Origin of the sequence: Nonomuraea sp. N2-4H (assembly GCF_045291505.1) — a bacterium.
In the GTDB taxonomy this organism is placed as follows: domain Bacteria; phylum Actinomycetota; class Actinomycetes; order Streptosporangiales; family Streptosporangiaceae; genus Nonomuraea; species Nonomuraea fastidiosa.
Genome location: NZ_CP147987.1, coordinates 1255247 through 1311253, shown reverse-complemented (window position 1 = coordinate 1311253; position 56007 = coordinate 1255247). Strand labels below are relative to the sequence as shown.

The following is a 56007-nucleotide window of genomic DNA, read 5'->3' as shown; positions in this document are numbered from 1 at the left end:
GCGGCACGCCCAGCTCGCCGAGCCAGGCGGAGAGCTGTTCCGAGGACGTGGCGTACACGATGCGGCCGAGCCCGACCCAGGCGTGCGCGGCCGCGCACATCGGGCAGTGCTCCCCTGAGGTGTAGACCGTGGCGGCGGCGCGCTCCTCGGGCGTGAGGTTCTCGGCCGACCAGCGGGCGAGCGCGAACTCGGGATGCCGCGTACGATCGCCCGATGCGACGCGGTTGTGGTCCTCGGCGAGCACCTTGCCGTCGCCGGAGACCAGGACGGAGCCGAACGGCTCGTCGCCCTCCTCCAGCGCCTGGCGGGCCAGCTCGACGCAGCGCCGCAGGTACGGCAGCTCGTTCTGGTCGATCATCGACCCCTCCTTCTCCGACGTTGACCACGGTTAACGGACCGCCGAAAGTGCATGACCTTTCACGTTTTCCCACGTCATGTACAGGAAACCCACCCGAAGGCCACAGAAAATCGGTTGATCCGACGTATTAGATTAGAAGGGATGCCTCCCGACACGCACCAACCTCGCCCTGCCCTGCCGTCCTCCAGATCCTCCCGATCACGCGCCTACTCCCTGTGGCGCATGCGGTCGTATCTACGGCCCTACGTCTTACGTCTGATCACCATCTGGGTGACCGCTCTCGTCGGCATCGCCATGGTGATCATCTTTCCGCTCATCATCGAGAAGGTCATCGACGGGCCCATCGCCCACCGCGACCCCGACGGGCTGCTCCCGCTGGGCCTGCTCGCGGTCGGCGTCGGCGCACTCGAAGCGCTGCTGATCTTCTTCCGGCGCTACATCCAGGTGAAACCGGTGCTCGGCCTGGAGACCGCCATCCGCAACGACCTGTACGCACACCTGCAGCGGCTGCCCATGGCCTTCCACGGCGACTGGCAGTCGGGCCAGCTGTTGTCACGTGCCACAACCGACCTGTCGACCATGCGCCGCTTCCTCGGATTCGGCGCGTTGTTCCTGGTCATGAACGTGCTGCAGGTCGTCACCGTCACGATCCTGCTGCTCAACAAGTACTGGCCGCTCGGCCTGCTGGTGCTGGCCTCGGTCGTGCCGATCGTGTGGACCTCGCAGCGCTTCGAGAAGCGCTACATCAAGATCTCCCGGCAGGTCCAGGACGAACAGGGCGACCTCGCCACGTTCGTCGAGGAGTCGGCGATCGGCATCCGCACGATCAAGGCCTTCAGCCGCCGGCACCACGTCTACGACCGCTACGACGACGCCGCGCTCAAGGTCTACAACTCCTCGATGGACAAGGTGCGCCTGTCGTCGAAGTTCTTCTCCTTCCTGGAGATCGTCCCGAACATCACGCTGGCGCTGGTGCTGCTGCTGGGCGCGCTGGCGGTCGGCTCCGGGGCGCTGACGCTGGGCGCGCTGGTCGCGTTCACGACGCTGATGCTGCAGCTGGTCTGGCCGGTGGCGAGCCTCGGCTACCTCCTGGTCATGGCGCAGGAGGCGATGACCTCCGCCGACCGCGTGATGGAGGTCATGGACACCGTCCCGGCCATCGAGAGCGGCACGAAGAAGCTGGAGAACCCCCGCGGCCACCTGCGCTTCGAGGGCGTGGGCTTCCGTTTCTCCGACTCCGAGCAGCCGGTGCTGCACGACGTCTGGCTGGAGGTGAAGCCCGGTGAGACGGTCGCCATCGTCGGCGCGACGGGCTCGGGCAAGACCACGCTGACCGCGCTGGTCCCCCGCCTGCTCGACCCCACCTCCGGCCGGGTCACGATCGACGGCCAGGACATCCGCGACCTCGACCTGAAGCAGCTCCGCCAGGTGGTGGCCACCGCGTTCGAAGAGCCCACGTTGTTCTCGATGAGCGTGCGCGAGAACCTCATGCTGGGCCGGTCCGACGCCACCGAGGAGGAGCTGGAGCAGGCCATCCGGACCGCGCAGGCGATGTTCGTCTACGACCTGCCGTGGGGCCTCGACACCCGCATCGGCGAGCAGGGCCTGTCGCTGTCCGGCGGTCAGCGACAGCGGCTCGCGCTGGCCAGGGCGGTGCTCAGCAAGCCCCGCATCCTCGTCCTCGACGACACGCTGTCCGCGCTCGACGCCGAGACCGAGGCCCTGGTCGAGGAGGCGCTGCGCCATGTGCTGCGCGACGCCACCGGCATCGTGGTGGCGCACCGCGCCTCGACGGTGCTGCTCGCCGACAAGGTCGCGCTGCTGCGCGACGGCACGATCACCCACGTCGGCCAGCACCGCGAGCTGCTGGCGGAGGTGCCCGAATACCGCGAGCTGCTGGCGCAGGACGCCGACTTCGACGACGCGTCGGAAGGAGCGCTGCGATGACCACGACGGCTCCCGAGAAGAACGCCTCCAGCGCCTCCTGGCGCGGCGTCGCCTCCGAGGACCAGGACGAGCTGCCGGAGAAGGTGTCGGTGCTGCTGCGGGCCCGCTCGCGGCGGCTGCTCGGCGACCTGCTCAGGCCGTACCGCAAGAAGATCGCGCTGCTCGTCCTGATCATCGTGGTCTCGAACGCGGCCGGGCTGTCGATCCCGTTCCTGGTCTCGGTCGGCATCGACCGGGGCATCCCGCCGATCACCGGCGGCGAGGCCCCGACGGTGCTACTGACGGTGGTCGCGGTGATCCTGGCCGCCGCGGTCACCCAGGCGCTGACCCGCCGGGCTTTCCTGCGCCTGATGGGCTCGATCGGCCAGAACATCCTGCTGACGCTGCGCAGGAGGGTGTTCGACCACTTCCAGCGGCTGTCGCTGAGCTTCCACGAGCAGTACACCTCGGGCCGGGTGATCTCCCGGCTGACCTCGGACGTCGAGGCCATCGCCGAGCTGGTGCAGTCGGGCTTCGACGCGCTGGTCAAGGCGGTGCTGACGCTGGTCGGCACGGCGGTGCTGCTGCTGGTGCTGGACGTGCACCTGGGCCTGGTGGCGCTGATCCCGCTGCCGCTGCTGCTGTTGTTCACCAAGTGGTTCCAGCGGCAGTCGGCCGTGGTCTACCGGCGCACCCGCGAGACGGTCGCCCTGGTGATCGTGCACTTCGTGGAGTCGATGATCGGCATCCGCGCGGTGCAGGCGTTCCGCAGGGAGCCGCGTAACCAGGACATCTTCGAGCAGCTCAACGAGGACTACCGCGAGGCGAACGCGCGCAGCATGATCCTCGGCGCGACGTTCATGACCGGCATCAAGCTGATCGGCAACATGACGATCGGCGCGGTGCTGCTCTACGGCGGCTACCTCGCCCTGCACGGCGAGGTGGAGGTCGGCGTGCTCGCCGGTTTCATGCTCTATCTGCGGCAGTTCTACGAGCCGATGCAAGAGATCAGCCAGTTCTACAACACGCTGCAGTCGGCCGGCGCGGCGCTGGAGAAGCTGTCCGGCGTGCTGGAGGAGGAGCCCTCCGTGCCCGAGCCGCGCGAGCCCGTCGCGCTGCCGGGCGGCCGGGCCAAGGGCAACGTCCGCTTCGACGGCGTCGAGTTCGCCTACGTCAAGGAGATGCCGATCCTGCCGCGCCTCGACCTGACCATCCCGGCCGGGCAGAGCGTGGCGCTGGTCGGCGCGACCGGCGCGGGCAAGACCACGCTGGCCAAGCTGATCTCCCGCTTCTACGACCCGACCGAGGGCCGCGTGCTGCTCGACGGCGTGGATCTGCGCTCGCTCGACGAGGCCACGCTGCGCCAGGCCGTGGTCATGGTGACACAGGAGAACTTCCTGTTCGAGGGCACGGTCGCCGACAACATCAGGTTCGGCCGCCCCGACGCCACCGACCACCAGGTACGCGAGGCCGCCAGGGCGATCGGCGCCCACGAGTTCATCTCGGCGCTGCCCGACGGCTACGACACCGAGGTGGGCAAGCGCGGCGGCCGCATGTCGGCGGGACAGCGCCAGCTCGTCGCGTTCGCGCGGGCGTTCCTCGCCGACCCCGCCGTGCTCATCCTCGACGAGGCCACCTCCAGCCTCGACGTGCCGAGCGAGCGGCTGGTGCAGCGGGCGCTGCGGACGATCCTGGCCGAGCGCACCGCGCTGATCATCGCGCACCGGCTGTCCACCGTGGAGATCGCGGACCGGGTGCTGGTGATGGATCACGGCCGCATCGTCGAGGACGGGCCGCCGGACCAGCTCATCGCCGCCTCAGGCCGGTTCGCCGGGCTGCACCAGGCGTGGCTGGAGAGCCTCAGCTAGGGGGTTCAATGGGCCGGTTCCGGCGCCGATCGCGGCACCGGAGCCGGCCTTCCTCTCCGGAACCGGTTCCTCCGGAGCCGGCCTCCCTCCGGAGCCGGTTCCTCCGGGGCGGTCTTCCCTCGGGCCGGTCTTTCCTCCGGGCCGGTCTTTCCTCCGGGCCGGTCTTTCCTCCGGGCCGGTCTTCCTTCGGGACTGGCCGGTGCGGCGCACGCCGTTCCCCGGCGGGAGTCAGTACAGCGGCCGGCGTACCGGGCTGAGCAGCGGCGTCTCGTCGGGGGCTGCGGGCTCCGCCTGTTTGATCAGCTCCGGATGGCGTGTCAGGTAGCCGTCAGGGAACACCTTGGCCTTCTGGCAGCCGCACTTCGGGCAGACGGCGGCCGCCGAGGGCGGCGGTACGGGCAGCCCGTTCCGCAGCCAGATCTCGGCCGCGTTGCCGTGCTGGTCCTCCTGGTGCCTGACGACGTAGTCCTCCTCCCAGACGTGCCAGCAGCGCTGACACTCGAAAGGCACGATCCTCAGTTCTTCTTCCATGAGGTCACCCCCCTTTCGAGTGTCCGCCTCCCTCCTGACCTGCCGCAACCCGGCCTCACCTGACGGTGAACACGAAGATCACGGAGCCCGCGACGACGCTGAGCGTGCCGAGCCAGGCGAAGAGCGCGTCGAGCCCGGAGTCCAGGGGCAGGCCGTGGTGCAGGGCCGCCTGCACGCGCCGGAAGCGCAGCCTGGTCCTGATCAGCAGTACGCCGCCGCAGAGCGCGGCCAGCGCGAACGCGGCGATCGCCGGCACCGGCAGGCCGCTGCGAACGGCGAGGCCGGCCGCGCCCAGCCCGCCGGTGGACAGCGCCACGGCCGTGCGCACCCAGGCCAGCCGGGTGCGCTCGCTCTGCAGGCCCTGGTCCCAGATCTCCTCTTCCGGGGTCATCCCCACGCCGGGCCTCGCCGGTCAGGCCCGCGCCGACAGGATGATCAGGACGAGGGCGACCACGGCCACGGCGGCGACGCCGTAACCGAAGACGGCCGCCAGCGCGGGCGGCGGGAGCGGCGCCTGGTCGCGCAGCGCGCGCTGGATGTTGCGCCAGCGCGGGTAGGCCATGCCGGCCGCCAGTGCGGAGAGGGTGACGAGGACGATGGCCAGCGTCGTACGGATCCACGGCACGAACACGTCGGACGGCACCGCCGCCATGGCCACCCCACCCGCGCTGAGTGCCAGCGCCGTGCTCAGCCAGGTGAGGAATGTGCGTTCATTGGCCAAGGTGAAACGCGGGTCGGGTTCCATGGAAAAAAGGGTATTTCCTCCCCATTTCCCCTAGAGAAGCCGGGATTGTCGGCGTCTCAGCTGCAGGCCTGGGCCACCCGTTTCACGTATTCGGCGCTTTCCGTGGCGACCTTCTGCGCCGCGTCGACCGCGTCGTTGACGTCGTCGATCGTGATGCCGGTCAGCGTCGCGGCGAGGCTGTCGCTCGCCTCCTTGAGCGTCGTGTTGGCCGCGGTGTCGGCCACGTCGCTCAGCTTGGCCGCGGCGTCGTCGATCGCCTTGTCCATGGCCTCGGGGTCATCGGTCAGCTTGGTGAGCTCGGCGGCCAGCTCAGAGACGATCTTCGGCGCCTCGATGCACGCCTGGGCCTTGTCGATGGTCTCGTTGACGTCGCTACAACCGGCCGCGAACACGCACGAGGCGAAAAGGGCCAGGGGCACGTACCGGCTCTTGAGTGGACGCATACCTTGACCCTACCCAAGCGCTCGGCCACGTGACGTGACCGAGCGCACACCTTGTGGAGACCGTGCATGGGGGACCGGCGACGAGCACGACCATCCGGTACACCTCCACCACCCGACCCCTGACCGTCCACCACCCGGCCCCTGACCGTCCACCACCCGACCCCTGACCGTCCACCACCCGGCCCCTGACCGTCCACCACCCGACCCCTGACCGTCCACCACCCGGCCCCCGACTCTCCACCGTCGGACATCTGACCCTCCACCGCCGTACCTCTGACCGTCCACCGTCGGGCCCCGTCCCTCCCACCAGGGCTCTGACCTGCAAGGATATGGAAAGCGATATGAATACTTTCGCGATATCGCTATTAGACATCGTGCTTTCGCGTCTGCTTTGCTCCTGCCCTCTGATCTGATCGAACGACGGCAAGGACATGGCATGCGACAGCTTCGTGCCCGGCGGCTTGCGGCCGCGCTGCAGGCGACTGCTCTGACGATCTCTCTGCTGGCGGGCGGGGCCGCGACCGCGAGCCCGGCCACCGCGGCAGCCGCGGCGGTCACCGCGGAGCCTGCCGGGCAGGCATGGGTCAGCAAGGAGCTGCGGGCGCTGGAGGCGTCCTTCAAGGGGCGCATCGGGGCGTACGCGATCGACACGGCGACGGGGAGGACGGTGGGTTACCGATCGGGTGAGCGGTTCCCGCTGCTGTCGACGTTCAAGGCGTTGGCGTGCGGGGCCACGCTGCACAAGGCGCGCACCTCCGAGCCCGGCCTGATGAACAAGCGGGTGAAGTGGACGGCGGCCGACCTCAAGCCGCACTCGCCGACCACCGAGAAGCATGTCAAGGACGGGCTGACGGTCGCGCAGCTCTGCAAGGCCGCCATCACGCTGAGCGACAACACCGCGGGCAACATGGTGCTCAAGCAGATCGGCGGTCCTGCCGGGCTGACCAAGTACCTGCGTACGCTCAAGGACCCGGTCTCGCGGCTCGACCGCTGGGAGGTCGAGCTGAACGTCTGGACGCCGAAGGAGAAGCGCGACACCACCACCCCCGCGGCCGCCGCCCGCGACCTGCGCAGGCTCGCCGCCGGGAACGCGCTGCACCCGAAGGACCGCGCGCGGCTGAACGGCTGGCTCATCGCGAACGAGACCGGTGACGCGCGCATCCGCGCCGGCCTGCCGAAGAAGTGGACGATCGGCGACAAGACCGGCAGCAATGACGAGATCGGCGCGGGCAACGACATCGCGATCGCCTGGCCGTCCGGCCGGTCCGGCGCGCCGATCATCCTTGCCATCTACACCAACCGCAAGGAGGCCGGGCAGCCGATCGACAACAAGGTGATCGCGCGGACCGCGACGATTCTGGCCCGCGGGCTCGGCAGGCTCTGATGCGCGGACGGGGGACCAAGCTGCTGCGGCTCGCCGCCGCCGCCACGGGGGCGGGCGTGCTGGTGGCCGGGATCGCGATCCCGGCCATCGGGGGCATGGGGGCCGGGTTCGTGGCGGCGGCCGACGAGGTGAACCTCAGGCCGGTCGACCTCGCCGAGCCGCCGCCCGCCGAGGTCACGATCGTGCAGGACGCCAAGGGCAACGAGATCGCCCGCTTCTACGAGGAGTACCGCGAGATCGTCGGCCTCGACGAGATCGCCGAGGTGATGCGGACCGCGATCGTGGCCATCGAGGACTACCGCTTCTACGAGCACGGGGCGATCGACATCGAGGGCACGCTGCGCGCCCTCGCCACCAACCTGCAGACGGGCCGCACCAGCCAGGGCGGGTCGAGCATCACCCAGCAGTACGTCAAGCAGGTGCTGCTCAATTCGGCCGACACCGAGGAGGAGCGGAACGCCGCCGTCGAGGCCAGCTACACGCGCAAGCTCAACGAGCTGCGCTATGCGATGGGGATCGAGCAGAAGTACACCAAGGACCAGATCCTCGAGAAGTATCTGAACATCGCGTACTTCGGCGCGAGCGCGTACGGTGTCGAGGCCGCCGCCAAGCGGTTCTTCGGCGTGCGCGCGGCCGACCTGACGCTGCCGCAGGCCGCCACGCTGGCCGGCGCGGTGCAGGACCCGAACGCCACCGACCCCAACCTCGGCCCGGAGCACCGGAAACGGCTGCTGAACCGCAGGAACGTGGTGCTGAACCGGATGGCGGAGCTGGGGAAGATCACGCCGGAGGAGGCGGCCGAAGCCAAGGCGACCAAGCTCGGGTACAAGGGGACGCGGCTTCCCGGAGGCTGCGAAGGCAGCAAATATCCGTACTTCTGCCTTTATGTACGGCACGAGATTCTCAGCAATCCGGACTTCGGCCGTACCGCGAAGGCCCGGCTGGCCATGCTCAACCGGGGCGGGCTGACCATCAGGACCACGCTCGACCCGAAGATGCAGGCCGCCGCCGAGCGCGCCATCAAGCGCTACGTCCACGCCTCCGACCGGCCCGTCGCCGCCGAGGCCCTGGTCGAGCCGGGCAGCGGTGCGATCAGGGCGATGGCCGCCAGCCGCCGCTACGGCACGGACGCCGCCAAGAACGAGATCTCCTACAACGTGGTCGCCGACGCCGCGCACGGGGGCGGGGTCGGATTCCAGCCCGGCTCGACGATGAAGACGTTCACGCTGATCACCGCCCTGAAGAAGGGCATGAAGCTGGACGACGGGCTCGCCGCGGGCGCCGGTTACCGGGCGCCGGCGTACTCGACGTTCAAGAACTGCGCGGGCCAGAACATCGGCGACCCTTCGCACACCGTCACCAACGACGAAGGCTCGCCCGGCTGGAAGACGCTGCGCACCGGCACCTGGAACTCCGTGAACACCTTCTTCATGGAGCTGGAGCAGCGGGTCGGCCTCTGCGACACCGTCAAGACCGCCAAGTCGCTCGGCATCCGGCGCGCGGACGGCAAGAAGCTGCAGGAGTACGAGACGTTCACGCTCGGCATCAACGAGACCGACCCGGTGACGGTGGCCTCCGCCTACGCGGCGATCGGTGCGCGCGGCACGTACTGCGCGCCGATGGCCATCACCCACATCACCGACAGGGACGGCAAGACCACCCGCTACCGCCCCAAGTGCCGCCAGGCGCTGGAGCCCGCCATCGCCGACGCCACCGCCGAGGTGCTGTCCGGCGTGTTCACCGACGGGACGATGCGGGGCGTCGGCGGCATCGGGCGGCCCGCCGCCGGCAAGACCGGCACCACCGACGGGTACGCCTCGGCCTGGTTCGCCGGCTTCACCCCCGACCTGGCGGGCGCCGTCAGCCTCGGCGACCCGCGCGGCTCGCAGCAGTACAAGCTGACGGGGGTGACGATCGGCGGCCGCTACTACGGGTCGGTGCAGGGGGCCAGCGTCCCCGGGCCGATCTGGCGCGACACCATGCTCCAGGCGTTGCGCAAGGTCCCGCCCACCCCGTTCACCCCGATCATCACCAGCCGCTTCGAGGGCTGCACGACCGGCTGCCGCCCGGAACCGGACCCGAAGGAGAAGAAGGACAAGAAAGGCGAGGGCGAGGAAGGCACCACGCCCGGCCCCTCCCCCACCGCCACCACGTCGGCCGGCCCGGCTCCGAGCTCGGACCCTCAGCGGTGAGCACGCGAATCGCCCGCCGCTGATGCGGGCCCGGCGCAGGCATCCGGCCACAGCCTCGCCGGGCCCCGCGCATGCCCCGCCCTTCGCGTCCGCAGCGCGCGGCCGGGCGATCCCGGCGACGACCGAGGCAGGGGCGGCTCGGTCGGCCTCTCGACGGCGATGTGCCGAGCCATGCCCCCGCCCGGCCACCGCGCACCTGCCTCCAGCGCGCGACCGGGCACCCTGGCAGCCGTCGCAGGGGCGATGTGGTCAGTCTCGGGCCGGCCGGGTGCTGAGCAGGTGCGGGAGGGTGAAGCCGGGGGAGGCGTAGACGCCGCCCTGGAGCGCTCCGCCCGGATAGGAGGCCGCCTCTGCGGGGAGGCGGTCGAGGTACGTCTCCGCGTCGTCAAGCGGCTGATAGCCCAGACGCTCGTCCAGCTCCCAGAAGCGGCGGGTGTTGGCCGACACCGCGTACGCGGCGAGGAACGACACCTCGGGGCAGGTCACGGCGGCCCAGACGAACCCGGCGCAGTCGCGCGGGCTGAGCCAGGTGGCCAGGTGGCGGGGGTCGGTGGGCTCGGGCTCCAGGCTGCCGATGCGCAGGCACACCACTTCCAGCCCGAACTTGTCGGCGTAGAGCCGCCCCAGGGCCTCGACGGCGACCTTGCTGACGCCGTAGAGCCCGTCGGGCCTGGGCGGCATCGCGGGCGAGACGGTCTGCGCGGCCGGGTAGCAGCCCGTGAGGCGGTTGCTGCTCGCCAGCACGACGCGCCGCACGCCGGTGCGCCGGGCCGCCTCCAGCACGTGGTGGGTGCCCAGCACGTTGCCCTCGAGGAGGTCGGGCAGCGGCGCCTCGTCCGGCACGCCCGCGAGGTGCACCACCGCGTCGGCGCCCTCGACCAGCGGCATCACGTCGTCGGCGCCGCCCAGCTCGGCGCGTACGACCTCTTCGTGCGCCGCCAGCGCGGTCAGCGGCACCCGATCGACCGAGACCAACCGGCGCACCCGGCGCAGCAAGGGCTCGCGCAGCACCGACCCGACCCGCCCGGCAGCGCCGGTGAGCATGACTTTCCCCAGGATCATGCCCGGCATCCTGCCACCGCCCACCGACATTCTCGATCCGCCGGGAACGGCCGAGGAAAGGTCAGAACTCGTCGTGCCCCGTCACCTGGGTGACGGTGAAGATGTGGCGGGTGGCGGCGCAGATCGTCTCCAGGGCGTGGATCGGGACGTCCTCGGTCGAGTAGCTCGTCCGCAGCACCTGGACGACCCACTCCCCCGCCGCCAGCTCCAGCGTCTCCCGCTCGAAGTCCGTCGGCGGCCGGGCGATCAGCGTCTCCTCGGCGTGCCCGAACGCGTGGCCCAGCGACTCCAGCGCCGACTGCAGCGACGGCCGCACGAAACCGGGCTCGGCGATGCGCGTGCCGGCGAAGAGGTCGGCGCGGAAGTAGCTGGTGGCGATGCGTACGGGGACGTCGGAGGCGGTCAGCAGCTTGCGCCGCGCGATGACGCCGGTGCCCGCCGCCACGCGCAGGCCTTCGGCGATGTGCTCGGGGGCGGGCTCCTGGCCCACGTACAGCATGCAGCGGCCGGCCTTGAGCCCCTGCCGCTCGGCCTCGGCCAGGAACAGGGACTTCGACGCGCGTACGGCGGGCTCGGTCGGCAGCGCCCGGCGCACCACGACCGGCGGGATCCCGGTCATCGTCCCCTCTGTGACTCCCATGTCAGCCTCCTCGACGTGCGCAGGCATCCTACGCGTCCCCATGCCCCTGCCCCGCCCCATGGGTGATCGTTTCGCCGGGCATAGGATTTCCCCATGGCGACGTGCGAGCATCTGGCACAGGCGGGCGACCCGCCCGCGAAGACGCCGGACGGGTGCGAGGAGTGCCTGTCCCTCGGCTGGCCGTGGGTGCATCTGCGGCGCTGCCTGGAGTGCGGCCACATCGGCTGCTGCGACTCCTCCCCCGGCAAGCACGCCACCGCGCACTTCCACGAGACCGAACATCCGGTCATCCAGTCGTTCCAGCCGGGTGAGACCTGGCGCTGGTGCTTCGTGGACAACGAGCTGGGCTGACCCCACCGGGGCTCCCGCTCGCGGCTTCCCGAAGCATCCGGGGCGTCAGCGGTCGAGCATGGCCTCTTCGAAGTCGAGCTGGGTCATCACCTGGCGCAGCACCTCGTCGTCCAGGCGCCGCTCGTCGCGCAGGCGGACGAAGACCTTGCGCTCGGCCTTCAGCATCTCGCGCCGCATCCGGCGATAGAGCGTGCTCGGCGTCTCGGCGCCGTCTGGCCCGGTGCCGCCGCCGAGGCGTTCCCAGGCGGCCAGCGACCGCCACCAGGCGTTCTCCCTGAGCTGGTCGATGACCTGTTTCTGGATTTTGTCGGGCTCGTGGCCCAGCTCGGCGACGAGCCGGTCGAGCTCCGCCTGCCCCGCCTCCAGCGCCGCCTGCTGGGCGGCCGCCTCGGCGAGCAGGTCCTCATAGCGCTCCTTCCTGGTCGACACGTGCAGCTTCCTGATCAGCGTGGGGAACGTGGTGCCCTGGATGAGCAGCGTGCCGATCACGGTGGTGAACGTCAGGAACAGCAGCAGCGCCCGGTCGCGCGCGGGCACGCTCTCGGGGATGGCGAACGCGGCCGCCAGCGAGACCACGCCGCGCATGCCCGCCCAGCTGAGCACCACGGCCTGCCGGACATCGGTCCTGGGTGCCGCCCTGATGAGCGGCGCCAGCGCGAACACCCAGGCGAACCTGGCGGCGATCACCGCGGCCAGCACCACCGCCGCGTAGAGCGCCACCTCCCAGGGCCGGTAGCCCGTGATGCCGCGCACGACGGGCACGAGCTGCAGCCCGATCAGCGCGAACACGATCGCTTCGAGGAAGAAGGCGACGACCTTCCAGACGGCGCCGGCCACCAGCCGGGTGCTGAAGCCGCGCAGGTGCATGCGGTGGCCGAGGTAGAGTCCGACGACCACGACGGCGATCACGCCGGAGGCGTGCAGCGACTCGCCGGCGAGGTACGCGCCGAACGGGATGAGCAGCATCACCGTGGTCTCGACCATCGAGTCGCTGAGGCGTTCGAGCACCCAGGCGCACGCCAGCGCCAGCGCCAGGCCGATGGCCACCCCGCCGAGCGCGGCCAGCAGGAACTCGCCGAGGCCCGCCCAGAGGCTGATCGCGCCGCCGGTGGCCGCCCCGATGGCGACCCTGTAGAGGGTGAGCGCGGTGGCGTCGTTGAACAGGCTCTCGCCGACGAGGATGGTCAGCGTCCTGCGCGGCAGCCCGAGCCTGCGGCCGACCGCGACGGCGGCCACCGCGTCGGGCGGCGCGATGATCGCGCCGAGCGCGAACGCCAGCGTGAGCGGCAGGCTCGGCAGCAGCAGGTGGACGAGCAGCCCGGCCACGACCGCGGTGAACAGCACCAGCCCCACCGACAGCAGCGCGACGGGACGCCTGACGTCGCGCAGCCGCTGATAGGAGCTGTTGAGCGCGGCGGAGTAGAGCAGCGGCGGCAGGAAGACGTAGAGCACCAGCTCGGGGTCGAGCGGCACCTCGGGCAGCAGCGGCGAGACCACCAGCCCGGCCGCCACCAGCAGCAGCGGAGCCGGCCAGTTGTGCCGCCGTGCGAGCGCCGCGACCGCGACCGCGCCGCCGGCCAGCAACAGCAGTTGCAGGCCACCGCTCGAACCCACGAGTGCCCCCCGCGTCTGGATGTGATCGCCTCAGCAGGTCGTTCCGCGCTGAAGCGTACCTGGCGGTGGGAGGCCGGGTTTCACCACTCCCTGCGGTCGCTTCTCTCGTGGTAGTCCGGCTGCTGCTCGGGGCGCAGGCGCTCGCCCGTGGAGAACATGGGGTCCACGTACGGGCGGGTCATCTCGGCCTCGGACTGCGGGTACTGCTGCTCCTGCCGGCCGAGCGACAGCAGCGGGTCGACCGGGTTGGCCGCCGGGTTCTGGTAGGAGCCGTAGTCGTCGGCGGCGGGCTGAGGCGCCGGGCGGCGGCGGCCCGCGCCGGGGATGCCGTGCATGGGCGTGCCGAGGCCCGCCACGGTCGGCTGCGGCTGGGCCTGCTGCTGGGGCTGGGCGTAGCCGTCGGAACGCCGGCCACCGTACGGGTCGGACGGGTACGGGTCAGAAGGGTAGGGGTCGGCGGAGTACTGGTCGCGGCGCGGCTGCGACTGCTGGTACGGGTCGGCGGCCTGCGAGGGGAAGCCGAGCGGGTCGGTGTTCACCGGCGACGGTCGGCGCTGCTCGGCGGGCATCTGGTAGCCGCGGTCCTGATCCACGTACTGCGGGCCGGTGAACGGCTCGGCCTGGCGGCCCTGCGGCTGGGCGTAGCGGGGATCGCTGAGCGGGTCGCCGGTGTACTGCGGGCCGCTGAAGGGGTCGCCGGTGTACTTCGGCTGCGGGGCGGTCGAGTCGACGTACTGCGGGCCCGTGAAGGGGGCGCGCTGGTCTTTGAAGGACTCGCGGGGCGCGGTGGTTTCGCCGTAGGCGTCGCGCGCGCCCGAGTCGCCGTACGAGGCGACGAGCTTGTCCTGCGGCGGGTTGCCCCTGGCCACCAGCACGTCGTTCGGCGAGAGCGCCGCCGTCGGGCGGTCGTCGAGCGGCGAGGCCTGCGCGTGCTGCGGCTGCTGCCGCTCCTGCTGTCCGCGTTGCTGGGCGGGCTGCTGCGCGTGCTGCCGGTCCTGCTGGGCCTGCTGGGGCGGGGCCTGCCCGGGCTGGGGCGGCCGGTGGTACTGGCCGGTGCCGGGGATGACCTCGGTGCCCGGGTCGTGCGCGGGCACGGCGGCCTGCTCGCCGGTCGCCTCGGCGTACCCCTCGTCGAGGGTGTCGAGCAGCCGGCCGACATCCTCCATCGGCATGCGGAAGCTCGCAGTGCACATCTCCCCGCGCCACAGGCTGAGGACGAGGGTGCCCTCATGCCACGTGACACGCAGACACCGCTCCTGACCTCGCGCATCGAAGAAGACTTCGCCGAACGACGGCAACGGGACAACTTCCGACATGGCAGACATACTGCTTTAACCAGCCTTTATTCGTCCACTCAACCCCGGAAAACCCTACTTAACCGGCCTTCCCATATACTCCCAGAACCCCCCTGGTCACGTCCGGTGAAATCCCCCACCTACCAGTTGGCGTTCCGATCGCCCAGTGTGCCACGCAACCCGCCGGGAGTTTTCCGGAACGCCGGGATGCGTCTGGCCGATCACACCGCGTTCGGCGCGGCGGCCCCGGAATGCGGGTAGCGTTTACTGCCGTGCCCGATTCCCATCTCCCGCCAGTGGAAGAACTGCTCAGCATCGCGGTCAGCGCTCTTGGAGGAAGCGAACGCGAAGGCCAGATCACCATGGTGCGGGCCGTGCAACGCGCCATCGACGCCAAGGAGCATCTGGCCGTCCAGGCGGGCACGGGCACGGGAAAGTCGCTGGCCTATCTGGTGCCGTCCATCCGCCACGCGATGGACAGCGACAAACCCGTCGTGGTCTCCACCGCCACCATCGCGCTGCAGCGCCAGCTCGTCGATCGCGACCTGCCCCGCCTGGCTGAGGCGCTCGGCAAGGAGCTGCCGCACGAGCCGACGTACGCGATACTCAAGGGCCGCCGTAACTACCTGTGCCGCTACAAGGCGTCCGCCGGCTGGCCCGAGGAGGACGAGCAGGACCAGCTCTTCGACCCGCGCGAGGTGAGCGCCACCGGGCGCATGGTGCAGCGCATCCAGCAGTGGGCCGAGGAGACCGAGACCGGCGACCGCGACGAGCTGGTGCCGGGCGTGAGCGACCAGGCGTGGCGGCAGTTCTCGGTGAGCGCGCAGGAGTGCCTGGGCGCGAGCCGCTGCCCGAGCGGCGCGGAGTGCTTCGCCGAGCTGGCCAGGGCGCGCGCGGGCGAGGCCGACGTCGTCGTGACCAACCACGCGCTGCTCGCCATCGACGCCATGGGCGAGCTGCCGGTGCTGCCCGAGCACGAGGTCGTGGTGGTCGACGAGGCGCACGAGCTGGTCGACAGGGTGACGTCCGTGGTGACGTCGGAGCTGTCGGAGGCGTCGGTCATGCTCGCCGTACGCCGCGTGGGCCGCCTCATCGACCAGCCCATCGCCGACCAGCTCATGGAGGCGGGCGAAGACCTCAAGGCGCTGCTGGCCGCCGCGCCGCCCGGCCGCATCGACGAGCTGCCGCAGGTGCTGGGGCTGACCCTGCAGGCCATCCGCGACACCGCCTGGCGCTGCATCACCGCCCTGGGGCCGCGCAACGCCGACAAAGACGACCCCGACAAGGCGGGCCAGCGCAAGGCCGCGTTCACCGCGCTCGACGAGGTGCACGACACCGCCGTGCGCATGCTCGACGCCTACGGCCACGCCACCGAGGCCGACCGCGCCGAGGTCGTCTGGCTCGACCCGGGCAGCGACCGCCGCCCGCCCGTGCTGCGGGTGGCGCCGCTCAGCGTCAGCGGCATGCTGCGCGACAAGCTGTTCGGCGAGCGCACGGTCGTGCTCACCTCGGCCACGCTGGCGCTCGGCGGCACGTTCGACGCGCTGGCCGCCCAGTGGGGGCTCGGCGAGGCCGGTAAGGACTGGCAGGGCATCGACGTCGGCTCGCCCTTCGACCATCCGCGCTCGGGCATCCTGTACGTCGCCAAACACCTCCCCCAGCCGGGCCGCGACGGGCTGCCGCAGGCGTACCTCGACGAGATCGCCGAGCTGATCGAGGCGGCCGGCGGGCGCACGCTGGGGCTGTTCTCCTCGATGCGCGCCGCCAAGGCGGCGACCGAGGCGCTGCGCGACCGGCTCGACGTGCCGCTGCTGTGCCAGGGCGACGACTCGACGATGCTGCTGGTCAAGCAGTTCGCGGAGGACGAGCCGACCTGCTTGTTCGGGACGCTGTCGCTGTGGCAGGGCGTCGACGTCCCCGGGCCCTCGCTGCGGCTGGTCATCATCGACCGGGTGCCGTTCCCCCGTCCCGACGACCCGCTGACCTCCGCCAGGCAGCGCCACGTGGCCGCCAAGGGCGGCAACGGGTTTATGGCCGTGGCGGCCAACCACGCCGCGCTGCTGCTGGCGCAGGGCGTCGGGCGGCTGCTGCGGTCGCAGGACGACAAGGGGGTCATCGCGGTGCTCGATCCGCGGCTGGTGACGGCCCGCTACAGCGGGTTCCTGCTGGGCTCGCTGCCGCCGTTCTGGCGCACCACCGACCCGGCCGTTCCGCGCGCCGCGCTCAAGCGCCTCGCCGCCGCCTCCTCCTGACGTCCCCGCCGGCGACGGCGGGGGCGGGCTCCGTCGGTGATGGCATCCACCCCGGCGAACCGCTCAGGGAACCATGGCGGCTGGGACTGCGGGACGGGCGGCTGATCGTCCTGGACGACAGGCCCGAGACCGTCGGGGCCTGGCTGTCCTGGAGGCTGTCCTACAGCGCGCCGCCCGGCCGAGCGATCAGGCCCAGGGGGCGAGCTCGGGGCGCTTCGGCGAGAGGCCGTCGCCGGAGGAGACGCCGCGGATCCGGCGCGACACCCACGGCACCAGGTGCTCCTTGATCCATTGGGCGTCCTCGCGCCGCCGGGTGCGGGGATCGACGGTGCGCGGCGGCCACTCCTTGCGCCAGTCCTCCTCGAACGGCACGCCCAGCACGTCGAGCACGCGGGCGGCCACCAGCCGGTGACCGTCCTCGTTCATGTGCAGCCGGTCGGCGCTCCAGGCCCGCCAGTCGCGTAGCCCCTGCATGGACCACTGGTCGACGAGCTTGCAGCCGTACAGGTCGGCGATGGAGCGCAGGTGCAGGTAGTAGATGGCGAACTTGCCGCGCAGGCGGCGCATGATGGGCGTGTCACGCGGGTCCACCCCGGTGAACAGCAGCACGTCGGCCCCGCCGGAGCGCAGGTCGCGCACGGCCCGCGCGAGCGTCTTGGCCATCACGTCGGGGTCGCTGCCCGGCCTGAGCAGGTCGTTGCCTCCGGCGCAGAAGCTGACCAGGTCGGGCGCCATGTCGACGGCCGGCGGCACCTGCTCGGCCACGACCTGGTCGAGGAGCTTGCCGCGGACGGCGAGGTTGGCGTAGCGGAAGGAGGGGTCATCGGCGGCGAGCCGCTCGGCCACCCGGTCGGCCCAGCCACGGTAGTGCCCGTCCGGACCGGGATCGTTCAGTCCTTCTGTGAAGCTGTCGCCGAGCGCGACGAAGGACTTGTAGTGCCTCATGAGGTGGTGATCATCTCCGCGATAGCGTGCAGCGCAAGGACGTATGACTGTAGTCCGAAGCCGGCGATCGTGCCCGTCGCCACCCCGGCCACGACGGAGGTATGGCGAAACTCTTCCCTCGCCGCGGGGTTGGAGATGTGAACCTCGATGAGCGGGGCGGTGCGCTGGGCGATGGCGTCCTTGAGCGCGTAGGAGTAGTGGGTGAACGCGGCGGGGTTGAGCACCACCGGGATGCGGCCGTCGCACGCCTCGTGGATCCAGCCGATCATCTCGGCCTCGTCGTCCGTCTGGCGCACCTCGACGTGGTGGCCGAGCTTGCGGCCGGTGTCGCGGCAGAGGGCGGCGAGGTCCTCCAGAGTCTCGGAGCCGTAGACGTCGGGCTCGCGGACGCCGAGCCGGCCCAGGTTGGGGCCGTTGAGGACGAGGATCATGCGGAGATCTCCTTGTAGGCGGCTTCGAGCAGCTCTTCCGCGGGGTCTTCGAGGCGGCCGGGCCTGGCCAGGTCGTCGAGCACGACGAACCGCTGCTTGGCGCCGCGGTTCTTCTTGTCGAGCCGCATGTGGTCGCGCAGCCGCGGCCAGGCGTCGGCGCGGTGGCTGATCGGCAGGCCCACGGAGGTGAGGATGGAGCGGGTGCGGTCGACGACGTCGGCGCGGCCGGACAGCCTGGACAGCTCGGCGGCGTAGACCATGCCGATGGCGACGGCCTCGCCGTGGCGGATCGTGTAGTGCTCGTCGCGCTCGATGGCGTGGGCGAGCGTGTGGCCGTAGTTGAGGATCTCACGCAACCCGGCCTCGCGCAGGTCGGCGCCCACGACGTCGGCCTTGACCCGGATCTTGCGCTCGATCAGCTCGCGGGTGTGCGGGCCGTCGGGGCGGGTGGCGGCCTCGGGGTCGGACTCGACGAGCCGCAGGATCTCGGGGTCGGCGATGAAGCCGCCCTTGATGATCTCGGCGAGGCCCGCGACGTAGTCGGCCTTGGGCAGCCCGGCCAGCGTGGACAGCTCGCACAGCACGCCGGCGGGCGGCAGGAAGGTGCCGACGAGGTTCTTACCCTCGGCGGTGTCGATGCCGTTCTTGCCGCCGACGGCGGCGTCGACCATGGCGAGCAGCGTGGTGGGCACGAGCACCACCTGGACGCCGCGCAGCCACGTGGCGGCCACGAACCCGGCGAGGTCGGTGGTCGCGCCCCCGCCGACGCCCACCACGGCGTCGGAGCGGGTCACGCCGTGGCGGCCCAGCTCGGACCAGAGCCGCGCGGCCACCTCGACGGTCTTGCACTGCTCGCCGTCGGGCACGGTCAGCTCGGCCACCTCGTAGCCGGCGCCTTCGAGCGCCTCGCGGACCGGCCTGGTGATCTCGGGCAGCGTCTCGGGCGCGATGACGGCGACGGTGCGCACGCCGGGCTTGAGCAGCGTGGTCAGCTCGGCGAGCACGCCGGTGCCGACGACGACGTCGTACGGGCTGTCGCCCCGCACGTGGATCCTGGTGGCGCTCACCCGGGCAGCCCCTTCATGATCTCGTCGGCCAGCTCTTCGGGCTCCCGCTTGTCGGTCACCACGGTCATCTTGGCCAGCCGCTCGTAGATGGGCAGGCGCTCCTCCATCAGCGCCTTGAGCCTGCTGCGCGGGTTGAGCACCAGCAGCGGGCGGGCGCTGGCCAGGCCGACCCGCTGGACCGCGTCGGCCAGCCCGACCTGGAGGTAGACGACGTGGTGTCCCTCAAGCAGGGCCTGCGTCTCCTCGTGCAGCACGGCGCCGCCGCCGAGCGACAGGACGCCGTCGTGCTCGGCCAGCGCGCGGCGCACGGCCTCGTGTTCGAGCTCGCGGAAGCGCTCCTCGCCGTCCTCGACGAAGATGTCGGAGACGGGCTTGCCCGCCACCGCCTCGACGTCGGCGTCGGTGTCGCGGAACCCGACGCCGAGCCGCTCGGCGAGCAGCCGCCCGAGCGTGGTCTTGCCGGATCCCGGAGGCCCGATGAGCACGGCCTTGGCTGTCATTTGATCACCATAGAAGAGAGGTAGCCGGACAGGTTGCGGGCGACTTCCTCGACGGAGTCGCCGCCGAACTTCTCGAGCGCCGCGTCGGCCAGCACCAGCGCGACCATCGCCTCGGCCACGACGCCGGCCGCGGGCACGGCGCACACGTCGGAGCGCTCGTGGTGGGCCTTGGCCGCCTCGCCGGTCTTGACGTCGATCGTGGCCAGCGCCCTCGGCACCGTGGAGATGGGCTTCATGGCGGCGCTGACCCGCAGGATCTCGCCGTTGGTCATGCCGCCTTCGACGCCGCCCGCGCGGTTGGTGATGCGGCGCACGCCGTCTTCGGTGCTGTATTCGATCTCGTCGTGGGCGCGGGAGCCGGGCCTGCGCGCGGTCTCGAAGCCGTCGCCGACCGCGACGCCCTTGATCGCCTGGATGCCCATGAGCGCGCCGGCCAGCCGGGAGTCGAGCCTGCGGTCCCAGTGGGTGTAGCTGCCGAGGCCGGGCGGCAGGCCGTAGGCGAGGACCTCGACGACGCCGCCGAGCGTGTCGCCGTCTTTGTGCGCCTTATCGATGACGGCGACCATGGCGGCGCTGCCCTCGGGGTCGGCGCACCTGACCGGGTCGGCGTCGATCCTGGCGAGGTCGCCGGGGCCGGGCAGCGTCTCGGCCGGGGTGCGGGCGCCGCCGATCTCGGTGACGTGGCTGACGATGTCGACGCCGAGCGCCTGCTTGAGGAAGCGCCGCGCAACCTCGCCGAGCGCGACGCGGGCGGCGGTCTCACGGGCGCTCGCCCGGTCGAGGACGTTGCGGGCGTCGTCGAAGCCGTACTTCTGCATGCCGGCCAGGTCGGCGTGGCCGGGGCGCGGGCGGGACCTGGGGGCGTTGCGCGCCAGGCCCTCGATCTCGGCGGGGTCGACGGGGTCGGCCGCCATGACCTTCTCCCACTTGGGCCACTCGGTGTTGCCGACGCGGATGGCGACGGGGCTGCCCATGGTGCGGCCGTGGCGTACGCCTCCGACGATCGTCACCTTGTCCTGCTCGAACTTCATCCGCGCGCCGCGGCCATAGCCGAGCCTGCGGCGGCGCAGGGCCTCGTCGATGTCGGCCGTGGTCACCTCGACCCCGGCCGGCAGGCCCTCGAGGATCGCGACGAGTTCGGGCCCGTGGGACTCTCCGGCGGTCAACCAGCGCAACATGCGTACAAGTCTTCCACGTGCCACCGAGTGGGATGTCCCTCCGCTCACCCAGCGAGACAGAGTGTCGTGAACGCGCCGAGCAGCATGAAGGGGCCGAAGGGGAACTGGGTGTCCCGGGTGCCGCGCCGGGACAGCAGGAGGAACAGGGCGTACAGGGCGCCGAACACCTGCCCGGCGAGTGCCGCCGCGGCGACCGCGGGCCAGCCCAGCGGGCCGCACGCCATGCCGATGAGCCCGGCGAGCTTGACGTCGCCGAACCCCATCGCCTCCGGCCTGACCAGCCACAGCACGCCGTAGACCGCGATGAGCGCGGCACCGCCGGCCAGCGCGGCCGGCAGCTCTCCCGCCGGAAGGAGCGCGAGCGCCATGATCGGGTACGCCGGCAGCGTGATCGCGTCGGGCAGCGTGTACGTGCGCCAGTCGATGACGGCCAGGGCGGTGCCGATGACGGCGAAGCACGCGTACGCGGGACCGGCCCGCCACGCGATCACGGTCACCAGGGCCGCGGCGGCCAGCTCGATCACCAGGGGGCCCGGTGCCGGCGCGTGGCCGTCGTCGTAGGTGCCGGCCAGCGCCCTGATCCGGGCGCCGCAGATCAGGCCGATCGCCGCCATGAGTGCGAGCACGCCGCAGAACCTAGCCCGCTCCCCGCCCTCCCGCGGCCGATGCGCGCAACGGGTATGGCGCGGCGAGCGGCCCGCCCGCCCGGATCGCATCCCGCGCGGTCAGCGGCCCGCCCGCCCGGATCACATCCCGCGCGGTCGGCGGCCCGCCCGGCTGCTTCGCGCGGATCACGCCCCAGGGCCGCGGGTCAGCGGCTCTTTCTGGAGAACCACCGCCGCTTGGGCTTGGCCGGTGCCGGGCCGGGGGCGACCCTGGCCACGGTGACCCCGCTCAGCTCGCTCACCGTGCCGGACTCGACGGCGGCCAGCGCGGCGAGCACGTCGCCCTCGATCACGAACTGCACGGGACCCGCGACGTCCACCACGACCGCCGCCGCCTGCTCCTGCACGGCGGCCTTGCAGACCTGCAGCGTGGTGGCCTGGATGGGGCGGGCGTCGGGCCGCCAGCGGGTCAGCGACTCCGTGCCGGTGAACGCGAGCACCGCCTGCCTGCCGTCCTTGCCGACGAGCTTGGGCAGCGCCATCTCGCTCTCCTTCTCCTGCCGCAGCCCGTGGGCGCCGACCTCGGTCTCGGTCAGCAGCGCGACCACGGGGACCAGCAGGCGGGCCGTGCTGAGCGCGTTGAGCACCTCAGCGGGGCCGCCGGTGCCCGCGTCGTAGGCGGCCAGTGCGGCGGTCACGGCGGGGGCGGCGGAGCCGTCGTCGTGCGGGTCGAGTGGTTGCGGGATGTTCGGCACAACGTACGAGCCTATCCGGCGCCCGCCCCGCTCCCGCCGGAAGACCGGCCGGGTGCTAGCCCAGGTCGGCGATGGCCGCGACCGGGCCGCCGCCCGACGGCCCCTGGTGCACGGCCGCCACCGACACGAACACCGCGGGATCCCCGGTCACCGAGGCCGCGACACCGCCGACGGCGGCCTTGATCTGCCGATGCCAGTGCACGTCGGAGTCGTCCAGCATGATGTTGCGCCGCCCGCGCACCCGCCCCGACGGGTCGGCCTCGCACTTCATGAAGACGTTCACCAGCCGGCCCTTCAGATCGGACGGGTGGGGGCGTTCGGGCAGCGGGATGCCGGAGTCCCTGATGGCCTCCCAGATGCCGTCGGCGTCGAGCGCGTCCTTCATGACGCTGTGGCCGATGCGGTAGCGCCCGCCGATCCCGCGTACGTTGCCGACCAGCACGATCTGCGCCCGGTCGAGCTCGACGCCGGACGAGCAGGAGGCAACCGAGGAGTACAGCGACAGGTCCGTGTGGATCTGGTCCTCGCGGGGCATCTCGATCTCGCCGAGCGCGACCGCGATGCCGAGCGCGGCGGTGGAGTTGGACAGGTCCATCGAGGGGCCGGTCTCCTCGATGGCGGTGGTCTGCCCGCGGCTCTTGGCGTCGCTGATCGTCGCGAGCGTGAGCAGCGGCGTCTTGGTCTGTACGTAGTGCACGTCGCGCGGGTCGTCGATGCCGGCGATCTTCATGGCCTCGCGTACGCCCGCCGCGACCTTCTCCACCATGGCCGGGCGGCCGATGTCCTCGGGCAGGATGACCTCGCTCATGGCCACGCCGACCGACAGCCGCGGCTCGTCCGTCGCGGGGGCGTCCGCCGTGGTGGCGAAGATGGTCGCGTGCGGGCTGAGCACGCCGTCGGTGCCGCCCGACCACACCAGCGGCACGCTCTCCGGCGCCGGATGCCCGTTTTCGGCCAGCACCTCGCGGAAGGCGCGGTCGGCCAGGATGCGCGTGTAGTCGTTGACGCCGCCGTTGCCCTCGGTCTTGCCGATGACGGCGAGCACGCGTGCGGCCTCGATCACGCCGTCGTCGATGAGGCGTGACAGGCCGGAGGCGTCGGTGACGCTCTCGATCGGCACCTTGCGCACTTCGATCGGTTCCGGCATGCGTTGCCCTCCTCCTGCCCGGTTTCCGCTGACGCTACCGAGCCGGCCAGCGGGGTTCATGGTCAATGTGTGCCCACGTAGACCGGCGGTGATGTCAACCTGCGCTCATCGCGGCCGTCGCCACGTCATCGTCCCCGATCTGCGCGGGCACGGCGGGAGCGACCATCCGATCACCGGACGGCCGCCCATCGAGGAGGACGGTCCCGCGCCGTTCGACTGGCGGATGATGCACGAGACCGAACGCCGGCTCATCGATCCCGACCCCGCCTGGGTGGCCGGGCTGGGCACGATCAAGGCGCCCACGCTGGTGCTGTCCGGCGGCGCGGCGAGCCCGCTCGACGCGGCGGACATCGCCGGGCGCATCCCGGGAGCACGGTTGGTCACGATCGAGGCGGGGCATCTGATCCACGTGGGAGCGCGCGAGGAGTTCCTGCGGGCGGTCGACGCGTTCCTCGACGAGTCCACCATGTGACCCCATCCACAATAAAAGGGGTTATATGGTGCAAACTTGACCTTGATGTCACAAAGATCCGCCATTGTAGATGGGGTGCGTACCAGGCTCAGCGACCTCGTCAAGGAACGGCTGGGCACGTTCGCCCTGACGGCGCCCTCCATCGCGCAATGCGCGGTCGGCTCGGGCATCGCCTGGCTCATCGCCATCGAGCTGCTCGGCCACCCCCGGCCCTTCTTCGCCCCGATCTCCGTGCTGATCTGCATCGGCGTCGGGCTCGGGCAGCGGCTGCGGCGGCTGGTGGAGCTGGTCGTCGGGGTGAGCCTCGGCGTCGGCGTGGGCGACCTGCTGGTGTCCTGGATCGGCTCGGGCGCCTGGCAGCTCGCGCTGGTCGTGGCGCTGGCGATGACGGTGGCGGTGCTGCTCAACAGCGGGGCGCTGTTCGTCGCGCAGGCGGGCTCGTCTGCGGTGCTGGTCGCCACGCTGCTGCCGGGCGAGAACGTGGGCGGGCTCGACCGGATGCTCGACGCCCTCACCGGCGGCATCGTCGGCATCGCGGCGGTGGCGCTGATGCCCGCGAGCCCGTTCTCGATCGCGGCCAAACACCTGTCGGGGGTGCTCGACGCGCTGTCCACCGTGATGGAGCGCGCCGCCGAGGCGATCGAGAAGCGCGACGTGGAGCTGGCGGCCGAGGCGCTGGAGGAGGCCCGTACGACGCAGGCCGCCGTCGCCGAGTTCGAGGCCGCGCTGGAGACCAGCAAGGAGATCGCCATGATCTCCCCGCTGCACTGGCACCGGCGCGCCCGGCTGGCGCGGTACGAGACCGCCGCCATGCCGGTCGACCTGGCGCTGCGCAACACCCGGGTGCTGGTCAGGCGGACGCTGGCGTCGCTCGGCGAGGCGAGCCCGCCCCCGGCGGCGCTGGCCGAGGCGATGCGCGAGGTGTCGGAGGCGGCGCTGCTGCTGCAGCTCGAGCTGGGCGCGGGACGTGAGCCCTCGCTGGCCCGCCACGCGCTGCTCGCGGTGGCCGCCAGGGAACGCCCGAAGGGCCTGGGCTTCTCCGCGCACGTCATCATCGCCCAGCTGCGCTCGGTCGTGGTGGACCTGCTGCAGGCGACCGGCATGGAGCACGAGGAGGCCACGGCGGCGCTGACCCCGCTGGACGAGGCGAGCAAGGGCGAGCGCCGCTAGACGCGCGCGGCCGGACCGCGACGCCCGCTCAGGCCGACAGGCGCTTCAGGCGGGAGACCGCCTCGTCGATGACCTCCTCCTTCTTGCAGAAGGCGAAACGGACGAAGTGGCGGCCGCGCTCGGGGCGGTCGTAGAAGACCTGCGTGGGGATCGCGACCACGCCGGCCAGCTCGGGCAGGCGGCGGGTCAGCTCAAGGCCGTCCTCGAAGCCCAGCGGCCGGATGTCGGTCTGGACGAAGTACGTGCCGGCGGGCCGCAGCACCGAGAACCCGGCCGCCGCCAGCCCCTCCATGAGGCGGTCGCGCTTGTCCTGGAGCCCGGAGGCGAGCGCCTTCACCCACTCCATCTCGTGGCGCAGCCCGTACGCGACCGCGAGCTGCCACGGCGCGCTCGCGGTGAAGGTGAGGAACTGCTTGACCGTCGAGACCGCCGTGACCAGGGCGGGCGGCGCGCAGACCCAGCCGGTCTTCCAGCCGGTGACCGAGAACGTCTTGCCCGCCGAGGAGATCATCACCGTGCGCTCGCGCATGCCGGGCAGCGTCGCGATCGGGATGTGCTCGACGCCGTCGAACGTGAGGTGCTCGTACACCTCGTCGGTGATGGCGATCAGGTCGCGCTCGCGGCACAGCTCGGCGATGACGGTCAGCTCGTCGCGGGTGAAGACGGTGCCGGTGGGATTGTGCGGGGAGTTGACCAGGATCGCGCGGGTGCGCGGCGTGACGGCGGCGCGCAGCTCGCCGGGGTCGAAGGTGAAGCGGCCCTCGACCGGGCGCATGGTGACGGGGACCAGCCTGGCCTGCGCCAGCGCGATGGATGCGGCGTAGGAGTCGTAGTAGGGCTCGAAGACGACCACCTCGTCGCCGGGCTCGCAGAGCGCGAGCACGCTCGCCGCCACCGCCTCCGTGGCGCCCACCGTGACGAGGACCTCGCTCACCGGGTCGTAGGTGAGCCCGTAGTGCGCCGAACGGTGCTCGCTGACCGCCTGCCGCAGCTCCAGCACGCCGGGCCCCGGCGGGTACTGGTTGGCGCCCGCCCCGATCGCCTGCACCGCGCGGTCGAGCATCGCCGCCGGGCCGTCGGTGTCGGGGAAGCCCTGCCCGAGGTTGATCGATCCGGTCTGTACGGCGAGCGCGCTCATCTCAGCGAAAATCGTCGTGCCGAAGGCGCGCATCCTGGCAACAAGTGGTTCGGTCACGGCTCCACACTATTAGTCTCGTGCCGTGTTCATTCGGGTCGTGCTCGCCCTCGCCCTGTCCGCGCCTCCCTCGGCGACACCGGCCCAGGCCGATCCGAGTCCCTGCCCGGTCCCCGTGCCCGCCCGCACGGTCTGCGGCTTCCTCGAGGTGCCCGAGCGCAGGGAGGCCCCCGGGCGCACGATCAAGGTGGCGTACGCGGTGCGCCATTCGCTCGCCCGCGACCGCAGGCCCGACCCGGTGGTGTTCATGGGCGGCGGGCCGGGCGCGCCGTCGATGCGGCACCTGGAGCGGCTGACCCGCGTGTTCCCCGACCGTGACGTGGTGACGGTCGAGCAGCGCGGCGGCGCGTGGTCGCGGCCCGCGCTGGCCTGTCCCGAGACGGCGCAGGCGCTGCTCGGGCGGTTGCGCGAGCCGCCGTCCGACGTGGGCGCCGCCGCCGCGCGCTGCCGCGACCGGCTCGCCGGGCAGGGCGTCGATCTGCGCGGCTACCGTACGGGCGAGATCGTGGCCGACGTGGTCGCGCTGCGCTCCAAGCTCGGCTACGAGACCTGGAACCTGCTCGGCACCGGCTACTCCGCCCGCGTCATGGCGGCCGTGGCCGCCGCCGATCCGGCGGGGACGCGGTCGGTGGTGCTCGGCTCGTACCCGCCGCCTGGCGACGGTGCGGACGACCCGGCCGCCGTCATGGCCGGGCTGGGGGCGCGCGACGCCTTCGAGCGGGCGGTCGCCCGGCTGAACGCCCGCCCGGCGCGGGTGAGCGCGGTGGACCCGCTGCTCGGCAGGGAGTTCACGGCCCGGGTGCGCGGCGACGACCTGGCCGCGCTGCTCGGCGTGGCGCTGCGCGACGCGGGGACGGCCGCGGTGGCGCCCGCGCTGGTGAGCGCCCTGGCCGAGGGCGACGACGCGCTGCTGCGCCCGCTCGTGGAGCGGCTCGGCGACGAGCTCGCGGCGCGCGAGGCCGGACTGTATCACGCCGTACGCTGCCAGGACGGCCGCCCGCCCGCCGCGTCCCGCCTCTTCACCGTCGCCGCCGACAAGGCGGTGTGCGACGCCTGGAACCTCTCCGAAGCCCCCGAGCCCGCCGCGCTGTCCACGGCCACGCTCAAAGCGCCCGTCTACGTCCTGGCCGGCCGCCGCGACCCGGCCGCTTCCCCGGTCACCCTGCTCGGCGCCCGAGTCGACAGGTCTCACTCCGTCCTCGCCGCCGACGACTGCGCCCGGCGCAAGGTAGCCGCGTTCGTGGCCGACCCGGCGGCGCCGCCGTCCGGCCCCTGCCCCGAGGCGCGGCCGGTGGAGCTGCGCGTGACGGCAGCCCCGTACGAGATCGCGAAGACGCCGTGGCTGGCCGTGCCGTTCGCGCTGTTCGCCGCGGCCTGCCTGATCCAGCTCGTCACGGCCGCGCTGAAGGGCCTCGCGCTGCCCGCGTTCGGCGGGCTGTCGGGGCTGGCGTTCGCGGGGCTGACCGGCCAGGCCGTGTGGGAACTGGCCGCAAGCAACGCCAGCGCCCTGACCGTCGGCGTGCCGGCGATCATCGAGTGGTACGCCTGGCTCGCGGTCGTCTCCGTGGTGCTCACTCTGGCGGCGCTTTTGCACAACCGGAGGTGGCCACAGATCACCGCGGCCGCCATCGGCGCGGGATTCCTCGTATGGTGGTTCACCTGGGTCCTGTGACGCGCATCCGTGAGCTCGACGCCCTACGCGGCTTCGCGGTGGGCGGCATCATGCTGGTCAACACCTGGCAGCACACCCACAAGGAGCCGCGCGTCCCGCTCGACTGGACGATCGAGACCCTGTTCCAGAGCCGCTTCTACCCCATCTTCTCGATGCTGTTCGGCATCAGCTTCCTGCTGTTCCTGCGCGGCAACAGCAGGTGGGCGCTGCTGAGCCGGCTGTTCTGGCTGTTGTGCATCGGCAAGGTGCAGCACGCCTTCTACGAGGGCGAGGTGCTGACCGACTACGCCTTCTACGGCGCGCTGGTGCTGCTGCCCGCCTCGTTCCTGCCGGGCGGGCTGCCGGTGCTGCTGCTCGGCGTCATCGTCACCATCTGGGGGCTGATGGTGGGCGGCGGCGTGCTGCTGATCCCCGGGCTGTTCCTGCTCGGCATGGCGCTGTGGCGGCTGCGGCCGCCGCGCGAGCTGCTGCTGCCGGGGTTCGCGGTCACGGCGCTCGCGACCGCGCTGCTGACGGCCGCCGGGCGGGCCACCGGCGACGGCGCCGTCTACAACGTGGCCGCGATCACGGGCGCGGCGGCGTACTCGCTGGGCCTGCTGCTCGTGCTGCGCCCCCGCCTGTCGGCGGTGCTGGAGCCGCTCGGCAAGATGGCGCTGACCAACTACGTCACCGGCACCGCCGTGATCGTGCTCGCCGTGCCGCTGCTCAACGCCGACCCGACCCGCTGGTCCGTGCCCGCCCTTGCGGCGGTGACGCTGGTCGTCCAGGCGCTGTTCAGCCGGTGGTGGCTCGGGCGGTTCCGGTACGGGCCCCTGGAGTGGATCTGGCGCTGCCTCACCTACTTCCGTCCCGTGCCGAACCGGCTAGAGTCAAGCCGTGACGACCATCGCCCTCTGCCAGATCCAGGTGTCCCCTGACCCGTCTGCCAATCTCAAGAGGGCCAGGGAGGCGATCGCCGCCGCCGAAGGCGCCGACCTTGCGATCTTCCCCGAGGCCACGCTCACCCGCTACGGGCGGCGCATCACGAGCCTCGCCGAGCCGCTCGACGGCCCCTTCGTGTCCGGGCTCGCCGAGTCGGCCCGCGCCCACGGCATCGCGGTGATCGCCGGCACGTTCGAGACCGGCGAAGACCGCGTGCGCAACACCGCCGTGGCCATCGACGCCCAGGGCGCGATCGCGGCGGCGTACCGGAAGATCCACCTGTTCGACTCGTTCGGCGCGAAGGAGTCCGATCTGGTCGAGCCGGGCACCGAGCCCGTCGTCGCCGAGCTCGCCGGGCTCAAGGTGGGCCTGATCACCTGCTACGACGTGCGCTTCCCCGAGCTGGCCAGGGCGCTGGTCGACAAGGGCGCCGAGCTGTTCGCGGTGATCGCCGCCTGGGGCTCGGGGCCGCTCAAGGAGGACCACTGGATCACCCTGGTCAGGGCTCGGGCGCTGGAGAACACCATGTGGACCGCCGCCGTCGGCCAGGCGCCCAACCCCGCCGAGTCGTCCGACGGCTACGGCGTGGGCCGCAGCATGCTGGTCGATCCGCTCGGCGTGGTCCGCGCCGACATGGGCACCGGGCCCGGCGTACGCCTCGTCGAGATCGACCACGAGTTCACGACGACCGCCCGCGCCACCCTGCCGTGTCTCGAACATCGCGTTCTGTAGCGGGGAGTGGCCCATCCGGGGGTCAAGCGATCGTAAAGTAGACCCGTGAGTGGAACGCAGATGCAGAAGGTCGTCCCGCCGCGTCTGCTCGTGCCCTACCTGTCGGGCAAGCGCACGGTCATCTCGGGCTACGTCTATCGCGTCCAGGACTGCGTCAGGCTGACCACCCCCGAGGCGCTGTTCTACGGGCTCGATCTGTCCTTCGACGGCTCCGAGCTGTTCGCCGAGGTGCCCGAGCTCTACGTCATGCGCTGGTACGCCCGCGACGTCGACAACTACCAGGTGCCCTACGGGCCCCACATGGGCGGCGACTGGAGCGACGCGCCACCGTTCGCGGGCAACGGGTTCACCACCTCGTCCGAGCACGTCGTGCCGCAGTTCCACACCATCCCCATGCCGATACCGGCAGGGGCGCAGATCGTCCACGTCACCGCCGAGGGCGAGCGGCCCTTCGCCGAGTACGACGGGCTGACCTGGCGGCCCGCCGCATGAGCGTCGAGACCACGCCGATCGCCTCGGGCTTCGTCGCCCGCTTCGGCGAGCACACGCTGCCCGCGGCGCTCGGCCCCGACAGCGACCAGGTGGTGCTGTTCAGCGAGACCGAGCTGGAGGGCTTCGAGCCCGCCTCCGGCTACTGGCGGCGGACGGTGCCGCGCTCCCAGGTGGAGTCGCTGGTGCTCATCCGCACCGTCGGCGCGTTCGGCGGCGAGCCGTGCATCGTGCTCGACGAGGACGACGACGGCCTGCACATCGCCTACACCGGCCACAGCGGGATGAAGGCCGAGGCGCTGGGCTACTGGATGGTCGATCACGGGGCGTACGAGGTCGTCGTGCCCCGCGAAGAGGTCACCTCCATCCGCATCGAACGCATCCCGGTGCCCTAGCGGGCTGCGGCGGGCCGGAGTCGCGGTGCCCTCCGCGCACACCGGCACGCCGGAGGCGCGATGACCGGCGCGGGCCTGCGCGCCGGTCGGAGGCCGGCCGGGCCGGGTGGCGGGTCAGCGGAGGTGGCGGTAGCGGGCGTGGCGGGCGGCCAGCCGCTCCTCCTTGCCCTGCCGCAGCAGGTGCGCGATCTCGTACTCCAGCGCCCGCCCCACCCGCTCGCAGAACTGGCGCGGCTCGTACGCGGCGTCGGGCAGCTCGGGCACGACCCGGTCCACGATGCCGTCGCTGCGCAGGTCGGTGGCGCGGATGCGCTGCGCCTGGGCGATCTCGGGGGCGAAGTCGACCGAGCGGTAGAGGATGGCGGATGCGCCCTCGGGCGGCAGCGGCGACAGCCAGGCGTGCTGGGCGCAGAGCACCCGGTCGGCGGGCAGCAGCGCCAGCGCGGCCCCGCCCGCGCCCTCGCCGAGCAGCAGGCAGACCGTGGGCGCCTCGAGCGTCACCATGTCGGCCAGGCAGCGCGCGATCTCGGCGGCCAGCCCGCCCTCCTCGGCCGCCTTCGACAGGTCGGCCCCCGCGGTGTCGATCACGGTGACGAGCGGCAGGCCCAGCTCGGCCGCGAGGCGCATGCCGCGCCTGGCCACCCGCAGCCCGGCCGGGCCGAGCGGCGCGTTGGTGCGCTGGAAGCGCCGGTCCTGGCCGAGCACCACGGCCGGCGCGGTGCCGAACCTGGCCAGCGCGAGCAGCAGCCCCGGCTCGTTCTCGCCCTCGCCGGTGCCGCTGAGCGGGGTGACGTCGGTGGCGGCGAGCTTGAGCAGCGCGCGTACGCCGGGACGGTCGTCGCGCCGGGACCGGGTGATGGCCTCCCACGCCTCGACCGGCCGCAGGTCCTCCTCGGGCGGCTCGCCCGCGACCACGCCGGAGCCGTCGTCGGCCAGCACGGACAGCGCCCTGATCGCCACCTCCCTGGCCTCCTCCGCCGACACGACGGCGTCCAGCAGGCCCTTGCGGTGGAGGTTCTCGGCGACCTGCACGCCCTCGGGAAAGGGGTAGCCGTGCAGCGACTCGAACACCCGCGGCCCCAGGAACCCGATCAGTGCCCCAGGCTCGGCGGCCGTGACGTGCCCGAGCGACCCCGACGACGCGAACACGCCGCCGGTCGTCGGATGCCGCAGATACACCACGTACGGCAGACCGGCGGAGCGGTGCGCCTGAATCGCCGCGGTGATCTTCACCATCTGGACGAACGCGAGCGCGCCCTCCTGCATGCGCGTGCCGCCGGAGGCGGGCGCGGCGAGCAGCGGCAGCCGCTCGCGGGTGGCGCGCTCGACGGCGGTGACGAACCGCTCGGCCGCGGCCACCCCGATCGAGCCCGCCATGAACGAGAACTCGCACGCGACGACGGCCACCCTGCGGCCGCCGAGCAGCCCTTCGCCGGTGATCACGGCCTCGTCGTAGCCGGACTTGATGCGGGCCGCGGCCAGCTCGTCGGCGTAGGAGGAGCCTGGCTCGGCCGGATCGGCGGGCGGCACATCCCATGATTTCCACGACCCCCGGTCAAGGACCGTGTCAATCAGCGTGCGCGCGTCCGGTCGGCTCACTATCGCTCCCTAGATGTCTGCCAACGATGCAATGTTGACGCACGAGCGCCCCCGCCGGTGCCACCGATCGTCGCTCATCGTTCGCGCTCCTCGAGCCAGGCGAGCACGGAGGGGCCGTCCTGGCCGAGTGCGGGCGGGGCGGTGTGCGTCATCGGAGGCAGGCCGTCGAAGCGCAGCGGCGGTCCCGGCAGCTCGATGGGGCCGAGCACCGGGTGATCGACCTGGATGACCAGGCCCTGCGAACGTGTCTGCTCCCAGCCGTAGACCTCGTCGAGCGTCCTGATCGCGCCCGCGGGCACGCCGGCCGCGCTCAGCTCGGCCAGCCAGTGGTCGCGGTCGTGGGCGGCCAGCGCCTTCTCCATGTCGGCGATCAGCTCGTCGCGGTGCAGGAACCGGTCGCGGTTGGTGGCGTAGCGCGGCTGCTCGGGGTCGATGCCGAGGAGCGCGGCGACCTTGCGCCACTGGCTGTCGTTGCCCGCGGCGATCTGCAGCATGCCGTCGGCGCAGCGGAACGCGCCGTACGGGGTGATGGAGGCGTGATGGTTGCCGCTCGCCCTGGGCACCTGGCCGCCGACCGTCCACGCGGTGCCGTGGTAGGAGTGAACGCCGGTGACGGCGGCGAGCAGGGACGTGCGCACCACCCGGCCCTTGCCGGTGCGCTCGCGCTCAAAGAGCGCGGAGGCCACGCCGTACGCGCCGTGGATGCCGGCCAGCAGATCGGCGATGGACGCGCCGACGCGGTAGGGCTCATCGGGCGAAGGGCCGGTCAGCGACATCAGGCCGGCCTCGCCCTGGGCGATCTGGTCGTAGCCCGGGCGGCCGGCCTCGGGGCCGTCGTGGCCGAAGCCGGTGATCGACAGGATGACGAGGCGGGGGTTGAGCTCGTGCAGCCGCTCGACGGGGAAGCCGAGGCGGTCGAGCACTCCCGTACGGAAGTTCTCGATCAGGACGTCGCTCTGGCGGACGAGCCGCTTGATGAGCCGCTTGCCCTCATCGGACTTCAGATCGACGGCGATGGACTGCTTGTTGCGGTTGGCTGCCAGGAAGTAGGTGGAGATGTCGTGATCCGGCCCGACGAAGGGCGGCCCCCAGCCGCGTGACTCGTCGCCTCCGTCCGGATGCTCGACCTTGATCACCCGTGCTCCCAGGTCGCCGAGGAGCTGTGCGGCGTGCGGCCCGGCCAGGGCCCTGGACAGATCGAGCACGACGATGCCGCTGAGGGGTCCGAGCACGATCCCAACCTCCCACGCGCGTTATGGGGTGAATGAACATTCTCGCAGGCGTCCGCCCCTCTTCCTCTACCCTGATGGCGATGATCGATCTGGCTTCGCGCATCACCGGTCTGGCTCCGTCCTGCGGTCCCGTACGCCTGGTGGCGGTGGACGGGCCCGCGGGATCGGGCAAGACGACGTTCGCGGGACGGCTCGGGGCCGAGCTCGGCTGCCAGGTGATCCACAGCGACGACTTCCCCGTGCCGTGGGAGGAGGGGCCAGGCGGCTGGTTCCACCTGCTGGAGTCGCAGGTCCTGCGCCCGCTCCAGCACGGCCGGCCGGGCGGTTTCCGCAGGTACGACTGGGTGCGCGGGGCGTACGCCGAACAGGTGGCGGTGCCGCCGGCCCGGCGCTGGTGATCGAAGGGGTCGGCACGGCGCGGGCCTCGGTGGCCGATCTGCTCGCCTACACCGTGTGGGTGGAGGCCGACGACGCCGAGCGGATGCGGCGGGTGCTGGAGCGCGACGGGCCCGAGCTGGAGCCGCGCTGGCGGGAGTGGTTCGCGGCCGAGCGCGAGTGGTTCGCCGCCGACCGTACGAAGGAGCGCGCCGATCTCGTCATCAGAACGTGATCACGACGCGAGGTGGGTGACGTCGTTGAAGCGGACCAGCTCGCCCGCCCGCCACACCGACACCGACCCGTTCAGCACCGGCGCGAACGCCAGCACCTCCGCGAGCTCCGTGTCGGGCCGCCCGCCGAGCACGTGGCGCAGCCCCAGCACCACGGAGTCGTGCGCGACCATCAGCAGCCGCCGCCCGTCGGCCCGCCCGCCCAGGTCGTCGGCGAGGAAGTCGCGGAGCCTGACCGTGACGTCGGCCAGCGACTCACCGCCCGGCGGGCGGTAGGCGTAGGGGCCTTCGGCCTCGCGCCGCGCCAGTTCGCCGGGGAAGCGCTCGCGCAGCGCGGCCAGGTTGAGCCCGGCGAACTCGCCCGGCTCCTGATCGCGCAGCCGGTCGTCCACGATGACGGGCGGGCGCGCGCCCCACTCCCGCCCGGCGATCTCCCAGGTGTCCAGCGCCCGCCGGTACGGCGAGCAGCACACCAGCTCGGGGGCTTCGTCCTCGGGCAGCGCGGCGAGCATCCCGCCGAGCGCCGCCGCCTGCGTACGGCCCAGCTCGGTCAGCGTCACCTCGTCGTCGCCGCGCTCGTAGACCAGCGGCCGGTCACCCGCGAGCCGGTAGGCGAGGTTGGCCTCGCTCTCGCCGTGACGCACGGCCATGATGCCGGACGGTCGCATGCCGCCATCTTCACACACGCCCCCCGGCCAAGTGAGTGATCATTTAATAGTCGTAGGATCACCATATGACTTCTGTTGCAGTTCTCGGAACGGGCATCATGGGGCTCCCCATGGCCCGCAATCTCGCCAAGGCCGGTCTGAAGGTCACGGTGTGGAACCGCACGCTCGACAAGGCCAGGCCCCTGGAGGCCGACGGCGCCACCGTGGCGGACTCGCCCGCGCGGGCGGTCGAAGGCGCCGATGTGATCGTCACTATGCTGAGCGACGGCGACGCGGTGCACGAGGCGATCACCGCCGCCGCGCCGGGGCTGCGGTCCGGCCAGGTGTGGGCGCAGATGAGCACGGTCGGCGTGGCGGGCGTCGAGCGGCTGGCGGCGCTGGCCGCGCAGCACGGGCTGACGTTCGTCGACGCGCCGGTGCAGGGCACCAAGCAGCCCGCCGAGCAGGGCGCGCTGATCATTCTCGCGGCCGGCCCGAGCCCGCGAGGAAGACGCTGGAGCCGGTGTTCGGCGCGGTCGGCAAGCGTACGTTCTGGCTCGACGAGGACGGCGCGAGCGGCGCGGGCACCCGGCTCAAGCTGGCCACGGTCAGCGTCGCCGTCTCCACGACCGCCGTGGTGGCCGAGGCGCTCGCCCTGGCCAAGGGGCTCGGGATCGACCCCGAGCTGGTCCTCGACGTGATCGGCGGCGGGCCGCTGGACAGCCTGTACTTCCAGGCCAAGTCCAAGGCCATCCTGGCGGGCGACTTCGCGCCGGCGTTCTCGGTGCGCAACGCCGAGAAGGACACCCGGCTGATCACCGAGGCGGGCGAGGCCGCCGGGGTGCGGCTCGACGTGGTGGCCGCCGCCGGTGAGCGGTTCCGCCGCGCCGAGGCGCAGGGCCACGGCGACGAGGACATGGCGGCCACCTACTTCGCCAGCTTCTGAGCCGTCGCTGGAACGGCGGCCGCCCCCGTGGCGGGCGTCAGAGCTCGTCGACCTCGGCGTGGGTGCGGCCGCCTGCGAGCTTGGCGTAGCCGGGTCCCCGGTCGAAGAAGCGGTCGGCCGGGGGCCGCAGGCGGGCGCGCAGCTCGGCCGTCGCCTGCTCGTCGATGCGGTCGCCGTCGAGCACCACGCCGTAGTCGCCGAGTGCGCCCGCGATCGACACCTTGCCGTCGCGCACGTCCGCCGCCACCGCGCGCGGGTCGCGATCGTACGGCGAGCCCCAGCCGCCGCCTCCGGTGGTACGGATCCTGATCACCTCGCCGGCCTGTACGGGGTAGTCGTCGACGAGCCCCTCCATCTCCTTGCCGTTGATCTCGACGCGGAACGGCCGCCCGGCGAGCCCGCCGTTGACGCCCCAGCAGGACAGGATCGACCGGTCCGCGATCGACATGTACGAGGCGTTGCGCAGCATCCTGATGTGCTTGTCGTAGCCGAGCCCGCCCCTGAACATGCCGGGACCGCCGGAGTCGCAGGCGAGGCCGAGCCGTTCGACCCGCAGCGGCCAGCGGGCCTCGGCGAACTCGACGGGGATGTTGCGCGAGTCGGGCACGATGTGAATGGTGTCCTCGCCGTCGGCGTACCAGCGTCCGCCGGAGCCGCCGCCGAGCACCTCGCGCATCAGGTACGGCAGGCCCTCGTCGTCCACCCCGTACACGCCGGTGTAGCGGATGGTCTCCTGGTCGGCCGGCATGCGCCCGCCGGTGGCCTTGGCCAGCACGCCGGCGAGCACGCCGAGCAGGCGCAGGATGACGAAGGTGCGGGCGTTGGTGGGGGCGGGGAAGATCGGCGTGAGCAGGGTGCCCTTCTCGGGGAAGACCATCTTGATCAGCGGCACGACGCCCTCGTTGACGTCAAGCTCGGCCATGCGCTCCGGCGTGTCGGCGAGGTTGCGCAGCACGGGGGCGAGCCACTTCTTCAAAAAGACGCCGTCGGCGTAGTCGCCGGCGTGGTTGATGGGGCCCTTGGCCTGGGGCGAGGTGCCGGTGAAGTCGATGGTGAGCGGCGCCTGCGCGGAGTGGTCGACGGTGAGCGTGATGCGCTGGGCGTGCAGGCGCGGCTCGTCCACGCCGTCGTGCTCGGCGTAGTCCTCCCACACGTACGTGCCCTCGGGGATCTTCGACAGCAGTTCCCTGCGGAACGTCTCGGTGGTCTTGTCGATGATCGCGTCGAAGCACTCCTCGACGGCCTGCCTGCCGTAGCGTTCGAACAGCTCGGCGAGCCGCCGCGCGCCCATCAGGCAGGCCGAGCACTCGGCGTCGAGGTCGCCGGCCAGCGAGTCGGGCATGCGGGAGTTGCGGGTCATGATGCGCAGCGCGGCCTCGTTGGGCACGCCCTGGTCGCGCAGCTTGATCGGCGGCACCATCAGGCCCTCCTCGTAGACCGAGCGGGCGTGGGAGGGCATGGAGCCGGGCACCGAGCCGCCGATGTCGTCGTGGTGGCCGAACGCCTGCACGAACGCGACCACCTCGCCCTCGTGGAAGACGGGGACGGTGACGCACAGGTCGGGCAGGTGGCCGATGCCGCCTTCTGACAGGTAGACGTCGTTGTGGAAGTAGACGTCGCCGGGCTTCATCGTCTCGATGGGGAAGTCGCGGACGATGGGCTGGACGAGGGCGCTGTAGGAGCGTCCGGTGAGCTTGCGCAGCCGGACGTCGTGGATGCCGGCGCGGAAGTCGTGGGCGTCGCGGATCATCGGCGAGCGGGCCGTGCGCGCGATGGCGGTCTCGACCTCCTTCTCGACGGAGGCGAGCGTGCCCTCGACGATCTCCACCAGGATCGGATCAGTCACGACTTATCTCCACATTTCCGTATTCGTCGACCTTGGCGGTGAAGCCCGGGTGGATGGGGATCGTGGAGCCGTACTCCTCGATCACCGCCGGTCCGGTGACGGTCGCCCCGGGACCGAGCGCGGCGCGCTGGTGGATCGGGGTGTCGCGGGTCTCGTCGAAGTGCACGGGACGCACCGACGTGGCGCCCTGTCCCGGCCGCTCCAGGCGCGGGATGACCGGGCGGTCGATGGGGCCGGTGCCGGAGACGCGCAGGTTGACCCATTCGACGCCGTGGCGCGGGTCGTCGCGATAGGCGTAGCCGTACAGCTTCTCGTGGGCGTCGTGGAAGCGGGCGACGACCTCGGCGTGCCAGGACTCGTCGATCTCGCCCGCGGGGGCGGGCACCCGCACCTCGTACGCCTGGCCGTAGTAGCGCAGGTCGGCGCTGCGCTGGAAGATCGGCTCGGTGAAGCCCTCGCGGTCGAGCGCCTCGGCGGCCTGCAGCTCCAGGTCGTGGAAGATCTCGACGGCCTTGCCGAGCGAGAGGTCGCGGGTGACGTACGTGCGGACGTAGTCGTTCTTGACGTCCACGGACAGCAGCCCGAACGCCGAGACGTTGCCCGGGTCGCGGGGCACCAGGACCGACGGCAGGCCGAGGATGTCGATCAGCCGGCAGGCCAGCAGCGGCCCCGAGCCGCCGAAGGTCACCAGCGGGAAGTCCCGCACGTCGAGCCCCCGCTTGACGGTGAGCTGGCGGATGGCGTTGCTCTGGTTGAACGCGCTGATCTCCAGGATGCCGGTCGCGGTGCGCTCCGGTGTGAGCCCCAGCTTGGCGGCCAGCGACTCGATGCCGTGCCGTGCGGCGTCGACGTCGAGCGGGATCTCCCCGCCCAGCAGGTGCGGCGGGATGCGGCCGAGGAAGACGTGCGCGTCGGTGACCGTCACCTCGGTGCCGCCCCTGCCGTAGCAGATGGGGCCGGGGTCGGCGCCGGCCGAGCGGGGGCCGACCTTGAGCGTGCCCTCGGGCGAGATCCAGGCGATCGAGCCGCCGCCCGCCCCGACGGTGACGATGTCGATCATCGGGATCTTGCAGGGGTAGCGGCCGATCGTGCCCTCGGTGGTGATGGAGGGCTCGCCGTCGATCACCACGGCCACGTCGGTCGAGGTGCCACCGCCGTCGAGGGTGATCACTGAGTCGTGGCCGGCCGTGCGGGCGAGCAGCGCCGCGCCGAGCGCACCGGCCGCCGGGCCCGACAGGACGGTGGTGATGGGCTGGTTGACGACCTCGCGGGCCGACAGGATGCCGCCGTTGGACTTCATGACGGAGAACGACCTGCCGAGCCTGCTCGACAGGTTGGCCAGGTAGCTGCGCATGGCCGGCTTGACCGCGGCGTCGACGAGCGTGGTCACCGAGCGCTCGTACTCGCGGTATTCGCGCAGCACGTCGCTGGAGAGCGAGACCACCGCGCCGAGGTGCTCGCGGGCCAGCACGTCGCGCATACGCCGCTCGTGCTCGGGGTTGGCGTAGGAGTGCAGGAAGCAGACGCCGATCGCGTTGATCCCCTTGGCCCGGAACCAGCGGGCCACCTCGACGGCCTGCTCCTCGGAGAACGGCCGCACCTCCTCGCCCCGGTGGTCGAGCCGCCCGCCGACGGTCTTGACCAGGTGGACGGGGACGATCCTGGGCGGCTTGACCCAGAAGTAGGAGTTGCCGTAGCCGTCGGGCACGCTCTGCCTGGCGATCTCCAGGATGAACTCGAAGCCCTCCGTCGTGATGAACCCGAGGTTCTCGATGCGGTCTTCGAGGAGCCTGTTGGTGGCCACCGTGGTGCCGTGGACGATCGAGGAGACCTCCAGCGGACCCAGCTTGCCGACGCCGGCGAGGAATCCGTCGGCCGGGTTCGCGGGGGTCGAGGGGGTCTTGGTGGTGAGGATCTCACCGGTCCGCTCGTCCACCGCCACGACGTCGGTGAACGTGCCTCCGGTGTCCACTCCGATACGGACGCTACGCATGGGCTCCTCAGCTCCGGCGCCGGCCGAGCACTTCGTCTATGACTCGGGGCGCGTTCTCCGTGCCGACGTACGCGGCCAGGCGTACGACCATCTCCTGGGTTCTGGCCAGTTCGGCCTCCACCCTGGCCTTACCCGACTGACCTGCCTGAACGCCGAAATAAGCGCCGATGATGGTTCCGATCACCCCCGCCACGCCCGCGAACAGGGGAGCGAACTCGGCGCTGGCGAACACGGCCGCGCCGAAGGCCGCGAGGACCGCGACGATGCCCGCCACGACGACGAGGAAACCATAACGCCAGCGCTTGGCGTCGGCCTGGGCCGGGGTGAGATCGTCCTGCGTCATCATGGCGTCGAGCGAGGCTGGTTTGTCGGTGACCACTGATGTCCTCCTGTAACTCCAGGGGAGAAATGTCCCACGAGGTCATGGAACAAGCCAAGCCACTAAGCTGGCGGCCCGTGACTGATCTGTCTGCCTTGTCCCCCGCACCTGCGGGCGCCAGAGATGCCGTGCTCAAGTTCTACTTCGGGCCGATGGACTGCGGGAAGTCCACGCTGGCGCTGCAGATGAACTACAACCACGCACGGCAGGGCAGGCGGGGTCTGGTGCTGACCAAGCACGACCGCTCGGGCGGGCCCCGGGTGACCAGCAGGATCGGACTCGGCCGGGACGCGATCGAGGTGGAGGACGATCTCGACCTGGTGGCGCTCGTCACCTCGCACGACGAGCGCATCGACTATCTGATCTGCGACGAGGCCTGCTTCTACACCGTCGCGCAGATCGAGCAGCTCGCCGACCTGGTGGACGAGCACGGCGTGGACGTCTACGCGTTCGGGCTGGCCTCGGACTTCCGCTCGGTGATGTTCCCCGCGGCGCAGCGGCTGTTCGAGCTGGCCGACGAGGTGTGCCGGCTGCAGGTCGAGGTGCTGTGCTGGTGCGGGCGTCCTGGGCTGCTCAACGCCCGCGTCGTGGGCGGGGAGATGGTGCGCACGGGCGAGCAGGTCGTGATCGGCGACACCGCCGACGCGCCGGTGCGCTATCAGGTGCTCTGCCGCCGCCACCACCGTGCCGGCCAGCTCGGTGAGGGGTCTGGCTCGGAGTCGGGCTCCGCCGCCTGACGGCGGCTCTCGTACGAGCGGGACGGCACGGGGATCTGGCGGCTTGCCACCGGGCGGTCAGATGGCGCAGGCGCCGTCGGCGCACCCGTCGGCCGGGGCGGCGAGCTGGGTGATCGGGGTCTCCCCCACGCGCTCGGCCACCTCGTCGATGGCGGCGGCGAAGGCGTCTTCGGGCTGCGCGCCCGAGACCGCGTACTTGCCCTCGAAGAGGAAGAGCGGCACTCCGCTGATGCCCAGCGCGTGCGCCCTGGCGAGCTGCTCGCGCACCTCGTCGGCCCCTTCGCCGGTGTCGGTGACGCCGACCTCGGCCGCCAGCTCGGCCAGCACGGCGGGGTCGGCGACGTTGCGGCCCTCGGTGAAGTAGGCGCGGAACAGCCGATCGGCCATCTCCTCGCCGCGGCCCTGCTTGGTGGCGACGTTGATGAGCCGGTGCGCCTCAAACGTGCTGACGCTGATGGCGTCCTCGAAGCGCAGATCCAGGCCCTCTTCCGCGCCCACGCCCTTGACGCGTTCGACCATCTGCTTCGCCTGGGGACCGAACTTGCGCTCCATCATCGGGATCAGCGGCTGGCCCTCGGCCGTCGCGTTCGGGTCGAGCTGGAACGGGCGCATCGTCACCTCGATGGTGCCGCCCTTGGCACGGAACCGCTCGGCGGCCTTGTCGAACCGTGTGTGCCCGATGTAGCACCAGGGGCACGCGACATCTGAAAAGATCTCAACCTTCATGCCGGTGCAAACCGCGCGCGGGCCGCCAAGATTCCTCGCCTATCCGGCGGCCAGTTCCTCCAGCCGGTACGGCAGGTACGCCGAGTCGTCGACCAGCGCCGACGCCCCGCGCCACCAGCCGAACCACTCGCCGCTGCGCCACATCCAGTCGACCCGCTCGATGGCGGCCACCACGTCGCCGACCGTCTCCCACCGGTCGCCGAGCTGCTCGCGGGTGGCGCCGTGGCGGACCGCCCAGGCCCGCAGGACGGCGGCGGCGGACTCGGGAACCCCGCGGGCGTACGGGTCGGGGCTCTCGCCCGGCAGGCGGTGCGGCCCGAGCCCGGCCGCGACGCCCCAGCTCCACTGGGCCTCGGCGGGCCGGGAGTAGCGCAGCGAGTGGAAGTCGAGGTTGGAGCCGAGCTCGTCGTCTGCGCGCCGGATGACGACCGCGTCGAGCCGGCCGCCCGCGTCGAAGTGGACGACGAGCCGCTGACCCGGCTTGACGCCGGGCGGCAGCGCGAAGCGGTCCTCGGCCTGCCAGGAGTTGAGATCGACCTGCGCGACCGGCGCGCCCCACAGCTCGTCTGCGGCGTCGTCGGCGATCCAGGCGGCGAGCATCTCCAGCGTGGTGAGATCGGTCCACGGCTCGATGGCCACGGCGGTGCGCACGACCTCGTCGGGCGGCGGCAGCTTCCCGCCGCGCGGCTTCTCCCACCAGGCCACGCCCAGCTCGCGGGTGCCGACGAGCAGCGCCGCGAGCGCGGCGAGCTCGGCGGAGCGCCGGGTGAGCGCGGCGCCGCGGGCGAGCTCGAGCGCGCGCTCGGTGCGCTCGTCGCCGAGCACGGGACGCACGTCGCCGATCAGCCGCTCGGCCGTCGGGTGCTCCTCGCCGAGCAGGCTGCGGACGATCCTCCTGGCCTCCGTACGTGCGTCTTCAGCGCGTGCCTGCCGCATACCAGCCACGCTACGCCGGGAGATCCTTTTCCGCGATAGTCGCGGAGGTCAGCACTGTCAGGCGCGGCGGCGGGTGCCCCGTCCCAGGAGCCAGCCCAGCGTCACCCCGGCCAGCGCCACGCCGGCCCGGCGCCGAACGCGGCCAGCATCACCCACGGGCGGGTCTGGGTGCGCGGCTCGGCGGGCCGCTCGTAGACGGCGCCGGCGAGCGGCGCGCCGGAGGTGAGCGCACCCGTCCCTTGGGCGCCCGCGCCCGCGAGCGGCGCACCAGCCGCTACCGCTCCGGCCTCCGTGGCTCCGGCTTCCGCAGCAGGGACGGCGGCCGGGACCGGGGCGCGGAGGAGGTCTTCGACGGCGGTGAAGAACTCCTGCGCGGTGCGCTTGGCCACCGAGCCGAGCATGCGCTGACCGACGCCGCCGATCATGCCGCCGATGACCGCTTCGGCGTCGTAGTCCACCCTGGTGCCGCCGTCGGCCTCGCTGAGCCTGACCTGCACGGTGGCGTCCACGGTGCCGGGCGCGCCCTGCCCGCGCGCCTTGAGCGTGAAGCGCTCCGGCGGGACGGGGTCGGACAGCGCCACCTCGCCCTGGTAGACGCCCTTGACGGAGGCGACGCCCGCGTTGACCGTCATCCGGTACGTGTCAGGACCGCACTCCTCAAGCCGCTCGCACCCCGGGATGGTCTGCACCAGCACGGCGGGGTCGCGGAACGCCGCCCACAGCCGGTCCCTGGCCACCCCGATCACGACACTGCCCGCCACGTTCATGTCGCCACTCTAAGCAGCCGGGGCGCCGCGGCTTAACGGCAACACCTGCCAGATGCGGACGGGCCGGTCGATCATGACTGGCAAGATAGGGGCCGATGGTGAAGATGTGGCGGGCGTACAGGAAAGCGGGCGCAATGGGCGCCGTGTGCGTGCTCGCCCTGTCCGCCTGCGGTTCCGGCGGCTCCGGCGGCACGGCCGCGCCTGCCGATCCCGCCGCACCGGAGCGGACGCCGCGGGCGACGGCCTCACCCCGCGCCACCGTTCCGCAGGGGCCTCCGGGCGTCAGGCCGCGCAAGGGCGAGGTACGCCCGATCGCCCGCACCGGCGACCTGCCACCGGTGATCAGCTCCATCCCCACCACGCGCAAGGTGGTCTTCCTGACCATCGACGACGGCTGGGAGCAGGACCCGGGGTTCGTCCGGCAGGTGCGCGACGAGCGCATCCCGATCACGGTCTTCGCCATGCGGGACGCGGTGGAGGCCAAGGGCACGCCCGACCAGGCGGGCGGCACGGCCCGCTACGTCGGCGCCGGCAAGTGGGGATATTTCCGGCAGCTCCGCGACGCGGGCGCGGCCATCGAGAACCACACGCTCACCCACCCCAACCTCCGCCTGCTCGGCCGCGCGGCGCAGCGCCGCGAGATCTGCGGCTCGGCCCAGCTGATCAAAAAGGAGATCGGGACGCGGCCGGCGCTGTTCCGCCCGCCGTTCGGCAACTACAACACCGACACGCTGCGGGCCGCCAAGAGCTGCGGCGTGCGGGCCGTGCTGCTGTGGACGGCGACCGTGCAGCCGGGCGGCAAGATCGCCTACCAGGTGCCCGACAAGCGGCTGCGCCCAGGCGACATCCTGCTGCTGCACTTCCGCCCCAACCTGGCCAGGGACTTCCGCATCCTGGTGAAGAAGATCAAGCGCCGCGGGTACGCGCTGGGCAACCTCCAGGCGTACCTGGACGCCGCCGACCCGCGCTGAGCTCCGCCCTCTGACGTACCGGACGATCCGTCCGGCGGACGACGCGGCACCCCGCCCCAGCCGGGCATTCTCGAAGCACGAATCCAGTAGGCGCGGGGATGTGACGAACCTCGCACCCCAATGCTCTACGAGCTGTAGTACTACTGGCAGTAGATGTACTACAGCTTGTAGAGCAACGACTCTTTCGGCGGGGATGATGGACGCACTTGACCTGGCTCGGTGGCAGTTCGGGGTGACCACCGTGTACCACTTCCTGTTCGTGCCCCTGACCATCGGTCTCGGGATCTTCGTGGCCGGCCTGCAGACGGCCTGGCACCGCACGGGCAAGGAGCACTACCTCAAGCTGACCAAGTTCTTCGGCAAGCTGTTCCTGATCAACTTCGCCATGGGCGTGGTCACCGGCATCGTGCAGGAGTTCCAGTTCGGGATGAACTGGAGTGAGTACTCCACCTTCGTCGGCGACGTCTTCGGCGCGCCGCTGGCGATGGAGGCGCTGCTGGCCTTCTTCATGGAGTCGACGTTCCTCGGACTGTGGATCTTCGGCTGGGACCGGCTGCCGAAGAAGGCGCACCTGGCCACCATCTGGGCGGCCGCCATCGGCTCCAACCTGTCGGCCTACTTCATCCTCGCGGCCAACGCCTGGATGAAGCACCCGGTCGGCTACGAGGTCGTGGACGGCAAGGCCAGGATGACGGACCTGTGGGCGGTGCTCACCAACGACACCGCGCTGGCCCAGGTGCCGCACGTGATCGGCGGTGCGTTCGTGGTGGCGGGCGGCTTCGTGCTCGCGGTCTGCGGCTACTGGCTGCTGCGCACGCGCGGCACGCAGGCCGCCGCCATGTGGCGCGGCGCCGCCCGCGCGGCACTGGTGATGACCGCGCTGGCCGGAGCGGTCGTCGCGGGCACCGGCGACATGTCGGCCAGGCTCATGTACGAGCAGCAGCCGATGAAGCTGGCCGCCGCCGAGGGCCTTGAGCACGACACGGCGGGCGCGCCGTTCAGCATCGCCCCCGGCATCGAGATCCCCAAGGTGCTGAGCTTCCTGTCCGCCCACGACCCCGACGCGGTCGTCGCGGGCACCGAGGACCTGCAGCGCCGGTTCGAGGAGCGGTTCGGCCCCGGCGACTACCGCCCGAACCAGCCCGTCGTGTTCTGGTCGTTCCGCGTGATGATCGGCTTCGGGCTGGCCACCGTGGGCCTGTCGGTGCTCGGGCTGTGGCTGACCAGGCGCAAGCGGGACTTCCCCGCGTGGCTGTCGAAGGCGCTGCTGCTCGCGCTGCCGCTGCCGCTGATCGCGGTGATCGCGGGCTGGCTGCTCAGCGAGATCGGCCGCCAGCCGTGGACGGTGGCCGGTGAGCTGCTGACGGCCGCGAGCGTCTCCCCCGGCGTGACGGTGACCGAGGTGGCCGTCTCGCTGGCCGTCTTCACGCTCGTGTACGGCGTCTTCACCGTGGCCGAGGCCGTGCTGCTGGCCCGGCACGTACGTAAGGGCATCGAGGAGCCGGCCCCGAGCCCGCGCGCGAGCGGCTCGAACCGTCGCTCATGTACTGAGAGCCGAGGAGCTAGTCATGATCGAATTGTGGTTCGCCATCATCGCCTTCCTGTGGACCGGCTACTTCGTCCTCGAAGGCTTCGACTTCGGCGTGGGCATGCTGGCCCCGGCCGTCGGCAGAAACGCCGGCGAGCGGCGGGCCGGCCTGCAGACCATCGGCCCGGTGTGGGACGGCAACGAGGTGTGGCTGATCACCGCGGTCGGCGCCATGTTCGCCGCCTTCCCCGCCTGGTACTCCGGCGTGTTCAGCACGTTCTACCTGCCGGTGACGCTGATCCTGGTCGGGCTGATCCTGCGCGGCATCGGCCTGGAGTGGCGCGGCAAGGTCGCGAACCCGGCCTGGTGCGACGCCGCGGTGGCGGCGGGCAGCGTGCTGCCCGCCTTCCTGTGGGGCGCGGTCTTCGGCCACCTGCTGTTCGGCAGCGTGCTCGCGGCCGTGGCCGGCGGTCTGTTCACGCTGGCCGTGTGCGTCATGCACGGCGGGGTCTTCCTGGCGCTGAAGACCACCGGCCGGCTGCGCCGCCGCGCCAGGGCCGCCGCGCTGGCCGCCGCCGGTGCGACGCTGCCGGTCGCGGTGGTCGCGCTGTCGAGCCTCGGCACCGTCCCCGCGCTGGGCGCCATGGCGGCGCTGGCCGCGGCCACGGCGCTGATCTGGCGGCGCAGGGAGGGCTGGGCGTTCGGCGCGACGGCCGGCGCGATCGTGCTGACCACGCTGGCGGCCTTCATGGAGCTGCGGGTGCGGCCGCTGCCGGGGCTGACGCTGGCCGAGGCCGCGTCGGGGCCGTACACGCTGACCATGCTGAGCTGGATCGGGCTGATCGCCCTGCCGTTCGTGCTGGTCTACCAGGGTTGGACGTACTGGGTGTTCAGGAAGCGGGTCCTGGTGGCGGCGGGCTGAGCCGCCCTCAGGGTCCTGGTGGCGGCGGGCTGAGCCGTCAGCCGACGACCCGCATCTCCTTGGTCGCCGCGTCCTTGACGTGCAGGTCGCCGCCGAGCCGCTCCTCGAGCAGGTCGAGCACCTGCCGGCCGGCCAGCACCGCCCACAGGTCGCCGACCAGGTGCGGGTCGTCCTCGGGAGCGGCGGCCATCCAGGCCTCCTTGCCGCTCTGGCCGGCGAAGGTCGTGACGAAGAACTCGCCGTCGGGGGTCTTGCAGTAGCCGGTACGGATCTCCGGCGCGTCCACCTGCATCCGCGGCTCGCACCCGACCTTGGCGGCCAGTTGCTCGACGGTGAGGGGGGCGGCGCCGGGCCGCGCGCCCGCCGCGACATAGCCGCCGGCGCTCCCCGATGAGCAGCCGGCGACCAGTCCGGCCAGCAGCGCGACGGCGGCCAGGCGGGGAAATGTCGTCATGTGCGGAGGTACGGATCCGCGGCGAGCCGGGTTCAGCGTCACTTGGGGGCCGGCGTCTGGGAGACCCGGTGGTCGGTCAGGTGCAGGTCGCCGTTGAGCGGGCCCTTGAGCACCTCCAGCACCTTCAGCGGCCCGAGCACCGTCCACTTGGGGCCGACCAGGTGCGGGTTGTACTCGGGCGCCTGGTCCATCCACTGGTCCTTGAGCTTCTCGGTCTTGAAGGTGTTGACGAAGAACTCGCCGTCCTTCGTCTTGCAGAACGCGGTGCGCATGTCCTCGGCTTCCACCTGCATCTTGGGCTTGCAGCCGACCTTGGCCGAGATCTGCTCGACGGTCATCGGCTGCGGGCTGGGCGGCGCGGCATCGCCTGCTGCGACGTAGTCGTTCCAGCCGCCTCCCGATGAGCAGCCGGCGACCAGTCCGGCCAGCAGCGCGAAAGCGGCCAGACGTGGAAATGTCGTCATGTGCGAGGGTACGCACCCTCATGGCCTCCGGTTCACCCGCAGCGCGTACAGGTCGGACGGTGAGATCGGCATGCGGTCGATCGGGATGCCCTCGGCGTCCTCGACGGCCGAGGCGATGACCGCCGACACCGGGATCACCCCCGCCTCCCCCGCGCCCTTGACGCCGAGCGGGTTGAGCGGCGACGGCGTCTCCAGGTGGCCGGTCTCGATGCGCGGGATCTCGGTCGCGTACGGCATGAGGAAGTCCATGAACGAGGCGTTGACGAGCTGGCCGTGCTGGTCGTAGATCATCCGCTCGTAGAGGGCGCCGCCGATGCCCTGGGCGACGCCGCCGTGGATCTGCCCCTCGACGATCATCGGGTTGATGAGCCGGCCGCAGTCGTGCACCACCGCGTACTTGACGACCTTGATCTCGGCGGTGTCGGGGTCGGTCTCCACGATGGCGGCGTGCATGCCGGCCGCGAACGTGGAGCGGATCGGCGAGTAGTAGTCGCGCCCCTCCAGTCCCGGCTCGTCGCCCTCGGCGACCGGCGGCTTCTCGGGGTCCGCGGCGCCGCTGAACTGGGTGGCCCTGGCCGCCTCCTCGTCGAAGGCGTACCTGAGCGGGTTGGCGAGCACGGCCACCGTGGACAGCGGAATGGACGCCGACGGCGTGCCGGCGACGTGCACGACCCCGTCGGTGACGGTCAGGTCGGCCGGGTCGGCCTCCAGGGCGTCGGCGGCGATGCGCAGCGCCTTCTCGCGGACCTTCCTGCAGGCCAGCGCGATGGCGTTGCCGCTGACGACGGCGGCCCTCGATGCGAAGGTGCCGACCGCGTACCCGAAGCGGCGCGTGTCGCCGGTGACCACGCTGACCCGCTCGATGGGGACGCCCAGCTCGGCGGCGGCGATCTGGGCGAAGGCCGTCTCGTGGCCCTGTCCCTGCGAGGTGAGCCCGGTCGAGACGTGCACCCGGCCGTCGGAGGTGACCTGCACGTGCCCGCCCTCGTACGGCCCCACGCCGGTGCCCTCGACGTAGCAGCCGATGCCGATGCCGCGCCCCGGACGCCGCTCGAAGGAGTCCCAGCCGATCAGCTCCTTGATCATGCGGAGCATCTCGGGGTAGTCGCCGCTGTCGTAGATGAGCGGCCGCCCGTCCTGGAAGGTCATCCCCTGGTCGTACGGGAACTCGTCGGGCCGGATGAAGTTGACCGCCCGCACCTCCGTGCGGTCCTTGCCCAGATAGCGCGCGATCTTGTCGAGCGTGCGCTCCATGCAGAACACGCCCTGCGGCCGCCCGGCACCGCGATACGGGGTGACCTGCACGGTGTTGGTGTAGACGGCGGTGAACTCGACCCGGTAGGCGCCCGGCTTGTACGGCCCGAGCAACTGCGTCGAGGTGACGATCGGGACGATGATCCCGTAAGGGGTGTAGGCCCCGTGGTCGTGCAGAATCGTCACATCCAGGCCGAGCAGGCGGCCGTCGTCGTCGAAGCCGACCCGTACGTACTGCACCTGGGCCCGCTCGTGCGCCGACGACACGAAGTGCTCGCGGCGGTCCTCGGTCCACTTGATCTCGCGGTTCAGCGTCATCGCCGCCCACGGCACCAGGATCTCCTCCGGCCACGGGTGCACGATCTTGACGCCGAAGCCGCCGCCCACGTCGGGCGCGATCACCTCGACCTGCGGCAGCGGCAGGCCGAGCGCGGCGGCCACGGCCATCCTGACGCTGGTGGAGGTCTGGGTGCTGGAGTAGACGCGCAGGTCGCGGCCGTCCCAGCGGGCGTACACGCCGCGGCCTTCCAGCGGCATGCTGGCGCTGCGCTCGATGTCGAGACGGAACGCGAGGGTGTGCGGGGCGCTCTCGATGGCCTCCCTGGCGGCGCGCCCGTCGGCGGACTGCACCTCCTGGACGAGGTGCGCGCCGACGTTGCCCGGCACGTCCTCGTGCACGAGCTGCGCCCCCTGCACGGCCTCCTCCAGGCCGACGACGGGTTTCAGCGGCTCGTAGTCGACCCGGATGAGCGCGCAGGCGTCCTCGGCGGCGTACCTGTCGGTCGCCACCACCATGACGACGGGCTCGCCGACGTGCCTGACGACGTCCCTGGCCAGCGGGTACGCGGTGCGGCCGTGGGTGAGCGCCGGGTGCGGGATCAGCAGCGGCAGCGGCCGGCCGACGCGTTCGGGCAGGTCCTCCCAGGTGTAGACGGCGATGAGGCCGTCCACGTCGAGCGCTCCCGAGACGTCGATGTCGCGGATGCGGGCGTGCGCGTGCGGTGAGCGGACGAACGCCGCCGCGAGCGCGTCGCGTCCGAGGTCGTCGAGGTAGCGCCCCTGGCCGGTGAGCAGCCTGGGGTCCTCCCTGCGCGCCACCGGCTCGCCGAGCCACCGTGTGCTCATGTCTCCTCCGCCAGCAGCTCGGCGGCCCGGCGCACGGCCTTGACGATGTTCTGGTAGCCGGTGCAGCGGCACAGGTTGCCCGAGATGCCCTCGACGACCTCCTCGTCGGCCGGTGCCGGGTTGTCGCGCAGCAGCGCGGTCACCGTGCACAGGAAGCCGGGCGTGCAGAAGCCGCATTGCAGGCCGTGGCACTCGGCGAAAGCCCGCTGCACCGGCGACAGCCGCCCGCCCGGACCGGCCAGCCCCTCCACGGTGGTCAGCTCGGCGCCGTCCACAGTGACCGCGAACGTCAGGCACGAGCGCACCGGGCGGCCGTCGAGCAGCACCGTGCAGCAGCCGCAGACGCCGTGCTCGCAGCCGACGTGCGTGCCGGTCAGCCCGAGGTCGTGCCGCAGGCAGTCGGACAGCAGGCGGCGCGCGGGTACGCGGGCACGGCGGGCCGTGCCGTTCACGACCAGCGTGATCTCGTGCAGGGTGTCGTTCTGCTGAACGGTCTCATGCGTCACCGGCCCGCGCCCCCTCCCGCGCCGCCTCGCGCAGCGCCCGTTCGGCCAGCACGCCCACCAGGTGCCGCCGGTAGGCGGCGGTGGCGTGCAGGTCGTCGTCAGGATCGGTCGCGGCGCGTACGGCGGCCGCCGCCCCCGCGAGGTCGTGCGCGTCGTCCAGGTCCACCACCACCGGCACCGGCCCCACCCCGATGCAGGCCAGCCGCGCCCGCCCGTCCGGCGTGACCAGCGCGCACACCCCGGCCAGCGCGTAGTCGCCGTGCCTGCGCGCCACCTCGTGGAAGGCCGCCCCCGCGCCCTCCTCAAGGGCGGGGAAGAACGCCGAGACGGCCAGCTCGCCCGGCCGTACCGCCGACTCCATGGGACCGGTGAAGAACTCGGCGGCCGGCACGTCGCGTACCGACTCGGCGCCGTCGCTCCACCGGGCCAGCCGCACGTGACCGCCCAGCACCGCCAGCACCGCGGGCAGCTCGGCGGCCGGGTCGGCGTGCACGAGGCTGCCCACCACCGTGCCCCGGTTCCTGATCACGGGGTGGGCGACCAGCCTGAGCGCCTTGGTCAGCAGCGGGTGCGCGCCCGCTCGCTCGGCGTCGGAGTGCCGGACCAGCGCGCCGACGCGTACGCCCTCCGCCGTCACCTCCAGGCCGTCGAGCCCGGCCACCCGGTTGATGTCCACCAGGTGCGGGGGCGCGGCCAGCCGCATGTTGAGCATGGGGATCAGGCTCTGCCCGCCGGCCAGCACCTTCCCGCCGGCCGCCGCCACCTCCGCGAGCGTCCGCAGCGCCGCGCCGACGTCGCGCGGAGCGTGGTAGGTGAACGGCGGCGGTTTCACGCCTCGCTCCGTACGGCATCCGGGCTGCGCCCGGCGATGGCGCGCAGCAGGTGGTAGCCGCCCAGCACCACGATCGTGCCGAGCGCGATGCCCTCCAGGATGAAGTCGCCTCCGATGGCGTGCTGTACCGGTCCGATGGCCAGGATGATGCCCGCCCCGATCGGAACCATGTTCACAGGATCGGCGAAGTTCACCCGGTTCTCGATCCAGATCTTCGCGCCGAGCAGGCCGATCATGCCGTACAGGATGACCGTGACACCGCCGAGCACACCGCCCGGCGTGGCCGCGACCAGCGCGCCGAACTTCGGGCAGAGCCCGAACAGGATCGCGATCAGCGCCGCGATGTAGTACGCCGCCGTCGAGTAGACCTTCGTGGCCGCCATCACGCCGATGTTCTCCGCGTACGTCGTGGTCGGCGAGCCGCCCACCGCGCTGGTGACCACGGTGGCGACGCCGTCGGCCGTCACGGCGCGGCCCACGTACGAGTCCACGTCGGTGCCCGTCATCTCCCCCACGGCTTTGACGTGCCCCACATTCTCCGCGATCAACGCGATCACGGCGGGGAGCACGAGCAGCACCGCAGAGGTCTTGAAGTCGGGGGCATGGAAGTCCGGCAGCCCGAACCAGTCGGCCTGCGCCACCGCGTCGAAGCTCACCCGGTCGTGCGGGAACGCCGTGGCCACGCAGTACGTGCCCTCGGCCTGGCAGGGCGCGCCCGACGCGTCGCGCAGGTTCGCGCCCGGCAGCACCGACGTGATCGGCCCCGCCGTCACGTCGAGCACCCACGACAGCACGAACCCCGCCACCAGCCCGATCAGCACGCCGATCCGCCCGATGAAGCCCTTGAACAGCACGATCACCAGGAACGTGATGATCATCGTGACCAGCGCCACCCAGTGGTCCTGCGGCCAGTAGGTGTCCGCGACCACGAACGCCAGGCCGAACCCGATGAGCATCACCACCGCGCCGGTCACCACCGGCGGGAAGATCCGGTGGATGATGCCCACCCCGAGGAAGTGGATGGCGAGCCCGGCCAGCGCCAGCACGAACCCGGCCACCAGGATCGCGCCCGTCACGATCGCGTCCGCGCCGGCCGTGTCGCCGCCGGCCGCCGCCCTGATGGCGAACACGCCACCGACGAACGACGCGCTGGTGCCCAGGTAGCTAGGCACCTTCCCCTTGACGATCAGCAGGAACAGGATCGTCGCGACGCCGGACATCATCACCGCGACGTTCGGGTCCAGCCCCATCACCAGGGGGAAGACGAACGTCGCACCGAACATCGCGATGACGTGCTGCGCGCCGAACCCCACCATCCTGGGCCAGCTCAGCCGCTCGTCCGGCCTGACCACCTCGCCGGGGGCCAGATGCCTGCCGTCACCGTGTTTGGTCCATCCCACAACCATGGCAAGCCCCTCTTGTGCTGGGCGCTGGGCAGGCGACCCGTACCGTTGCGGGCACATTAGGCCGGACGGCACGTACCCACACGGGCATGATCTGCCAAATCTGCCCCGCCGACCAGAGCCAACATCGCGCACATGCGCCGGCCCGCCCTGTGAGGGGTGTCATGAGAGGGATGTCAGGGGTCGTCTACGAGGAGACGGGCTCCCTGCGCACGGCGCGCAGCAGGTGGTAGCCGACCAGCAGCACGATCGTGCCGAGCGCGATGCCGCTCAGCGCGAACGTGTCCGTGATCGGGAACGCCACCGGGCCGACCGCGCAGATGATGCCCGCGCCCGTGGGCACCAGGTTGCCCGGGTCCGACAAATTCACCCGGTTCTCGATCCAGATCTTCGCGCCCAGCAGGCCGATCATGCCGTACAGGATGGTCGTCACCCCGCCCAGCACGCCGCCCGGCGTGGCCGCGATGAGCGCGCCGAACTTCGGGCAGAGCCCGAACAGGATCGCGATGACCGCCGCGATGTAGTACGCCGCCGTCGAGTAGACCTTGGTGGCCGCCATCACGCCGATGTTCTCCGCGTACGTGGTCGTCGCCGAGCCGCCGACCGAGGTCGCCACCACCGTGCCCACGCCGTCGGCCATCACCGCCCGGCCCATGTAGGCGTCCACGTCCGCGCCGGTCATCTCGCCCACGGCCTTGACGTGCCCGACGTTCTCCGCGATGAGCGCGATCACCACCGGCAGCACCAGCACGATCGCCGACGCCTCGAACACCGGCCCGTGGAACGACGGCAGCCCCACCCAGTCGGCCTGCGCCACCGCGTCGAGATTCACCCGGAAGTGCTCGGTGACCTGGCCGCTGTCGTCCGGCGCGGTGATCTTCCCGCCGACGACGTCCCACACATACGACAGCACGAACCCGAAGATCAGGCCGAGCAGCACCCCGATCCGGCCGAGGAAGCCGCGGAACACCCCGATGAACACGAACGTCGCCGCCATCGTCAGCAGCGCCACCCACGGGTCCTTCGGCCAGTAGACGTCGGCCGCCACGTACGCCATGCCGAACCCGATCAGCATGACCACCCCGCCGGTGACGATGGGCGGGAACACCCGGTGCAGGATGCCGACGCCGAGCTTGTGAATCGCGTACCCGCAGGCCGCGAGCACCACCCCGACCGCGAGCAGCGCCCCGGTGACGGTCGCGTCGTCGCCGCCCGCCGCCCTGATCGCGGCCACCGCGCCCACGAACGACGCGCTCGACCCCACGTAGCTCGGGATCTTGCCCTTGACGATCAGCAGGAACAGGATCGTCGCGACGCCCGACATCATCACGGCCAGGTTCGCATCCAGCCCCATGACCAGCGGGAACACGAACGTCGCACCGAACATCGCGATGACGTGCTGCGCACCGATGCCCACCATCCTGGGCCAGCTCAGCCGCTCGTCCGGCCTGACCACCTCACCCGGCGTCAGGCGCTTGCCATCGCCGTGCACCTTCCACCCCAACGCCACGCCCGCACCTCAATCTCCGCCTGACCAGCGGGTACTCCACGTAGATATGTCGCAGAGCACAATAGAGGGTGCGCCTTAATTCCAGTACGCCGGGCGCCGATATTCCGCCCCATCCGGCCCGCGCAGCACGTCGGGAAGCTGCCAGCGGCGGATGAGCGCCTGTCCGAGCGGCAACCAGGCGTCGCTGCACCTGCGCAGCCCGTCGGCGCCTTTGCCCGGCGGGAACACGCTGACGATCCTGGTCTTGCTCCCCCTCAGGTCGTCGATCGCCCGGATCTTCTCGATCGGGGCGCAGAGGTCGGTGTCGGCGGAGATGAGCAGCACCACGTCGACCAGGTCGAGCGCCGCGTCCGCCACCATGAAGCTGGCGATGGCGGCGTCGGTCTTCTTCTCCTCATACGAGCGCCATATCCAGCCGCACTCGCGGCACTGGATGGGTCGTTCCTGAAAGCGCCCCAGCACCACCTCGACGCCCCGGCTCCGCACGGCGGCCAGGTAGACGCGCTGGCGCGCCGCCGCCTGCCGGTCGTTGCGCACGATGGCGGTGAAGTAGCAGATGCGCTGCAGCGACTGTCCGTCGCGCAGCAGGTCGCCGGCGAGCCCGGCGAGGTCGAGCCAGAGATCGCGACGGCGGCTCAGTCGCTTGAGCCCGTAGTACAGGTTGAATCCGTCGATGTAGACGCCCACACGCCCGCCGGTGCCATTCGGCTTGTCACGCACAGCCACTATCTCCTAGCATGGAGTCAAGAACGCCCGGCACTCACGTCCCGGGCTTTACGGCCCCCTTCAGGGGGCCGTTTCTTTTGCGGCACCGATGCTAGTAAACGGCGAGTAATGACGTGATGACTTTTCGTGAACGCCTGAGCCGTTACGCCACGCGGATCGAGAACCCGTCGCCGCTGACCACCTGACCGGAGCGGATCTTGGCGCGTTTGCGCAGCTCGACCTCGCCGTCCACCTTCACCAGGCCCTCGGCGATGAGTTGTTTGGCCATGCCGCCCGTCTCGGTGATCCCGCAGTATTTCAGCAGGTCGCACAGCGGGATGTAGTCGTCGCGCAGTTCGAAGTCCACGACCGACCAGCCTAGACGGCGTCAGATGCCGCGCATGCGCAGCACGTGCAGGGCCAGGGTGAGGTTGAGCCGCAGGTGGGGGTCGTCGGTGAAGGTGCCGAGCAGGCGTTCGAGCTTGCCGATGCGGTAGCGCAAGGTGTTGTAGTGGAAGTGCAGCCGGCGGGCGGTCTCGGCGACGTTGAGGTTGGTCTCCAGCAGGACCTGGAGGGTGCGGCGCAGATCGGCGTTCTCGGCGTCGTCGTCGGATGCGAGAGGACCGAGCGTCTCGCGGACGAACGCGTGCAGCTCGTCGGTGTCGTTGACGAGCGACAGCAGCCGGTAGACGCCGAGCTGGTCGAAGTGGGCGACCGCTCCCGGGCCGTGGAGCTGGCGGCCGACGCGGGCCGCCTTGAGCGCCTGCGCGTACGCCTCGGGCAGCGTCTCCGCCCCCGGGCTGGGCCGCGACGTGCCGGTGGAGAAGGTGGCGGGCGGCACGTCGGCGAAGGCGGAGGCGGCGTCCTTGGCGATCCTGACGGCGTCCAGCGAGGCGTCCACGACGGCCACGACCTCGTGGGAGAACCCGGCGACCGCGCCTTCTGGATCGTGCCGCCTGATGGCGGCGGTCCAGCAGGCGACGAGCCGGTCCTGGGCGCTGCGCTCGTCGCCGTCGGGGTCGAGCTCGGCCACGAGGACGGTGACGGGGCGGGCGAGGTTCCAGCCGAACGCGCGCGCCCGTGAGGTGACCCGCTCGGCGGTGCCGGCCCGCCCGGTGAGCACGTCGCGCAGGAAGTCGGCGCGGTATTTGCTCTCGACGGCGTTGACCGCCTCCTGCCGGGTGACGACGAGCGCGGCGACGGTGGCGGCGCGTTCGAGTATGCCGATGTCGCCGTCCCTGATCGCCCCGGACGGGCTGTAGGCGACGATCCTGCCGTGGTGGTGGCCGCCGGCCAGCACCGGTGCGGCCGCGAACGAGCGCGTCCGTCCTGGCTGCGACGAGGCGGGCGGGCCCTCGTGGGTGATCGACTCGCGCAGCACCGTCACGTGCTCGGGCGGCCCGGCGGTGGCCAGCACGCGGCCGGTGCCGTCGACGGCCGCCACCGCCGCGTCGAGGAGCTGGGCCACCTCGGCGGTGACCTCGTTGAGCCCGCCCCCGGCCAGGACCACCTGCACGAGCGCCCGGTGCGCCTCCTCGGCGCGGGCGAGCACGGCGGCCTGCCGGTTGAGTATGTCGGTCAG

56 protein-coding genes and 2 pseudogenes (2 of these 58 only partly in view) are annotated in these 56007 nt (G+C 71.7%); 21 read left to right on the top strand and 37 right to left on the bottom strand.

The window, feature by feature from the left end:
• Positions 1-358, bottom strand: partial view of a nucleoside deaminase gene (locus tag WBK31_RS06040; RefSeq protein WP_364067544.1) — the 5' portion only. 134 nt of this gene lie to the left of the window's left edge; 358 of the gene's 492 nt are visible here — the first part of the coding sequence; its start codon is at positions 356-358; the stop codon falls past the left edge of the window.
• A 270-nt stretch (positions 359-628) separates the two neighbouring features.
• On the opposite strand from WBK31_RS06040, the gene WBK31_RS06035 reads away from it, so the two are divergent.
• Together WBK31_RS06035 and WBK31_RS06030 are read left to right on the top strand one after the other, a co-directional pair.
• Positions 629-2305, top strand: a complete 1677-nt coding sequence (locus tag WBK31_RS06035; RefSeq protein ID WP_406674442.1) for an ABC transporter ATP-binding protein — start codon at positions 629-631, stop codon at positions 2303-2305.
• A complete protein-coding gene (locus WBK31_RS06030) occupies positions 2302-4152 on the top strand; it encodes an ABC transporter ATP-binding protein (RefSeq protein WP_364067541.1) in 1851 nt (616 codons plus the stop codon). Before WBK31_RS06035 ends, WBK31_RS06030 begins: the two co-directional genes overlap by 4 nt.
• A gap of 228 nt (positions 4153-4380) precedes the next feature.
• Here WBK31_RS06030 and WBK31_RS06025 read toward each other — a convergent pair whose 3' ends face one another.
• Genes WBK31_RS06025 through WBK31_RS06010 form a run of 4 tightly spaced genes read right to left on the bottom strand, consistent with a single transcriptional unit; the run spans position 4381 to position 5871 of the window.
• Positions 4381-4683 (bottom strand): hypothetical protein, encoded by a 303-nt coding sequence (locus tag WBK31_RS06025; protein ID WP_378784375.1) that lies wholly within the window; start codon positions 4681-4683, stop codon positions 4381-4383.
• Between the two features lie 55 nt (positions 4684-4738).
• Entirely contained in the window at positions 4739-5074 is a 336-nt protein-coding gene (locus WBK31_RS06020) for a DUF202 domain-containing protein (RefSeq protein ID WP_406675453.1), read from the bottom strand.
• A 21-nt stretch (positions 5075-5095) separates the two neighbouring features.
• Positions 5096-5428: a DUF202 domain-containing protein gene (locus WBK31_RS06015; RefSeq protein ID WP_364067537.1), complete on the bottom strand. Its 333-nt coding sequence runs from the start codon at positions 5426-5428 to the stop codon at positions 5096-5098.
• A 56-nt stretch (positions 5429-5484) separates the two neighbouring features.
• A complete protein-coding gene (locus WBK31_RS06010) occupies positions 5485-5871 on the bottom strand; it encodes a hypothetical protein (RefSeq protein WP_364067536.1) in 387 nt (128 codons plus the stop codon).
• A gap of 436 nt (positions 5872-6307) precedes the next feature.
• Between WBK31_RS06010 and bla the strand changes: the two genes are divergently transcribed.
• On the top strand, positions 6308-7255 hold the full coding sequence (bla, locus tag WBK31_RS06005; RefSeq protein ID WP_364067534.1) for a class A beta-lactamase: 948 nt from the start codon (positions 6308-6310) through the stop codon (positions 7253-7255).
• Complete coding sequence (locus WBK31_RS06000) at positions 7255-9447, top strand: transglycosylase domain-containing protein (protein WP_406674441.1); 2193 nt, start codon at positions 7255-7257, stop codon at positions 9445-9447. Before bla ends, WBK31_RS06000 begins: the two co-directional genes overlap by 1 nt.
• A gap of 249 nt (positions 9448-9696) precedes the next feature.
• On the opposite strand, the gene WBK31_RS05995 is transcribed toward WBK31_RS06000, so the two are convergent.
• The gene (locus WBK31_RS05995; RefSeq protein ID WP_364067530.1) at positions 9697-10509 is read right to left on the bottom strand and encodes an NAD(P)-dependent oxidoreductase; all 813 of its coding nucleotides are present in this window, start codon (positions 10507-10509) and stop codon (positions 9697-9699) included.
• A 61-nt stretch (positions 10510-10570) separates the two neighbouring features.
• Entirely contained in the window at positions 10571-11149 is a 579-nt protein-coding gene (locus WBK31_RS05990; protein WP_406674440.1) for a GntR family transcriptional regulator, read from the bottom strand.
• 93 nt (positions 11150-11242) lie between these two features.
• On the opposite strand from WBK31_RS05990, the gene WBK31_RS05985 reads away from it, so the two are divergent.
• A complete protein-coding gene (locus tag WBK31_RS05985; RefSeq protein ID WP_364067526.1) occupies positions 11243-11500 on the top strand; it encodes a UBP-type zinc finger domain-containing protein in 258 nt (85 codons plus the stop codon).
• 45 nt (positions 11501-11545) lie between these two features.
• On the opposite strand, the gene WBK31_RS05980 is transcribed toward WBK31_RS05985, so the two are convergent.
• Both WBK31_RS05980 and WBK31_RS05975 read right to left on the bottom strand, forming a co-directional pair.
• Complete coding sequence (locus WBK31_RS05980) at positions 11546-13114, bottom strand: Na+/H+ antiporter (RefSeq protein ID WP_406674439.1); 1569 nt, start codon at positions 13112-13114, stop codon at positions 11546-11548.
• 80 nt (positions 13115-13194) lie between these two features.
• The gene (locus tag WBK31_RS05975) at positions 13195-14286 is read right to left on the bottom strand and encodes a hypothetical protein (RefSeq protein ID WP_378784382.1); all 1092 of its coding nucleotides are present in this window, start codon (positions 14284-14286) and stop codon (positions 13195-13197) included.
• A gap of 374 nt (positions 14287-14660) precedes the next feature.
• On the opposite strand from WBK31_RS05975, the gene WBK31_RS05970 reads away from it, so the two are divergent.
• Positions 14661-16661, top strand: coding sequence for an ATP-dependent DNA helicase (locus WBK31_RS05970; protein WP_364067520.1), 2001 nt, complete (start codon positions 14661-14663; stop codon positions 16659-16661).
• Between the two features lie 186 nt (positions 16662-16847).
• On the opposite strand, the gene WBK31_RS05965 is transcribed toward WBK31_RS05970, so the two are convergent.
• The 8 genes from WBK31_RS05965 to WBK31_RS05930 all read right to left on the bottom strand — a co-directional run bounded on the left by WBK31_RS05965 (position 16848) and on the right by WBK31_RS05930 (position 23289).
• Positions 16848-17606 carry an SGNH/GDSL hydrolase family protein gene (locus WBK31_RS05965; protein ID WP_364067518.1) on the bottom strand — a complete coding sequence of 253 codons (759 nt, stop codon included), beginning with the start codon at positions 17604-17606 and terminating at the stop codon, positions 16848-16850.
• On the bottom strand, positions 17603-18037 hold the full coding sequence (aroQ, locus tag WBK31_RS05960; protein ID WP_364067516.1) for a type II 3-dehydroquinate dehydratase: 435 nt from the start codon (positions 18035-18037) through the stop codon (positions 17603-17605). Before aroQ ends, WBK31_RS05965 begins: the two co-directional genes overlap by 4 nt.
• The gene (aroB, locus tag WBK31_RS05955) at positions 18034-19104 is read right to left on the bottom strand and encodes a 3-dehydroquinate synthase (RefSeq protein WP_364067514.1); all 1071 of its coding nucleotides are present in this window, start codon (positions 19102-19104) and stop codon (positions 18034-18036) included. The genes aroQ and aroB overlap by 4 nt, the downstream gene beginning before the upstream one ends.
• The gene (locus WBK31_RS05950; protein WP_378784384.1) at positions 19101-19604 is read right to left on the bottom strand and encodes a shikimate kinase; all 504 of its coding nucleotides are present in this window, start codon (positions 19602-19604) and stop codon (positions 19101-19103) included. The genes aroB and WBK31_RS05950 overlap by 4 nt, the downstream gene beginning before the upstream one ends.
• Complete coding sequence (gene aroC, locus WBK31_RS05945) at positions 19601-20782, bottom strand: chorismate synthase (protein WP_364067510.1); 1182 nt, start codon at positions 20780-20782, stop codon at positions 19601-19603. Before aroC ends, WBK31_RS05950 begins: the two co-directional genes overlap by 4 nt.
• Before the next feature lie 44 nt (positions 20783-20826).
• Complete coding sequence (locus tag WBK31_RS05940) at positions 20827-21408, bottom strand: A24 family peptidase (protein ID WP_364067508.1); 582 nt, start codon at positions 21406-21408, stop codon at positions 20827-20829.
• Between the two features lie 185 nt (positions 21409-21593).
• On the bottom strand, positions 21594-22142 hold the full coding sequence (locus tag WBK31_RS05935) for an SseB family protein (RefSeq protein WP_364067506.1): 549 nt from the start codon (positions 22140-22142) through the stop codon (positions 21594-21596).
• Between the two features lie 55 nt (positions 22143-22197).
• A complete protein-coding gene (locus WBK31_RS05930; RefSeq protein ID WP_364067504.1) occupies positions 22198-23289 on the bottom strand; it encodes a ring-opening amidohydrolase in 1092 nt (363 codons plus the stop codon).
• A 91-nt stretch (positions 23290-23380) separates the two neighbouring features.
• On the opposite strand from WBK31_RS05930, the gene WBK31_RS05925 reads away from it, so the two are divergent.
• Positions 23381-23761, top strand: coding sequence for an alpha/beta fold hydrolase (locus tag WBK31_RS05925; RefSeq protein ID WP_406674438.1), 381 nt, complete (start codon positions 23381-23383; stop codon positions 23759-23761).
• Positions 23762-23836: 75 nt separating this feature from the next.
• Positions 23837-24931 (top strand): FUSC family protein, encoded by a 1095-nt coding sequence (locus tag WBK31_RS05920; protein ID WP_364067500.1) that lies wholly within the window; start codon positions 23837-23839, stop codon positions 24929-24931.
• A 28-nt stretch (positions 24932-24959) separates the two neighbouring features.
• On the opposite strand, the gene WBK31_RS05915 is transcribed toward WBK31_RS05920, so the two are convergent.
• Positions 24960-26126 carry a pyridoxal phosphate-dependent aminotransferase gene (locus WBK31_RS05915; protein ID WP_364067498.1) on the bottom strand — a complete coding sequence of 389 codons (1167 nt, stop codon included), beginning with the start codon at positions 26124-26126 and terminating at the stop codon, positions 24960-24962.
• Positions 26127-26151: 25 nt separating this feature from the next.
• Here WBK31_RS05915 and WBK31_RS05910 point away from each other — a divergent pair, with 25 nt between their 5' ends.
• The 5 genes from WBK31_RS05910 to WBK31_RS05890 are packed head-to-tail and all read left to right on the top strand — an operon-like array spanning position 26152 to position 30335.
• Positions 26152-27798 carry a hypothetical protein gene (locus WBK31_RS05910; protein ID WP_406674437.1) on the top strand — a complete coding sequence of 549 codons (1647 nt, stop codon included), beginning with the start codon at positions 26152-26154 and terminating at the stop codon, positions 27796-27798.
• Entirely contained in the window at positions 27795-28715 is a 921-nt protein-coding gene (locus tag WBK31_RS05905; protein ID WP_364067494.1) for a DUF418 domain-containing protein, read from the top strand. Before WBK31_RS05910 ends, WBK31_RS05905 begins: the two co-directional genes overlap by 4 nt.
• Positions 28675-29451, top strand: a complete 777-nt coding sequence (locus tag WBK31_RS05900) for a carbon-nitrogen hydrolase family protein (protein ID WP_364067492.1) — start codon at positions 28675-28677, stop codon at positions 29449-29451. Before WBK31_RS05905 ends, WBK31_RS05900 begins: the two co-directional genes overlap by 41 nt.
• 45 nt (positions 29452-29496) lie before the next feature.
• Positions 29497-29943 carry a hypothetical protein gene (locus WBK31_RS05895; protein ID WP_364067490.1) on the top strand — a complete coding sequence of 149 codons (447 nt, stop codon included), beginning with the start codon at positions 29497-29499 and terminating at the stop codon, positions 29941-29943.
• Positions 29940-30335 (top strand): hypothetical protein, encoded by a 396-nt coding sequence (locus WBK31_RS05890; protein WP_364067488.1) that lies wholly within the window; start codon positions 29940-29942, stop codon positions 30333-30335. The genes WBK31_RS05895 and WBK31_RS05890 overlap by 4 nt, the downstream gene beginning before the upstream one ends.
• 114 nt (positions 30336-30449) lie before the next feature.
• On the opposite strand, the gene WBK31_RS05885 is transcribed toward WBK31_RS05890, so the two are convergent.
• Positions 30450-31934: a carboxyl transferase domain-containing protein gene (locus WBK31_RS05885; protein WP_364067486.1), complete on the bottom strand. Its 1485-nt coding sequence runs from the start codon at positions 31932-31934 to the stop codon at positions 30450-30452.
• Between the two features lie 74 nt (positions 31935-32008).
• Positions 32009-33166: a CoA transferase gene (locus WBK31_RS05880; RefSeq protein ID WP_364067484.1), complete on the bottom strand. Its 1158-nt coding sequence runs from the start codon at positions 33164-33166 to the stop codon at positions 32009-32011.
• A gap of 80 nt (positions 33167-33246) precedes the next feature.
• Between WBK31_RS05880 and WBK31_RS05875 the strand changes: the two genes are divergently transcribed.
• Positions 33247-33564 (top strand): uridine kinase, encoded by a 318-nt coding sequence (locus WBK31_RS05875; RefSeq protein WP_406674436.1) that lies wholly within the window; start codon positions 33247-33249, stop codon positions 33562-33564.
• Positions 33561-33776, top strand: a complete 216-nt coding sequence (locus WBK31_RS05870; RefSeq protein ID WP_406674435.1) for a hypothetical protein — start codon at positions 33561-33563, stop codon at positions 33774-33776. Before WBK31_RS05875 ends, WBK31_RS05870 begins: the two co-directional genes overlap by 4 nt.
• On the opposite strand, the gene WBK31_RS05865 is transcribed toward WBK31_RS05870, so the two are convergent.
• Positions 33777-34442, bottom strand: coding sequence for a histidine phosphatase family protein (locus WBK31_RS05865; RefSeq protein WP_406674434.1), 666 nt, complete (start codon positions 34440-34442; stop codon positions 33777-33779).
• A gap of 65 nt (positions 34443-34507) precedes the next feature.
• On the opposite strand from WBK31_RS05865, the pseudogene WBK31_RS05860 reads away from it, so the two are divergent.
• A pseudogene (locus WBK31_RS05860) lies at positions 34508-34861 on the top strand (NAD(P)-dependent oxidoreductase); the annotation flags it as partial.
• An 83-nt stretch (positions 34862-34944) separates the two neighbouring features.
• The gene (locus tag WBK31_RS05855; RefSeq protein ID WP_378784390.1) at positions 34945-35367 is read left to right on the top strand and encodes an NAD-binding protein; all 423 of its coding nucleotides are present in this window, start codon (positions 34945-34947) and stop codon (positions 35365-35367) included.
• A 37-nt stretch (positions 35368-35404) separates the two neighbouring features.
• Here the strand turns inward: WBK31_RS05855 and WBK31_RS05850 are convergent, their stop codons facing one another.
• Genes WBK31_RS05850 through WBK31_RS05840 form a run of 3 tightly spaced genes read right to left on the bottom strand, consistent with a single transcriptional unit; the run spans position 35405 to position 39585 of the window.
• On the bottom strand, positions 35405-37213 hold the full coding sequence (locus WBK31_RS05850) for a hydantoinase B/oxoprolinase family protein (protein ID WP_406674433.1): 1809 nt from the start codon (positions 37211-37213) through the stop codon (positions 35405-35407).
• The gene (locus tag WBK31_RS05845; RefSeq protein ID WP_406674432.1) at positions 37206-39206 is read right to left on the bottom strand and encodes a hydantoinase/oxoprolinase family protein; all 2001 of its coding nucleotides are present in this window, start codon (positions 39204-39206) and stop codon (positions 37206-37208) included. The genes WBK31_RS05850 and WBK31_RS05845 overlap by 8 nt, the downstream gene beginning before the upstream one ends.
• Before the next feature lie 7 nt (positions 39207-39213).
• The gene (locus WBK31_RS05840; RefSeq protein ID WP_364067472.1) at positions 39214-39585 is read right to left on the bottom strand and encodes a hypothetical protein; all 372 of its coding nucleotides are present in this window, start codon (positions 39583-39585) and stop codon (positions 39214-39216) included.
• A 77-nt stretch (positions 39586-39662) separates the two neighbouring features.
• On the opposite strand from WBK31_RS05840, the gene WBK31_RS05835 reads away from it, so the two are divergent.
• A complete protein-coding gene (locus tag WBK31_RS05835; RefSeq protein WP_364067471.1) occupies positions 39663-40322 on the top strand; it encodes a thymidine kinase in 660 nt (219 codons plus the stop codon).
• A 57-nt stretch (positions 40323-40379) separates the two neighbouring features.
• On the opposite strand, the gene WBK31_RS05830 is transcribed toward WBK31_RS05835, so the two are convergent.
• From WBK31_RS05830 to WBK31_RS05820, 3 genes are all read right to left on the bottom strand, one after another.
• Entirely contained in the window at positions 40380-41048 is a 669-nt protein-coding gene (locus tag WBK31_RS05830) for a DsbA family protein (protein ID WP_406674431.1), read from the bottom strand.
• Positions 41049-41087: 39 nt separating this feature from the next.
• The gene (locus tag WBK31_RS05825; RefSeq protein WP_364067467.1) at positions 41088-41984 is read right to left on the bottom strand and encodes a hypothetical protein; all 897 of its coding nucleotides are present in this window, start codon (positions 41982-41984) and stop codon (positions 41088-41090) included.
• A gap of 101 nt (positions 41985-42085) precedes the next feature.
• On the bottom strand, positions 42086-42751 hold the full coding sequence (locus tag WBK31_RS05820) for a carbon monoxide dehydrogenase subunit G (protein WP_406674430.1): 666 nt from the start codon (positions 42749-42751) through the stop codon (positions 42086-42088).
• Between the two features lie 134 nt (positions 42752-42885).
• Between WBK31_RS05820 and WBK31_RS05815 the strand changes: the two genes are divergently transcribed.
• The 3 genes and pseudogenes from WBK31_RS05815 to cydB all read left to right on the top strand — a co-directional run bounded on the left by WBK31_RS05815 (position 42886) and on the right by cydB (position 46172).
• Positions 42886-43722, top strand: coding sequence for a polysaccharide deacetylase family protein (locus WBK31_RS05815; protein ID WP_364067463.1), 837 nt, complete (start codon positions 42886-42888; stop codon positions 43720-43722).
• 196 nt (positions 43723-43918) lie between these two features.
• Positions 43919-45232 (top strand): annotated as a pseudogene (locus tag WBK31_RS05810) (cytochrome ubiquinol oxidase subunit I); the annotation flags it as partial.
• 58 nt (positions 45233-45290) lie between these two features.
• Positions 45291-46172 (top strand): cytochrome d ubiquinol oxidase subunit II, encoded by an 882-nt coding sequence (gene cydB, locus WBK31_RS05805; protein ID WP_364067461.1) that lies wholly within the window; start codon positions 45291-45293, stop codon positions 46170-46172.
• Positions 46173-46209: 37 nt separating this feature from the next.
• Here cydB and WBK31_RS05800 read toward each other — a convergent pair whose 3' ends face one another.
• The 10 genes from WBK31_RS05800 to WBK31_RS05755 form a co-directional block, all read right to left on the bottom strand.
• Positions 46210-46626 carry a hypothetical protein gene (locus WBK31_RS05800; protein ID WP_364067459.1) on the bottom strand — a complete coding sequence of 139 codons (417 nt, stop codon included), beginning with the start codon at positions 46624-46626 and terminating at the stop codon, positions 46210-46212.
• Between the two features lie 38 nt (positions 46627-46664).
• Positions 46665-47090 (bottom strand): hypothetical protein, encoded by a 426-nt coding sequence (locus tag WBK31_RS05795; RefSeq protein WP_364067457.1) that lies wholly within the window; start codon positions 47088-47090, stop codon positions 46665-46667.
• Positions 47091-47108: 18 nt separating this feature from the next.
• A complete protein-coding gene (gene cutA / locus WBK31_RS05790) occupies positions 47109-49469 on the bottom strand; it encodes an aerobic carbon-monoxide dehydrogenase large subunit (RefSeq protein ID WP_364067455.1) in 2361 nt (786 codons plus the stop codon).
• Positions 49466-49975 carry a (2Fe-2S)-binding protein gene (locus WBK31_RS05785; RefSeq protein ID WP_364067453.1) on the bottom strand — a complete coding sequence of 170 codons (510 nt, stop codon included), beginning with the start codon at positions 49973-49975 and terminating at the stop codon, positions 49466-49468. Before WBK31_RS05785 ends, cutA begins: the two co-directional genes overlap by 4 nt.
• Positions 49965-50807 carry an FAD binding domain-containing protein gene (locus WBK31_RS05780; RefSeq protein ID WP_364067452.1) on the bottom strand — a complete coding sequence of 281 codons (843 nt, stop codon included), beginning with the start codon at positions 50805-50807 and terminating at the stop codon, positions 49965-49967. The genes WBK31_RS05785 and WBK31_RS05780 overlap by 11 nt, the downstream gene beginning before the upstream one ends.
• Entirely contained in the window at positions 50804-52213 is a 1410-nt protein-coding gene (locus WBK31_RS05775) for a solute carrier family 23 protein (protein WP_364067451.1), read from the bottom strand. The genes WBK31_RS05780 and WBK31_RS05775 overlap by 4 nt, the downstream gene beginning before the upstream one ends.
• A 184-nt stretch (positions 52214-52397) precedes the next feature.
• Positions 52398-53720, bottom strand: a complete 1323-nt coding sequence (locus tag WBK31_RS05770; protein ID WP_364067450.1) for a solute carrier family 23 protein — start codon at positions 53718-53720, stop codon at positions 52398-52400.
• A 75-nt stretch (positions 53721-53795) separates the two neighbouring features.
• Positions 53796-54440 (bottom strand): NYN domain-containing protein, encoded by a 645-nt coding sequence (locus WBK31_RS05765; RefSeq protein ID WP_364067449.1) that lies wholly within the window; start codon positions 54438-54440, stop codon positions 53796-53798.
• A 148-nt stretch (positions 54441-54588) separates the two neighbouring features.
• A complete protein-coding gene (locus WBK31_RS05760) occupies positions 54589-54792 on the bottom strand; it encodes an RNA-binding S4 domain-containing protein (protein WP_364067447.1) in 204 nt (67 codons plus the stop codon).
• 21 nt (positions 54793-54813) lie between these two features.
• Positions 54814-56007: the 3' portion of a PucR family transcriptional regulator ligand-binding domain-containing protein gene (locus tag WBK31_RS05755; protein ID WP_364067446.1), read on the bottom strand. Its footprint extends 408 nt past the window's final position; only the last 1194 of its 1602 coding nucleotides appear in the window; its start codon lies off the right edge, out of view; it ends in the stop codon at positions 54814-54816.

Bases quoted from the DNA above. Each gene is read 5' to 3' on its own strand.
- cydB (WP_364067461.1), top strand. From the start codon at position 45,291: ATGATCGAATTGTGGTTCGCCATCATCGCCTTCCTGTGGACCGGCTAC.
- WBK31_RS06025 (WP_378784375.1), bottom strand. From the start codon at position 4,683: ATGGAAGAAGAACTGAGGATCGTGCCTTTCGAGTGTCAGCGCTGCTGG.
- WBK31_RS06030 (WP_364067541.1), top strand. From the start codon at position 2,302: ATGACCACGACGGCTCCCGAGAAGAACGCCTCCAGCGCCTCCTGGCGC.
- WBK31_RS05970 (WP_364067520.1), top strand. From the start codon at position 14,661: ATGCGGGTAGCGTTTACTGCCGTGCCCGATTCCCATCTCCCGCCAGTG.
- WBK31_RS05950 (WP_378784384.1), bottom strand. From the start codon at position 19,604: ATGACAGCCAAGGCCGTGCTCATCGGGCCTCCGGGATCCGGCAAGACC.
- WBK31_RS05930 (WP_364067504.1), bottom strand. From the start codon at position 23,289: ATGCCGGAACCGATCGAAGTGCGCAAGGTGCCGATCGAGAGCGTCACC.
- WBK31_RS05890 (WP_364067488.1), top strand. From the start codon at position 29,940: ATGAGCGTCGAGACCACGCCGATCGCCTCGGGCTTCGTCGCCCGCTTC.
- WBK31_RS05815 (WP_364067463.1), top strand. From the start codon at position 42,886: ATGGGCGCCGTGTGCGTGCTCGCCCTGTCCGCCTGCGGTTCCGGCGGC.
- WBK31_RS05975 (WP_378784382.1), bottom strand. From the start codon at position 14,286: ATGCCGATGGAGGATGTCGGCCGGCTGCTCGACACCCTCGACGAGGGG.
- WBK31_RS06015 (WP_364067537.1), bottom strand. From the start codon at position 5,428: ATGGAACCCGACCCGCGTTTCACCTTGGCCAATGAACGCACATTCCTC.
- cutA (WP_364067455.1), bottom strand. From the start codon at position 49,469: ATGAGCACACGGTGGCTCGGCGAGCCGGTGGCGCGCAGGGAGGACCCC.
- WBK31_RS05875 (WP_406674436.1), top strand. From the start codon at position 33,247: ATGATCGATCTGGCTTCGCGCATCACCGGTCTGGCTCCGTCCTGCGGT.
- WBK31_RS05800 (WP_364067459.1), bottom strand. From the start codon at position 46,626: ATGACGACATTTCCCCGCCTGGCCGCCGTCGCGCTGCTGGCCGGACTG.
- WBK31_RS05775 (WP_364067451.1), bottom strand. From the start codon at position 52,213: ATGGTTGTGGGATGGACCAAACACGGTGACGGCAGGCATCTGGCCCCC.
- aroC (WP_364067510.1), bottom strand. From the start codon at position 20,782: ATGTTGCGCTGGTTGACCGCCGGAGAGTCCCACGGGCCCGAACTCGTC.
- WBK31_RS05830 (WP_406674431.1), bottom strand. From the start codon at position 41,048: ATGAAGGTTGAGATCTTTTCAGATGTCGCGTGCCCCTGGTGCTACATC.
- WBK31_RS06010 (WP_364067536.1), bottom strand. From the start codon at position 5,871: ATGCGTCCACTCAAGAGCCGGTACGTGCCCCTGGCCCTTTTCGCCTCG.
- WBK31_RS05990 (WP_406674440.1), bottom strand. From the start codon at position 11,149: ATGGGAGTCACAGAGGGGACGATGACCGGGATCCCGCCGGTCGTGGTG.
- WBK31_RS05795 (WP_364067457.1), bottom strand. From the start codon at position 47,090: ATGACGACATTTCCACGTCTGGCCGCTTTCGCGCTGCTGGCCGGACTG.
- WBK31_RS05985 (WP_364067526.1), top strand. From the start codon at position 11,243: ATGGCGACGTGCGAGCATCTGGCACAGGCGGGCGACCCGCCCGCGAAG.
- WBK31_RS06000 (WP_406674441.1), top strand. From the start codon at position 7,255: ATGCGCGGACGGGGGACCAAGCTGCTGCGGCTCGCCGCCGCCGCCACG.
- WBK31_RS05825 (WP_364067467.1), bottom strand. From the start codon at position 41,984: ATGCGGCAGGCACGCGCTGAAGACGCACGTACGGAGGCCAGGAGGATC.
- WBK31_RS05965 (WP_364067518.1), bottom strand. From the start codon at position 17,606: ATGAGGCACTACAAGTCCTTCGTCGCGCTCGGCGACAGCTTCACAGAA.
- aroQ (WP_364067516.1), bottom strand. From the start codon at position 18,037: ATGATCCTCGTCCTCAACGGCCCCAACCTGGGCCGGCTCGGCGTCCGC.
- WBK31_RS05865 (WP_406674434.1), bottom strand. From the start codon at position 34,442: ATGCGACCGTCCGGCATCATGGCCGTGCGTCACGGCGAGAGCGAGGCC.
- WBK31_RS05820 (WP_406674430.1), bottom strand. From the start codon at position 42,751: ATGAACGTGGCGGGCAGTGTCGTGATCGGGGTGGCCAGGGACCGGCTG.
- WBK31_RS05925 (WP_406674438.1), top strand. From the start codon at position 23,381: ATGTCAACCTGCGCTCATCGCGGCCGTCGCCACGTCATCGTCCCCGAT.
- WBK31_RS06020 (WP_406675453.1), bottom strand. From the start codon at position 5,074: ATGACCCCGGAAGAGGAGATCTGGGACCAGGGCCTGCAGAGCGAGCGC.
- WBK31_RS05845 (WP_406674432.1), bottom strand. From the start codon at position 39,206: ATGCGTAGCGTCCGTATCGGAGTGGACACCGGAGGCACGTTCACCGAC.
- WBK31_RS05995 (WP_364067530.1), bottom strand. From the start codon at position 10,509: ATGATCCTGGGGAAAGTCATGCTCACCGGCGCTGCCGGGCGGGTCGGG.
- bla (WP_364067534.1), top strand. From the start codon at position 6,308: ATGCGACAGCTTCGTGCCCGGCGGCTTGCGGCCGCGCTGCAGGCGACT.